General features: G+C 44.9%; 56 protein-coding genes (1 of these 56 running past the window's edge). 7 read left to right on the top strand and 49 right to left on the bottom strand.

What is annotated here, in order from left to right:
• From smc to DEAC_RS16185, 14 genes are all read right to left on the bottom strand, one after another.
• Nucleotides 1–1,084 carry the 5' portion of a chromosome segregation protein SMC gene (gene smc / locus DEAC_RS16245; RefSeq protein ID WP_047811128.1) on the bottom strand. Its footprint begins 2,495 nt before the window's first position, so 1,084 of the gene's 3,579 nt are visible here — the first part of the coding sequence; its start codon is at nucleotides 1,082–1,084; its stop codon lies off the left edge, out of view.
• Nucleotides 1,074–1,862 carry a ribonuclease III gene (rnc, locus tag DEAC_RS16240; RefSeq protein WP_047811127.1) on the bottom strand — a complete coding sequence of 263 codons (789 nt, stop codon included), beginning with the start codon at nucleotides 1,860–1,862 and terminating at the stop codon, nucleotides 1,074–1,076. The genes smc and rnc overlap by 11 nt, the downstream gene beginning before the upstream one ends.
• Before the next feature lie 22 nt (nucleotides 1,863–1,884).
• The gene (fabF, locus tag DEAC_RS16235; RefSeq protein ID WP_083996230.1) at nucleotides 1,885–3,126 is read right to left on the bottom strand and encodes a beta-ketoacyl-ACP synthase II; all 1,242 of its coding nucleotides are present in this window, start codon (nucleotides 3,124–3,126) and stop codon (nucleotides 1,885–1,887) included.
• Nucleotides 3,127–3,138: 12 nt separating this feature from the next.
• Nucleotides 3,139–4,083 (bottom strand): NAD(P)H-dependent flavin oxidoreductase, encoded by a 945-nt coding sequence (locus DEAC_RS16230; RefSeq protein WP_047811126.1) that lies wholly within the window; start codon nucleotides 4,081–4,083, stop codon nucleotides 3,139–3,141.
• A 148-nt stretch (nucleotides 4,084–4,231) separates the two neighbouring features.
• On the bottom strand, nucleotides 4,232–4,459 hold the full coding sequence (acpP, locus tag DEAC_RS16225; protein ID WP_014828523.1) for an acyl carrier protein: 228 nt from the start codon (nucleotides 4,457–4,459) through the stop codon (nucleotides 4,232–4,234).
• Between the two features lie 40 nt (nucleotides 4,460–4,499).
• Nucleotides 4,500–5,243 (bottom strand): 3-oxoacyl-[acyl-carrier-protein] reductase, encoded by a 744-nt coding sequence (gene fabG / locus DEAC_RS16220; protein WP_047811125.1) that lies wholly within the window; start codon nucleotides 5,241–5,243, stop codon nucleotides 4,500–4,502.
• A gap of 1 nt (nucleotide 5,244) precedes the next feature.
• Nucleotides 5,245–6,180: an ACP S-malonyltransferase gene (fabD, locus tag DEAC_RS16215; RefSeq protein WP_047811124.1), complete on the bottom strand. Its 936-nt coding sequence runs from the start codon at nucleotides 6,178–6,180 to the stop codon at nucleotides 5,245–5,247.
• Nucleotides 6,181–6,182: 2 nt separating this feature from the next.
• Complete coding sequence (gene fabK / locus DEAC_RS16210) at nucleotides 6,183–7,139, bottom strand: enoyl-[acyl-carrier-protein] reductase FabK (protein ID WP_047811123.1); 957 nt, start codon at nucleotides 7,137–7,139, stop codon at nucleotides 6,183–6,185.
• The gene (locus DEAC_RS16205; protein ID WP_047811122.1) at nucleotides 7,132–8,136 is read right to left on the bottom strand and encodes a beta-ketoacyl-ACP synthase III; all 1,005 of its coding nucleotides are present in this window, start codon (nucleotides 8,134–8,136) and stop codon (nucleotides 7,132–7,134) included. The genes fabK and DEAC_RS16205 overlap by 8 nt, the downstream gene beginning before the upstream one ends.
• A 35-nt stretch (nucleotides 8,137–8,171) precedes the next feature.
• Entirely contained in the window at nucleotides 8,172–9,155 is a 984-nt protein-coding gene (gene plsX / locus DEAC_RS16200) for a phosphate acyltransferase PlsX (RefSeq protein WP_047811121.1), read from the bottom strand.
• Nucleotides 9,156–9,740: a transcription factor FapR gene (gene fapR, locus DEAC_RS16195; protein WP_047811120.1), complete on the bottom strand. Its 585-nt coding sequence runs from the start codon at nucleotides 9,738–9,740 to the stop codon at nucleotides 9,156–9,158. It lies immediately after the preceding gene.
• Nucleotides 9,741–9,938: 198 nt separating this feature from the next.
• Nucleotides 9,939–10,118 (bottom strand): 50S ribosomal protein L32, encoded by a 180-nt coding sequence (gene rpmF, locus DEAC_RS22870; RefSeq protein ID WP_014828530.1) that lies wholly within the window; start codon nucleotides 10,116–10,118, stop codon nucleotides 9,939–9,941.
• Between the two features lie 32 nt (nucleotides 10,119–10,150).
• Entirely contained in the window at nucleotides 10,151–10,660 is a 510-nt protein-coding gene (locus DEAC_RS16190; protein WP_047811119.1) for a YceD family protein, read from the bottom strand.
• Between the two features lie 73 nt (nucleotides 10,661–10,733).
• Nucleotides 10,734–11,930, bottom strand: coding sequence for an acetate/propionate family kinase (locus DEAC_RS16185; RefSeq protein ID WP_047811235.1), 1,197 nt, complete (start codon nucleotides 11,928–11,930; stop codon nucleotides 10,734–10,736).
• 326 nt (nucleotides 11,931–12,256) lie between these two features.
• Between DEAC_RS16185 and ylbJ the strand changes: the two genes are divergently transcribed.
• Nucleotides 12,257–13,408, top strand: a complete 1,152-nt coding sequence (gene ylbJ, locus DEAC_RS16180) for a sporulation integral membrane protein YlbJ (RefSeq protein ID WP_047811234.1) — start codon at nucleotides 12,257–12,259, stop codon at nucleotides 13,406–13,408.
• A gap of 75 nt (nucleotides 13,409–13,483) precedes the next feature.
• Here the strand turns inward: ylbJ and DEAC_RS16175 are convergent, their stop codons facing one another.
• On the bottom strand, nucleotides 13,484–13,984 hold the full coding sequence (locus DEAC_RS16175) for an ATPase (protein ID WP_172408252.1): 501 nt from the start codon (nucleotides 13,982–13,984) through the stop codon (nucleotides 13,484–13,486).
• A gap of 17 nt (nucleotides 13,985–14,001) precedes the next feature.
• Complete coding sequence (gene rsmD, locus DEAC_RS16170; protein ID WP_047811117.1) at nucleotides 14,002–14,559, bottom strand: 16S rRNA (guanine(966)-N(2))-methyltransferase RsmD; 558 nt, start codon at nucleotides 14,557–14,559, stop codon at nucleotides 14,002–14,004.
• A gap of 321 nt (nucleotides 14,560–14,880) precedes the next feature.
• On the opposite strand from rsmD, the gene gpr reads away from it, so the two are divergent.
• Nucleotides 14,881–15,867: a GPR endopeptidase gene (gene gpr, locus DEAC_RS16165; RefSeq protein WP_047811116.1), complete on the top strand. Its 987-nt coding sequence runs from the start codon at nucleotides 14,881–14,883 to the stop codon at nucleotides 15,865–15,867.
• Nucleotides 15,868–16,077: 210 nt separating this feature from the next.
• Here gpr and DEAC_RS16160 read toward each other — a convergent pair whose 3' ends face one another.
• From DEAC_RS16160 to DEAC_RS16135, 6 genes are all read right to left on the bottom strand, one after another.
• Entirely contained in the window at nucleotides 16,078–16,203 is a 126-nt protein-coding gene (locus DEAC_RS16160) for a small, acid-soluble spore protein, alpha/beta type (RefSeq protein ID WP_140417726.1), read from the bottom strand.
• A 185-nt stretch (nucleotides 16,204–16,388) separates the two neighbouring features.
• The gene (recG, locus tag DEAC_RS16155) at nucleotides 16,389–18,848 is read right to left on the bottom strand and encodes an ATP-dependent DNA helicase RecG (protein WP_047811115.1); all 2,460 of its coding nucleotides are present in this window, start codon (nucleotides 18,846–18,848) and stop codon (nucleotides 16,389–16,391) included.
• Nucleotides 18,845–19,708, bottom strand: coding sequence for an L-serine ammonia-lyase, iron-sulfur-dependent, subunit alpha (sdaAA, locus tag DEAC_RS16150; protein WP_047811114.1), 864 nt, complete (start codon nucleotides 19,706–19,708; stop codon nucleotides 18,845–18,847). Before sdaAA ends, recG begins: the two co-directional genes overlap by 4 nt.
• Nucleotides 19,709–19,720: 12 nt before the next feature.
• A complete protein-coding gene (sdaAB, locus tag DEAC_RS16145) occupies nucleotides 19,721–20,389 on the bottom strand; it encodes an L-serine ammonia-lyase, iron-sulfur-dependent subunit beta (protein ID WP_047811113.1) in 669 nt (222 codons plus the stop codon).
• Between the two features lie 104 nt (nucleotides 20,390–20,493).
• Entirely contained in the window at nucleotides 20,494–22,128 is a 1,635-nt protein-coding gene (locus tag DEAC_RS16140) for a DAK2 domain-containing protein (RefSeq protein WP_047811232.1), read from the bottom strand.
• Nucleotides 22,129–22,207: 79 nt separating this feature from the next.
• Complete coding sequence (locus DEAC_RS16135; RefSeq protein ID WP_047811112.1) at nucleotides 22,208–22,564, bottom strand: Asp23/Gls24 family envelope stress response protein; 357 nt, start codon at nucleotides 22,562–22,564, stop codon at nucleotides 22,208–22,210.
• Between the two features lie 227 nt (nucleotides 22,565–22,791).
• On the opposite strand from DEAC_RS16135, the gene rpmB reads away from it, so the two are divergent.
• Nucleotides 22,792–22,983 carry a 50S ribosomal protein L28 gene (gene rpmB, locus DEAC_RS16130; protein WP_047811111.1) on the top strand — a complete coding sequence of 64 codons (192 nt, stop codon included), beginning with the start codon at nucleotides 22,792–22,794 and terminating at the stop codon, nucleotides 22,981–22,983.
• Between the two features lie 290 nt (nucleotides 22,984–23,273).
• Here rpmB and hslO read toward each other — a convergent pair whose 3' ends face one another.
• The 16 genes from hslO to priA all read right to left on the bottom strand — a co-directional run bounded on the left by hslO (nucleotide 23,274) and on the right by priA (nucleotide 40,557).
• Entirely contained in the window at nucleotides 23,274–24,167 is an 894-nt protein-coding gene (gene hslO / locus DEAC_RS16125; RefSeq protein ID WP_047811110.1) for an Hsp33 family molecular chaperone HslO, read from the bottom strand.
• Between the two features lie 438 nt (nucleotides 24,168–24,605).
• A complete protein-coding gene (locus DEAC_RS16120) occupies nucleotides 24,606–25,253 on the bottom strand; it encodes a thiamine diphosphokinase (RefSeq protein ID WP_047811109.1) in 648 nt (215 codons plus the stop codon).
• A 1-nt stretch (nucleotide 25,254) separates the two neighbouring features.
• Nucleotides 25,255–25,923 (bottom strand): ribulose-phosphate 3-epimerase, encoded by a 669-nt coding sequence (gene rpe / locus DEAC_RS16115; RefSeq protein ID WP_047811108.1) that lies wholly within the window; start codon nucleotides 25,921–25,923, stop codon nucleotides 25,255–25,257.
• A gap of 1 nt (nucleotide 25,924) precedes the next feature.
• Entirely contained in the window at nucleotides 25,925–26,818 is an 894-nt protein-coding gene (gene rsgA / locus DEAC_RS16110; RefSeq protein ID WP_047811107.1) for a ribosome small subunit-dependent GTPase A, read from the bottom strand.
• Between the two features lie 37 nt (nucleotides 26,819–26,855).
• The gene (gene pknB, locus DEAC_RS16105) at nucleotides 26,856–28,649 is read right to left on the bottom strand and encodes a Stk1 family PASTA domain-containing Ser/Thr kinase (protein WP_047811106.1); all 1,794 of its coding nucleotides are present in this window, start codon (nucleotides 28,647–28,649) and stop codon (nucleotides 26,856–26,858) included.
• 9 nt (nucleotides 28,650–28,658) lie between these two features.
• The gene (locus tag DEAC_RS16100; protein ID WP_047811105.1) at nucleotides 28,659–30,062 is read right to left on the bottom strand and encodes a peptidoglycan D,D-transpeptidase FtsI family protein; all 1,404 of its coding nucleotides are present in this window, start codon (nucleotides 30,060–30,062) and stop codon (nucleotides 28,659–28,661) included.
• Nucleotides 30,062–31,345, bottom strand: coding sequence for an FtsW/RodA/SpoVE family cell cycle protein (locus DEAC_RS16095; RefSeq protein ID WP_047811104.1), 1,284 nt, complete (start codon nucleotides 31,343–31,345; stop codon nucleotides 30,062–30,064). Before DEAC_RS16095 ends, DEAC_RS16100 begins: the two co-directional genes overlap by 1 nt.
• A 4-nt stretch (nucleotides 31,346–31,349) precedes the next feature.
• The gene (locus DEAC_RS16090; RefSeq protein ID WP_047811103.1) at nucleotides 31,350–32,069 is read right to left on the bottom strand and encodes a Stp1/IreP family PP2C-type Ser/Thr phosphatase; all 720 of its coding nucleotides are present in this window, start codon (nucleotides 32,067–32,069) and stop codon (nucleotides 31,350–31,352) included.
• Nucleotides 32,050–32,499 carry an FHA domain-containing protein gene (locus DEAC_RS16085; RefSeq protein WP_047811102.1) on the bottom strand — a complete coding sequence of 150 codons (450 nt, stop codon included), beginning with the start codon at nucleotides 32,497–32,499 and terminating at the stop codon, nucleotides 32,050–32,052. The genes DEAC_RS16090 and DEAC_RS16085 overlap by 20 nt, the downstream gene beginning before the upstream one ends.
• 49 nt (nucleotides 32,500–32,548) lie before the next feature.
• The gene (locus tag DEAC_RS16080) at nucleotides 32,549–33,349 is read right to left on the bottom strand and encodes an FhaA domain-containing protein (protein WP_047811101.1); all 801 of its coding nucleotides are present in this window, start codon (nucleotides 33,347–33,349) and stop codon (nucleotides 32,549–32,551) included.
• Complete coding sequence (rlmN, locus tag DEAC_RS16075) at nucleotides 33,327–34,418, bottom strand: dual-specificity RNA methyltransferase RlmN (RefSeq protein WP_047811100.1); 1,092 nt, start codon at nucleotides 34,416–34,418, stop codon at nucleotides 33,327–33,329. Before rlmN ends, DEAC_RS16080 begins: the two co-directional genes overlap by 23 nt.
• Before the next feature lie 50 nt (nucleotides 34,419–34,468).
• Nucleotides 34,469–35,824 carry a 16S rRNA (cytosine(967)-C(5))-methyltransferase RsmB gene (gene rsmB, locus DEAC_RS16070; RefSeq protein WP_047811099.1) on the bottom strand — a complete coding sequence of 452 codons (1,356 nt, stop codon included), beginning with the start codon at nucleotides 35,822–35,824 and terminating at the stop codon, nucleotides 34,469–34,471.
• On the bottom strand, nucleotides 35,817–36,503 hold the full coding sequence (locus DEAC_RS16065) for a zinc metallopeptidase (RefSeq protein WP_047811098.1): 687 nt from the start codon (nucleotides 36,501–36,503) through the stop codon (nucleotides 35,817–35,819). The genes rsmB and DEAC_RS16065 overlap by 8 nt, the downstream gene beginning before the upstream one ends.
• 142 nt (nucleotides 36,504–36,645) lie before the next feature.
• Nucleotides 36,646–37,605: a methionyl-tRNA formyltransferase gene (fmt, locus tag DEAC_RS16060; RefSeq protein ID WP_047811097.1), complete on the bottom strand. Its 960-nt coding sequence runs from the start codon at nucleotides 37,603–37,605 to the stop codon at nucleotides 36,646–36,648.
• Between the two features lie 170 nt (nucleotides 37,606–37,775).
• Entirely contained in the window at nucleotides 37,776–38,228 is a 453-nt protein-coding gene (gene def, locus DEAC_RS16055) for a peptide deformylase (RefSeq protein WP_047811096.1), read from the bottom strand.
• Between the two features lie 73 nt (nucleotides 38,229–38,301).
• Nucleotides 38,302–40,557, bottom strand: a complete 2,256-nt coding sequence (gene priA, locus DEAC_RS16050; protein ID WP_047811095.1) for a replication restart helicase PriA — start codon at nucleotides 40,555–40,557, stop codon at nucleotides 38,302–38,304.
• A 429-nt stretch (nucleotides 40,558–40,986) separates the two neighbouring features.
• Between priA and DEAC_RS16045 the strand changes: the two genes are divergently transcribed.
• From DEAC_RS16045 to DEAC_RS16035, 3 genes are all read left to right on the top strand, one after another.
• Nucleotides 40,987–42,213 carry a solute carrier family 23 protein gene (locus DEAC_RS16045; protein WP_047811094.1) on the top strand — a complete coding sequence of 409 codons (1,227 nt, stop codon included), beginning with the start codon at nucleotides 40,987–40,989 and terminating at the stop codon, nucleotides 42,211–42,213.
• A gap of 161 nt (nucleotides 42,214–42,374) precedes the next feature.
• Nucleotides 42,375–42,923 carry an NADH peroxidase gene (locus DEAC_RS16040; RefSeq protein ID WP_047811093.1) on the top strand — a complete coding sequence of 183 codons (549 nt, stop codon included), beginning with the start codon at nucleotides 42,375–42,377 and terminating at the stop codon, nucleotides 42,921–42,923.
• A 48-nt stretch (nucleotides 42,924–42,971) separates the two neighbouring features.
• The gene (locus DEAC_RS16035; RefSeq protein ID WP_047811092.1) at nucleotides 42,972–43,295 is read left to right on the top strand and encodes a DUF1540 domain-containing protein; all 324 of its coding nucleotides are present in this window, start codon (nucleotides 42,972–42,974) and stop codon (nucleotides 43,293–43,295) included.
• 346 nt (nucleotides 43,296–43,641) lie between these two features.
• On the opposite strand, the gene DEAC_RS16030 is transcribed toward DEAC_RS16035, so the two are convergent.
• From DEAC_RS16030 to DEAC_RS15985, 10 genes are all read right to left on the bottom strand, one after another.
• Entirely contained in the window at nucleotides 43,642–44,043 is a 402-nt protein-coding gene (locus tag DEAC_RS16030; RefSeq protein ID WP_047811091.1) for an ACT domain-containing protein, read from the bottom strand.
• 12 nt (nucleotides 44,044–44,055) lie between these two features.
• Entirely contained in the window at nucleotides 44,056–45,303 is a 1,248-nt protein-coding gene (locus DEAC_RS16025) for a phenylacetate--CoA ligase family protein (RefSeq protein WP_047811231.1), read from the bottom strand.
• A 238-nt stretch (nucleotides 45,304–45,541) separates the two neighbouring features.
• Complete coding sequence (metK, locus tag DEAC_RS16020; protein ID WP_047811090.1) at nucleotides 45,542–46,732, bottom strand: methionine adenosyltransferase; 1,191 nt, start codon at nucleotides 46,730–46,732, stop codon at nucleotides 45,542–45,544.
• A gap of 7 nt (nucleotides 46,733–46,739) precedes the next feature.
• Complete coding sequence (gene coaBC, locus DEAC_RS16015; protein WP_047811089.1) at nucleotides 46,740–47,948, bottom strand: bifunctional phosphopantothenoylcysteine decarboxylase/phosphopantothenate--cysteine ligase CoaBC; 1,209 nt, start codon at nucleotides 47,946–47,948, stop codon at nucleotides 46,740–46,742.
• Nucleotides 47,942–48,154 carry a DNA-directed RNA polymerase subunit omega gene (gene rpoZ / locus DEAC_RS16010; protein WP_047811088.1) on the bottom strand — a complete coding sequence of 71 codons (213 nt, stop codon included), beginning with the start codon at nucleotides 48,152–48,154 and terminating at the stop codon, nucleotides 47,942–47,944. Before rpoZ ends, coaBC begins: the two co-directional genes overlap by 7 nt.
• A complete protein-coding gene (gmk, locus tag DEAC_RS16005) occupies nucleotides 48,154–48,759 on the bottom strand; it encodes a guanylate kinase (protein WP_047811087.1) in 606 nt (201 codons plus the stop codon). The genes rpoZ and gmk overlap by 1 nt, the downstream gene beginning before the upstream one ends.
• Nucleotides 48,760–48,768: 9 nt before the next feature.
• On the bottom strand, nucleotides 48,769–49,044 hold the full coding sequence (remA, locus tag DEAC_RS16000; protein ID WP_014828567.1) for an extracellular matrix/biofilm regulator RemA: 276 nt from the start codon (nucleotides 49,042–49,044) through the stop codon (nucleotides 48,769–48,771).
• 13 nt (nucleotides 49,045–49,057) lie between these two features.
• Nucleotides 49,058–49,936: a YicC/YloC family endoribonuclease gene (locus tag DEAC_RS15995; RefSeq protein WP_047811086.1), complete on the bottom strand. Its 879-nt coding sequence runs from the start codon at nucleotides 49,934–49,936 to the stop codon at nucleotides 49,058–49,060.
• A gap of 163 nt (nucleotides 49,937–50,099) precedes the next feature.
• Nucleotides 50,100–50,942, bottom strand: coding sequence for a diaminopimelate epimerase (dapF, locus tag DEAC_RS15990; protein WP_047811085.1), 843 nt, complete (start codon nucleotides 50,940–50,942; stop codon nucleotides 50,100–50,102).
• A 282-nt stretch (nucleotides 50,943–51,224) separates the two neighbouring features.
• On the bottom strand, nucleotides 51,225–53,960 hold the full coding sequence (locus DEAC_RS15985; RefSeq protein WP_047811084.1) for a calcium-transporting P-type ATPase, PMR1-type: 2,736 nt from the start codon (nucleotides 53,958–53,960) through the stop codon (nucleotides 51,225–51,227).
• A gap of 210 nt (nucleotides 53,961–54,170) precedes the next feature.
• Here DEAC_RS15985 and DEAC_RS15980 point away from each other — a divergent pair, with 210 nt between their 5' ends.
• Nucleotides 54,171–56,018 (top strand): Rqc2 family fibronectin-binding protein, encoded by a 1,848-nt coding sequence (locus tag DEAC_RS15980; protein WP_047811083.1) that lies wholly within the window; start codon nucleotides 54,171–54,173, stop codon nucleotides 56,016–56,018.
• Between the two features lie 155 nt (nucleotides 56,019–56,173).
• On the opposite strand, the gene DEAC_RS15975 is transcribed toward DEAC_RS15980, so the two are convergent.
• Nucleotides 56,174–57,625, bottom strand: a complete 1,452-nt coding sequence (locus tag DEAC_RS15975) for an IS1182 family transposase (RefSeq protein ID WP_047811082.1) — start codon at nucleotides 57,623–57,625, stop codon at nucleotides 56,174–56,176.
• Between the last annotated feature and the right edge of the window lie 46 nt (nucleotides 57,626–57,671).

The following is a 57,671-nucleotide window of genomic DNA, read 5'->3' as shown; positions in this document are numbered from 1 at the left end:
CCTCTACCGTTAAGCTTAGAACTGCTTGTTTTGCCGTCAAGGTTTGCTGACGCTGTTCTAATTGCCGAAGTTTATCTTCACCCTCGTTCATCTCCTGGGCTAAACGTTCAATTTGTTCCTTAAAATTATTTGCTCGTTCCAAACGTAAACTCTGCTCATGTTTTACAGAATTATAGGCCTGTTCAGCCTGGAAAGCCTCTGCTTGTTTGGCCTGAATTTCTTCATCCATCGTTTTGAGCTTAATTTTTTGCTGCAGATCTTGGCTTTCTATTTGACTTAAAAGAGTCTGAGCTTCTATTAAGCCGTGTTTCATTGTTTCAGAATCCTGCGTTGCTGCCGCCAACTTCTGTTTGACATCGGCAACATCTAAAACGACAGCTTGAATTTCCAGGGATTTTTGTTCAGCCATAAGGGCAAGGCTTTCTTCGGCCACTTGGGCTTGGGCAGCCAGAGGAGTCAATTGTCCCTCAATCTCTTGGATTATATCCTCAAGACGTTGGAGATTAGTGGTTGTAGCATCAAGGCGTTTTAAAGCTTCGCGCTTCCGATAACGGTATTTTGTAATCCCAGCCGTTTCTTCAATCAATGATCGACGTTCTTCCGACTTAAGATTTAAAATTTCCTCAACCCGCCCCTGCCCAATGATCGAAAATCCTTCCTTACCAGCCCCGGTATCCATAAATAACTCTTGAATATCCTTCAGGCGGCATGACGCTTTGTTAATCAAATATTGTCCTTCGCCATCGCGATAAACTCGACGGGTTACGGTAACTTCGCGAAAGTCCAAAGGAAACATTCCTGTTTCATTATCAAAAATCAGAGAAACTTCGGCCATACCTACAGGTTTGCGCTTAGTGCTTCCGGCAAAAATTACGTCTTCCATTTTGGAGCCTCTCAGACTCTTGGCACTCTGCTCCCCCAAAACCCAACGCACGGCATCCGCAACATTACTTTTACCGCTTCCATTGGGCCCTACGATAACACTAAGACCATGACCAAGCTCTAATTTAACGCGATCAGCAAACGATTTAAATCCTTGAATATGAATTTCCTTCAAGAATACGGGGAAATTCTCAGGACTCATCGCTTTCTTTCCCCCAGTTCTCTAAGACCTGCTGGGCAGCGTGCTGTTCTGCTTCCTTCTTTGTCCGGCCGATTCCTTTACCCATCAGCTTTCCTCGCAGAAAAACCCCGGCTGTAAAGGATTTATTATGATCAGGACCTTCTTCAATCAAAATTTGATAACTCACTTCAATTTCTTGGTGCTGGGCCTTTTCTTGCAGCATTGTTTTATAGTCACCATAATTTCCTTGAGCAACGTCGTCAATGGCGGGTTTAAGCATTTCTAAAATAACTCGCCTTGACTCTTGAAAACCATATTGCAAATATATCGCGCCGATAACAGCCTCCCAGGCATCAGCTAAAATTGAAGGCCTTTCTCGCCCGCCTGAGACTTGTTCTCCTTTGCCAAGTAAGAGTTCCTGCCCCAAACTAATCTCATGGGCCTTACGGGCTAAAGTTGTTTCATTGACAACAGCAGCCCTCATTTTAGTGAGTTCTCCTTCCGGACGGTCAGGATAATTAAGATACAGATACTCAGCAACGACAAAATCCAAAATTGCATCTCCTAAAAACTCCAGGCGCTGGTTATTTTCTCTGCCCGACTGGGGATTTTCAAAGACATAGGAAGGATGAGTCAAAGCAGTAATAAAGAGTCGATTGGGAGGAGCATCCAATCCCAATCGCTTTGCCAAATTAAGTCCCAGGTCTTTTTTGCTGGAGATAAATCCATAACGTTTCCGTCCCGATTTCCCATCTGACTTTGCAGAGACAGGCATCGAGCTGTGGTTCCTTTGTCCCATTTCTCAAGATCTCCTTACCCTGTTATTCGGAAAATTTCTTCAAGATAATGGTGGCATTATGTCCCCCAAACCCTAAAGAATTGGACATTGATACCTTCACCTCCTGATAGCGTGCTTGATTAGGAACATAATCCAAATCACATTCCGGGTCTGGCTCGCCATAATTCGCCGTAGGCGGAATTACACCGCGCTCAATAGCTAAAGTACAAATAATCGCTTCGATAGCTCCGGCGGCTCCCATTAAATGTCCTGTCATGGACTTCGTCGAACTAATTGCTAATTTTGAAGCAGCATCTCCAAAGACCGTTTTGATTGCCGCCGTTTCAGTTGAATCATTGGGCCCCGTTCCGGTTCCATGAGCGTTAATATAATCTACCTCGTTAACGTTCAGGCCTGCATCATCGATCGCCATTTGCATTGCCCGAGCCGCGCCGGCACCGCCGGGAACGGGTGTTGTAATATGATAGGCATCAGAAGTGCTGCCATAACCAGCAAGTTCAGCATAAATCCGGGCGCCGCGAGCCTTGGCATGCTCTAAGGATTCTAAAACCAAAACCCCTGCTCCCTCACCCATGACAAAACCGCTGCGCCGCTGATCAAAAGGACGACAGGCCTGCTCAGGGTTTTCCTTTTCTGTTGACATGGCTTTCATGGAACAAAATCCGGCATAGGCCAGAGCCGTTAAGGGAGCTTCTGTCCCTCCACATAAGATAACATCGGCATCTCCGCGCTGAATTAAGCGCAGGGCCTCTCCCACCGCATTTGTTGATGAAGCACAAGCCGTCACAATCGTCATGCTGGAACCTTTTAAGCCAAATTCAATCGACAAATGCCCGGCGGCCATATTGCCAATCAACATGGGAACAAAAAAAGGACTAATTCGGTTGCTGCCCCGGTTCATCAACACCTCTTTCTGTTCTTCAAAGGTAATGACTCCGCCGATCCCGCATCCCATCACGGCACCAGCCCGTTCTTTATTAACGTTCTCAAAATCAAGACCGGAATCTTGTACAGCAAGTTTGGCAGCCGCAATAGCAAATTGGGCAAAGCGGTCCATATGACGGCTTTCTTTCTTATCGATCCACTCTGTGGGTTCAAAATTTTTAACTTCTCCCGCAACCTTCGTTGATAAGTTCGACGTATCAAAACGAGTTAATAACCCGATTCCTGACTTGCCTCCAATCAAGTTATTCCAAAATTCCTCAAGTTGATTGCCAACGGGAGAGATGACACCCATCCCTGTGATTACCGCACGATGTTTCAAATCTCTTCCTCCTTAAGCCTTTTCTATTCCTTCTTTTATATCCTCAAAAATTTCATGAACCGATTTGACCTCATTGATTTTATGAACCTTGGCACCGGAAAAAATCAAGCCGTCATGAACATCGCCCTCTTGAGCCCTGATCAGGCGGTGCATGATACAAAAGTTACCCTCGCAATGTTTAAGACACATGGCGCATCCCTTAGACTTGACATTGTCATGAGCCTCCAGGGCCTTTGTAAAAGGATTTCTTATTCCCCTTCCCGGCAAACCCACTGGACTATGAATAATAACAATGTCCTCTTCCTTGGCCTTAATCATTTCGTTTTTCCATTCTTCAGCAGCGCTGCTCTCTTCACTGACTGCGAAACGGGTTCCCATCTGCACGCCATCTGCGCCGGATTTCAGCATTTCTGCCACGCCTTGGCCGTCAGTAACTCCACCGGCACCTATTACCGGGATATTTACCGCCGCAATTACTTCCGGCAGGATGTCATGGATGGAACGATCTGTACCGAGATGACCGCCCGCTTCTGTCCCTTCCACGATAACGGCGGCGGCGCCCAGCTTTTCGGATAACTTAGCAAGTTTAGCAGTTGAAACAATCGGTACTACGGGGATACCCTTTTCCTTCCCCCAGGAAAACATATCTCTTGAGAATCCTGCTCCAGAGACCAGAAGGTCTATTTTTTCTTCAAAAGCAGCGTGCACCAACTGGGCAAATTCTCGAACCGCAAACATAATATTAACTCCAATAATCCCCTTTGTTCGCCGACGAGCTTCACGAATTTCTGCAATCAATTCTTCCACAGACAAGCCACTGCCCGCAATCAGGCCAATTCCGCCTTCTTCAGCCACTGCGGCTGCCAGGGGAGCCATGGATATTCGAACAGCCATTCCTCCCTGGATGATGGGAATTTTGGCTACCAAATCTGCAATATGAAGTTCGGGTATTTTCACTAATGTTTCCTCCCGTCAGAGTTATACCCCATACTTAATAATTATTATAAAACCTAATTTATTTAAATTTTCTCAGAAGTATTGATACTTCAGAAAAAAACAAACTCTTTAACAGAAAGCCCCGCAACTGTGTACGGGACTTTTGTGATTATTTGTTTTCCTTGATGTAATTGACTGCATCCCCGACTGTCCGGATTTTTTCAGCTTCTTCATCCGGAATATCCATATCGAAGGCCTCTTCCAGAGCCATAATCAATTCAACGATATCCAAAGAATCTGCATTCAGCTCTTCAAAGGAGGTCTCCTGGGTAACCGTTGCTTCGTCGACCCCAAGCTGCTCGACGACGATGGCTTTAACTTGTTCGAAAACTCCCATGGTGTTTCTTCACCTCCTCTCGCTGACAAACATCACTCATTTACATTTCCATACCACCGTCAACACATAAGACTTGACCTGTTATGTAAGCCGATTCCGGTGATGCTAAGAATCGGACAACTTTGGCAACTTCTTCCGGCTTACCTATACGGCCTAAAGGAATGGTTTGCAGAATCTCATTTTGCACCCCTTCGGGTAATGTTTCCGTCATATCCGTACAAATATACCCCGGCGCAACTACATTGACTCGTATTCCCCGAGAAGCAAACTCTTTAGCCGTGGCCTTAGACAAGCCGATAATTCCGGCCTTTGCAGCCGCATAATTAGCCTGACCGGCATTACCGGATAAACCGACTACTGAAGAAATATTCACAATGACTCCCGACCGTTGTTTGAGCATTCCTTTGCTGACAGCCTTCGTACATAAAAAAACTCCTTTGAGATTCGTTGCCAAGACCGCATCCCAATCCGCTTCTTTCATACGCAGCATTAAACCATCCCGGGTAATCCCTGCATTATTGACAAGAATGTCAATTTTCCCAAAATGCTCGAGAGCCATTTGAACTAAGTGATCCACGTCAGCAGCTTGGCTGACGTCTGCCTGAACAGCTATGCTTTCTCCTCCTGCCTGGCGGATTAAGGAAACGGTCTCCTCCGCTTTATCAGAACGGCCCGCATAATTGACAACAACCTTGACGCCCGCAGCAGCCAATTCAAGGGCGATAGCACGTCCAATTCCCCGACCGCCTCCAGTAACGATAGCTACGCTTTCATTCAGCACCATTTTAACGACTCTCCTTCAAATATGCAAGTGACTTTTCTAAGCTCTCCTTATCCTCAACGCGGAGAAGGTTAACCCCCGGGGCAATTTTCTTGATCAGCCCGGTTAAAACCTTGCCGGGTCCACACTCAATAAATGTATCAACACCTGAATCAACAAGATAGCGCACAGACTGTTCCCACCTCACAGGTCCGCTGACCTGGTCAACCAAGGATTGCACAGTACGCTCTGCAGAAGCGACCTCTCCGGCATCAATATTAGCAACAATCGGACAGCTTGGAGTGGCCCAATGAACCTGTTCTAAAACTGAAAGAAGTTCTTCTCCTGCCTTCCTCATTAACCTCGAGTGAAAGGGTCCGCTCACGGCAAGAGGTACAGCTCTTTTTGCTCCCAGTTCCTTGGCAATCTCCATGGCCCGGGTCACCGCCGGCAGCTCTCCGGAAATCACCACTTGCCCAGGACAATTGAAATTCGCCGGAGCAACAACACCCAGCTCCGCTCCTCGTTGACAAGCTTCTTCTACTTTTTCTGCCGTTAACCCCAAAATAGCTGCCATTCCGCCTCCTGCTGGAACTGCCTTTTGCATCAGTTCTCCCCGCCGTCTCACAACGTTTAGGGCCTCCGCCAAAGTTAAACTGCCTGCGGCGACATGAGCTGAATATTCACCCAGGCTATGCCCTGCCACATAATCAGGCTTAATACCAGCCTCTTGAAGCTGAAGCCAAGCAGCAATACTCACAAGAAGAATTGCCGGCTGAGTGTTTGCCGTTTGCTGAAGCTCTTCTTCAGGGCCCTTTTCCAAAAGTTCTAAGAAAGATGTTCCCAGGACCTCCCGGGCTGTCTCATAAGCCCCTTTCCCGCTTGCTGTTTGCAACAATTCCTTTCCCATGCCAACATATTGAGAGCCCTGGCCCGGGAAGACAACCGCTAGTTTATTCAACCTCAGTCTCCCTTCTTTCCAAGCAAAGTCGTTAGACGTGAATATTCTTTTTCGGCTGATTGCATGATATCCTGAACAATCATGGCAGCGGGTTCAATTTGCTTTACCGCTCCGGCAATCTGCCCAGCCATGATTGAACCGTTCTCAACGTCTCCTTCAACCATTGCCAGGCGGAGTTTTCCCTGACCAAGCTTTTCGAGCTCAGCCCCTGCCATGCCTTCTTTCTCATACTGTTCAAATTCTCGTGTAAACCGATTATCTAAGCAGCGAACCGGGTGTCCGGTTGACCTCCCGGTAACAACTGTCGAACGATCCTTAGCTTTTATAATTTTTTCTTTAACAAGAGGAGAGATCGTACACTCTTGAGCACACATAAAGCGAGTCCCCATTTGTACCCCTTCTGCGCCGAGAGCCATGGCCGCGACGAGTCCCCGGCCGTCTAAAATCCCGCCTGCCGCTATGACTGGTATATCTACCGCATCCACAATTTGCGGAATCAAAGGAAAGGTTCCAATTTCTCCAATATGTCCACCGGACTCCATACCTTCGGCAATAAGTGCGTCAACTCCGACCTTTTCCAAGCGTTTGGCTAAGGCTACCGAAGCAACGACTGGGATCACCTTCGTGCCAACTTCTTTGAGTTCAGGAACATATTTTCCAGGATTACCTGCTCCGGTCGTGATGACGGGAACACGCTCTTCGAGAATCACCTGCATGACTTCATCTACAAACGGTGACATTAGCATGACATTAACACCAAAAGGTTTTGTCGTAATTCTCTTGACTTTGCCGATCTCCACGCGCAGCCAATCCGCCGGTGCCTGACCCGAGCCAATGATCCCAAGGCCGCCTGCTTCCGAAACTGCTGCCGCTAACTCCCCCGTTGCAACCCAAGCCATTCCCCCTTGAAAAATAGGGTATTCTATGCCTATTAGCTCACAGATTCTTGTTTTAATCATGCTTTTTTCCCACTTTCATCCATTTCAGGACACAGGCCCCCCAAGTCAATCCAGCTCCAAACCCAACCATGACAATCACATCCCCTTCATGGAGACGACCCGCTTTTACCGCTTCATCAAGGGCCACGGGAATGGAAGCCGCCGACATATTACCATACTTGTCCAGATTAACAACCACTTTTTCCGGTGAAATACCCAAACGTTTGACAGATGCATCGACAATTCGAATATTTGCTTGATGGGGCACAAGCAAATCCACATCTTCTTTGGCTAAACCTGCCTTTTCTAGAACACTTACTGAAACATCACCCATGATCCGCACGGCAAATTTATAAACTTCCTTGCCCTCCATCTGAATCGTGTGTAAATTTTTCTCAACGGTTTCCTTACTAGCCGGATGCATTGACCCGCCGGCAGTCTGGGCTAACAGCTTACCTCCTGAACCATCTGATCCCAATTCAAAACTCAGAAAGCCATAGCCTTCCTCCACAGGCTGTAATACGGCTGCTCCTGCACCGTCACCAAAAAGAACGCAGGTGCTGCGATCGGTCCAATTCAGGATTTTACTTAATGTTTCCCCGCCAATGACAAGAACGGTTTTATACATACCAGCGGCAATGAATTGACTGGCCGTCGTTACTCCGTAAATAAAGCCTGTACATCCTGCCTGCACATCAAAAGCCGCGGCATTTTTAGCACCTAAGCGATCAGCGACTAGACATGAAGTTGAAGGAAAAGCATAGTCTCCCGTAACGGTTGCCACAATCACAAGGTCAACCTCTTCCGGGCTTATCTTGGCATCTTCTAACGCTTTTAACCCTGCTTGATAGCATAACTCTGACACCGGCGTATCTTTAGCCGCAATATGCCTTTCACGAATCCCCGTTCGTGTGATGATCCATTCATCATTTGTCTCTACAAGTTTCTCCATATCAGCATTCGTTAAAACCTTTTCCGGAACAAAGGACCCTGTCCCGACAATTCCAACACTTTTCATAGCCGCAGTCCTCTCTATTAATTATTTGAAACACGTTACTTTGGCAAATTACTTTTTATTTGTTCCAGGAGCTGTATCTGCACACATTCCCGAGCAACGCGGACTGCATTGAATATCGCCTTGCTTTTCGAGCTTCCATGACAGATAATGCTGATTCCATTGACCCCTAACAGAGGAGCACCACCATATTCAGCATAATCCATCATTTGGGCGATCTCCTTTAAGCCCGGTTTAACCGCTAAAGCTCCTAACTTGCGCAGCGCAGTAGAGGTAATCTTTTCCTTAATCTGCTCAAATAAGGCCCCTGCCAGACCTTCTGCCGTTTTCAACAACACATTGCCTACAAAACCTTCACAAACAACCACATCGGCCCGGCCGAAAGGCACATCCCGACCTTCAATATTACCCAAGAAATTTAGGGGAGCATTTTTCAGGAGTCCATAAGCTTTTTGGGTTAAATCATTTCCCTTGCCTTCCTCACTGCCGATATTTAACAGCGCGACCCGCGGCTTAGGAATTCCTAAGATTTTTTCAGCATAGACACTCCCCATAAGCCCATACTGGCAAAGTTGTTCCGGGGAAGCGTCCAAGTTAGCTCCCACATCGAGAACTAATTTTCCCCCTTGTGCTGTTGGCAGCACTGTCGCAATTGCAGGACGTTCAATACCCTTGATGCGCCCTAAGCCCAGCAAAGATGCTGCCATTTGTGCACCTGTGCTGCCGGCACTGATCAGCGCGTCAGCATCACCTTGCTTTACTAAGCGGGTAGCCACCACAATCGACGAATCTTTCTTCTTGCGCACAGCGTTTGCCGGATGTTCACCCATTTCCACCACTTCTGAAGCCTCAACCAAGGAAAGGTTATCCGGACATGAACCAGACAAGAAGGGTTGGATCCGTTCTTTTTGCCCAACCAGCAGCAGATGTAATTCAGAGTTTGCTTCTGCTGCCCTCAAGGCTCCTTTCACAATCTCTTCGGGAGCATAGTCTCCTCCCATAGCATCTACGGCAATTTTCATCTACTCCATCTCCGTTTCACGTACTTCCCCTCGCTCCTTGGCAAATAGAACCCAATGTCCGCGAAGTACAGCCTCTGTATTAGCTTGCAAAAGGACATCTACCCAATATTTGTCCCCTTTTCGTTTTGTAACCTTGCCTTCTGCTACAACAACTTCCCCTAACTGGACCGGACGAATGAACTTAAGTTCTACACTGCCGGTTAAAGCCATTGGAGCATCCACTAAAGCAATCGCTAAAGAATTAGCCTGAGCAAAGAGATAATGTCCCCGTGCAACTCTTGCTTTCGCCAAAACCATGGTTTCCTCGATTATCATAGTGGAACGGGCCCTTTCCCCGATAATTAATTCCTGAAGCTCTCCTATGACTTCTTGATCATCTAAAGATTTTAACGTTGAATATGCTTCCTGGGCGACTGCCCTGGTCCGTTCTCTCAGTTCAGGAATTCCCAGGACTCCGCGATCTAAACGAATCGTTGAAACACTCACTCTAAAGCGAAGAGCAAGTTCTTCATCCGTAAAAAAAGGATGTTTGCTTAACTCTGCTTCAAGAATTTTGCGACGTTCATCCTTACCATATCGAACCACTGCTATCACCAAATCTTACTTTATATTCTCGATCATCTTAACCAGTGAACGCGTTCAGCTAAAATCTCATTTCGCAATTGTGACCTGGTCACAATTATAAACCATATCTATCTTCATTACAAGAAATTACCCTGTCGAAAAATATGCAGAAAAAAACAAAGAACTCTAATCATAGAATTCTTTGTTTGCTGCTAAACCTTAAGCTTCCTTTGAAATTACAACCTTGGAATTATAATACCCACAGTTTGGGCAAATATAATGCGGCAATTTCGGTTTATGGCATTGGGGGCATTCAATGTGGTTTGGTGCAGTGATTTTCCACATAGCCCGGCGTTTACGTACTCTTGATTTTGATTGGCGATGTTGCGGAACACCCATGATTACACCCCCTTTAGGTACTCGTAAATTGATTAGTCATTAGCTTGCCATTTGGCCAATGCTGCAAGTCGAGGATCAACGACGTCCTCTTTACACGAACACGTGGTTTGGTTGAGATTTACACCACAGGTTAAACACAAGCCTCGACAATCCTCTGAACAGATAAACTTCATAGGCAAAGCTAACACAATTTGTTCAGAAATGCGTTGCGTAATATCAACGTCATCCTTTTCTAAAAGAAGTGCTGATTCCAGCAATTCTTCCGTAGCTTGCGCAGGGAAAACCCATTCATCCTGGTAAGGCAAATTAAGAGGATAATTAAAAGGTTCTAAACATCTTCCACACACCACTTTAAGTTCCGTCTCAATTGTCCCCTTAACCAGCACTGCTTTATTTGTGTTGATTACCTGAAGTTTTACGTGTACAGGCGCTGAAAACGAGAATGTTTCTGTTCCTAATTCAAACGGGGAAAAATCTTCCGTTAAATCAAAATAGATACTTTCTCCAGATCTGTGACGAACCTGGGCAACATTCACTTTCACTTTAATTCACCCCAATACACATACTACATTATAGTTGGCACATTTTTCTTTGTCAAGGAAAACTCTTTACATCCTATTTTGCTGTCAATTCCTGAGCCTCGAGAGCAATCATCAGTTCTTCATTGGTTGGAATCACCAGAACTCGGCACCTGGCATTCGGTTTAGAAACGTCGACTTCTTCACCCCGAACTTTATTTTTCTCTAAATCAAGTTCGATTCCAAAGAACTCCATGTTAGCGCAGATAGACGCACGAGTGCTCGCCGAATTTTCTCCAACTCCTGCCGTAAAGATAATGGCATCAAGACCGCCTAATTCAGCGGCATAGGCTCCAATATACTCCCGAACATCATGAGCAAAAATATCCAAGGCCAGCTGAGCACGGAAATTGCCTTGTGCTGCTGCAACTTCAATATCTCTAAAGTCACTGCTTATTCCTGAAACTCCTAAGGCACCACATTTGGTATTCAAGAATTCATTCATTTGGTCAACATTAAAGTTTTCTTTGTTCATAATATAGGTTACAATCGCCGGATCCAGAGCCCCGGAACGGGTTCCCATGAGCAGGCCGTCTAAAGGAGTAAAGCCCATAGACGTTTCGATAGACTTTCCGCCCTTGATGGCGGAAATAGAAGCACCATTCCCTAAGTGACAACTAATTAATTTTAAGTCCTTAAGGGGTTTTTGGAGCAGAACGGCAGCCCGTTGACTGACATATTTATGGGAAGTTCCATGAAAACCGTATTTGCGGATGCCATATTTCTGATAAAACTCATAAGGCAATCCATAAATATAACTATCCGGATTCATGGATTGATGGAAAGCGGTATCAAAAACTGCAACTTGAGGTACGCCTGGCATGATAGACTGACAAGCTTTAATTCCAGCAATATTGGGTGGATTGTGTAAAGGAGCAAGTTCTATACATTCATCTAGTGCTTTCATTACTGCATCATCAATAACTACAGACTTCGAGAATTTTTCTCCACCATGAACAACCCGATGGCCTACTGCCGTAATTTCACTTAAATCTTTGAGGGCGCCGTATTCTGGAGATACCAATTCTTTAAGCACAAGTTCTATGGCCACGGAATGATTCGGTATGCTCGTTTTCTTAACTTCTTTTTTACCCGAAGCAGTAGTATGTGTGAGAACTGACCCTTGAAGGCCAATACGCTCCACTAAACCCTTAGCAACCGGGTTATTAGTATTCATATCAATAGCCTGATACTTCAATGAAGAACTTCCACAGTTTATTACGAGAATTTTCATTTCTAATCCCCTTCGTTTTTTTCCGGTCTCACTTCGATTTCTGTTTTTAGATAACCTTAGTCTTTCCGAAAAGTTTTTTATTTTTTCTAATTCCAGCGCTCCATATTTTTCCATCAATAATTTGTTTTTTACTAAGTGAGTGTAGCACAATTTTTTAGGTTATTTCAAGCCCTATCTCCATTTTTCTTCCAATTTCAGAAGATTTCGCTAACGTTTTCCCACATCGTCAAAAGGAATTTTCACCTTCCTCCTCGTCACAACTTCTAGAGCCTGGCATTCTTCCATATAAATTATCAGAGAAGGGGAAGGAAGGTGTGATTTTTAGTATGTCTGTCGTGATTCGTGTATTAAGTTTAAGTTTCCTTGCCTTCGGCATGTTTATTTATCCTCAAGAAGTTCTGAATTCTGCCGCTGCAAGCTTAACCTTATGGTGGCGTTTTGTTCTCCCGGCCTTGCTTCCATTTTTTATTCTCTCAGAACTTCTCATGTCTTCAGGTTTTGTTCATTTTCTCGGTGTCTTTCTTGAATCATTTATGCGTCCTATTTTTCGCCTGCCGGGCCAAGCGGCCTTTGTGGTGGCAATGGGATATACCTCAGGATTTCCAATGGGAGCAGTTCTGACTGCCCGTCTCCGTAAATCCGGGGAAATATCCCGCATTGAAGGAGAACGACTTTTAGCATTTACCAACAACCCCAGTCCGGGGTTCATGTTTGGCGCAGTCGCCTCAGGAATGTTAGGCCAACCGGCGCTCGGGATCGTCCTAGCCGCTTCAGTGTATCTTGCCAATCTGTTGGTAGGATTTCTCTTTCGCTTTTACCGTAAAACTGCCTCCCCCGCTCAGCCGCTCAAATTCCCTTCCTTCAGACGTGCCTGGCAGGAACTAAAAACAGCTCAGCTTCAAGATAAACGAACCATCGGACAGATTCTCAGTGATTCCATTAAGCAAAGTTTTACTACAGTTCTTATGGTCGCTGGATTTATGGCCTTTTTTTCCGTAATTCTCCGTCTTCTGAATATTTGGCATATTACATTATTCTTAGCATCTTTGAGTCATTATTTTTTAAGGATAATCCCCATATCAATACACCAAGCCTTTTACAACGGCCTTCTCGAAATGACCATTGGCTGTCAGCAAAGCATCCAAACAGTTCCGATTCTCAAACAGCAAATAGCCCTGCTAACCTTCCTCATGGGGTGGAGCGGTTTATCCGTCTTCGCTCAAGTGATCGGTTTCATCAGCGGTACAGACTTACGGATCACACCTTTTATTGCAGCCAGAATACTTCATGGCATTTTCGCTTTAGGATTGAGTCAGCTCTTCTTAAACTACACTAAAATACCAGTCCTTGCTCTGTCCCCACAAACATTAAGTCCTATGTCTCAGGCCTGGAATACATGGCATCTAAGTTTACTCATGTTTTTAGGAGCATCGGGTATTCTCTTTTCTCTTGCTGCAAGCCAGCGGCTGCGTCGTTAACTCTTACTAGTGAACTCGCTCAGCTAAAGTTGAACATCGGAGTTAAGAAAAAAGAGAAGAAGGAGCTTATTTCCTTTACTCCTCCTTCTCACTTTCAATGGTTGTCTTTTGTTCTTTGTCTTCCTTGGCAAGACTCTTTAATTCTTCATGATTCCTTCTTAACGATTGAAGGGTATCATACAAACTTTGCTCCACATGTTGAAGCATCTCATCAGCATATTGAACCGAACCTGCCTTAACATTATGAGCAAAGGTCTGAGCTTGTCTGACAATATCCTCTCCATAAGCCTGAGCTTGCTTCACAACCTCATGGTCAACAGCCATCTTATCAACGTAAGCTTTTCCCCGTTCCATAACTTTTTGAGCTTCAGCTTGCGCTTCATCGAGTATCCGTTGCCGCTCTTTCAGCACCCATTTAGCATTTTCCAACTCTTCCGGCAAAGCGGCACGCACACGATCAAGGAGTTCAAAAATCACGGCATCATCCACAAGTACTTTTCCTGTCATAGGAATCTTAGGCCCATGATCAATAATCTCTTCCACTTCATTAAGCAAACTCAAAACATCGTCTTCCACGTAAATCCTCCCCCTCGTTAGACATCCTTTCTCTGGATGTACCATACTTTTGTATCGCCATATAAACCGGTTTTTCGAATTTCCAAAGGAAAGAAAGCATCATCCACATCTAATGGTTCATCTTTTGCTGTTTCCGCAATGATAACACCGTTAGGTGCTAAGTAAATACTGGAACTTAGAGTTTTTAACGACTGAAGGACTAATTCTTTATGGTAAGGGGGATCTAAAAAAATCAAGTCATAGACTTCAGCTGAACAGTTTTCTAAGTACTTAAAAGCATCCATATGCAAGACTTTCGTCCTCGGTCCTAAGCCGAGACAGCCGATATTCTCCTGAATAACTTTAAGTGCATTATGGCTTTTTTCTACTAATACTGCCTCGCGGGCTCCTCGAGAAAGAGCTTCCAAGGCTAGGTTTCCCGTACCCGAAAACAGGTCTAAAACGCGGGCATCAATTACGCGTTCTCCTAAAACATTAAATATAGCGCCTTTAACTTTATCTGAGGTAGGACGCGTCAGCATTCCTTCGACAGCTTTCAGAATTCGTCCCCGCATCTCACCTGCTATGATTCTCATATACCCTCCAAACTCCATTATAGCAGAGCTTATTAAGCTTTTCAGCCAATAATTTGGTCAGTTAGACATTTTACGTTAAGTATAACACAAATACTCTGAACTCTTTCTCAATTTCTTTGAATATCATTTTTGTTTTTGCCCATACTATCTTTGGTATTCAATGATTTTGAAATGGGCATTGAATACTCTTCCCCCATCCAGCTCTTCCTTTCGTTTTTCCTCTCTGTTCACTGGGAGCTTAACAAAGCCCCAGTGACTTTTTTAAGCGGATATAACTAATCTTTATTCACTCTCATAAAGCAAGAAAAGGAGCCAAGAACTATGAATAAATCTCAGCTTTATCGCCAACTTAATGTCCAGGTTGACCTAGCAGTCGAAGCGCATCAGCTCCTTCGAGGGGAGAGCGGAGAAGAAATTCCGGGAGTCATTATGGATGAACAAACATTGGATCATGCCAAAGTAACTATTATTACGGTTGAAACCGACGAAGGAGTCGACGCCATCGGTAAACCAAAAGGACAATATATTACTATTGATGCTCCGGAAATAAGAACTAACGATTATTCTATCCATGATTCTATTACCCAAATACTAGCAGACCAATTAACTGAATTAATGGGCCTTAGAGAAGATGCCAGTGTCTTGATCATTGGCTTGGGAAACTGGAATGCCACACCGGATGCCCTGGGTCCTCAAGTAATCAGTAAGACTATGGTGACACGTCACCTCTATCAACTTTCTCCCGACGATTTAAAAGGTAAACTGCGCAAGGTTAGTGCTATCTCCCCAGGTGTCCTTGGTACCACGGGAATTGAGACCGCCGAAATTATTCGAGGTATCGTTGACCACGTCAAACCCGATTTGGTGATTGCCATTGATGCCTTAGCGGCAGGTTCTCTGGAACGCATCGGCACCAGTATCCAGTTGGCCGATACAGGAATTCACCCTGGTTCCGGCGTTGGAAATCCTCGAGCTGGAATTAACGAAGAAACCGTCGGTTGTAAAGTAATTGCTATTGGCCTTCCGACTGTACTTAACGCTGCTATTATTGCCCACGACGCAGTTGAAGGTATTTTTAAAGAATTTGTAACTACTCCTTCTTTATATAAACTTTATAAAGGGATTAAACCTGAAGTCCTAAGCAAAATTATTGACGATGTTCTATCACCTTTTCAAGGAAACCTCATGGTCACTCCCAAGGAAATTGATTCCCTGATTCAAACGACTGCCAAAATTATTGCCGGAGCACTAGCCATTAGTATCCATCCAGGAATCGATCGGGAGGATTATGAAAGGTATTTGCAGTGAACTCGCTCAGCTAAAGCTGAACATCGAGGCATCGAGGCTTCGGCGGGGAAGTCTACCCCCACCGAAGCCAGGTATGGGAAGCAGATTTAGATCAATTTACCTATGCGGGGCTTAAGGCAGCAAACGTGTAAAATCAGTGCCTTTGGGCTCTATTTGTTTATATAAGAAAAAGGCCAGGTTAAATTTAACCGACCTTTTTTCAGGGAAACGTTATTGCGGTGTATTGGGAAAGCGTTTGTGTTTGCGATTGGCAATCCCAATCTCTTGAGCGACTTCATACTTGAATTTCTCTAATTCCGGTGTGAGTTGGACCATCGGTTTCGTTGACTTAGCCAAAGCTTACACCTCCATAGATTTTTTCAGTAAGGCAGCAGACCTACATCGCTGCTGCTTCGCTTTCAAACCCTTGCGCTTTGTTCTGATTCTAGTATTCTCATTCAGGCAAAATCAATACTCGGCAATTCTTACCAAGATTAAGTTTGGCCTTTTGCTTAATTGTTCCTAAAGACAACGACATGTCCTTAATGAACTCCAATCTTCTCAGGCGGAAACATTCTCTGAACTTCGTGAAAAAGCAACGTGAAATTTTCAGGATGACGCAGAGCCTTTTGGACCATCTGATAGGCCTTTTCCACAAGTTGTCCGTCACGTGAAAAGTCCGCAAGATGTAATTGACCGAGTCCATGCTGACGAGTCCCCAAAAGTTCCCCCGTCCCGCGCAGACGCATGTCCTCTTCGGCAATTTTAAAACCATCTTCAGTCTGACAAAGAATATCCAAGCGGCGGCTTTGAGATTGTTCAGACAATAGAAAGCAATAGGATTGTTCACTTCCTCGGCCAACCCGTCCTCTAAGCTGATGTAACTGGGCCAAGCCAAATCTTTCCGCCGATTCGATGACCATAACTGAGGCGTTAGGAACATTAACCCCAACCTCAACCACAGTCGTTGCAACGAGGATATCAATGTTTCCCCTTTGAAACTCGGTCATAATTTCATCTTTTTCCGAACCCTTCATCTTACCATGCAATAATGCCACCCGACATTTGGAAAAGCGATTTTGAAGTTCAGAAGCCCTTTTGGTTGCTGAAATAAGGTCAAGAGTTTCCGATTCTTCAACTAACGGACACACGACATAAACTTGTCGGCCTATAGTTACCTGCTCTTCAAGAAATTTTTCTAATTTAGCACGACTGCGTTCCGTCAATTTCCTTGTAATGATTGGTTTTCTGCCTACAGGCATTTCATCAAGAACGGAAAGCTGTAAATCTCCATAGAGAGTTAAGGCCAACGTTCTCGGAATCGGTGTAGCTGTAAGGACTAAGACATGAGGGTTATCACCTTTATTTTGAAGCATCGATCTTTGGCGTACGCCAAAACGGTGTTGTTCATCTGTAATCGCCAACCCAAGAGCTTTAAAAACCACCGTATCTTGAATTAAGGCATGAGTTCCGACAACGATCTCTGAGCTGCCATCGGCGATTCCAGCCAGAATGCCCTCTCTTTCACTTTTGCTTTGACTGCCCAGCAAGCAAACAACAGTGATTCCCAAAGGAGCGAACATCTTTTCCAGGGCTTGGTAATGCTGCAGGGCTAAGATTTCCGTCGGTGCCATCATGGCTCCCTGATATCCGGAGCCCACCGCTCGCAGCAAGGCCGCCATAGCTACTGCTGTTTTCCCCGAACCAACGTCCCCCTGAACTAATCGAGCCATTCCTTGAGGCTTGGCCATATCTTGAAATATTTCTTGAATCACACGCTGCTGAGCTCCGGTTAATTGAAACGGCAAATGTTTGAAAAAGCTCTGGATCAACGTTTCCCCTCCGGTAAGCGGCGGACTTCCAAGTCTGACTAACCCCTGGCGCAGATTGGCGAAGGCTAATTGTAAAAGCAGAACTTCCTCCCAAACCAAACGATCTCTTGCCTTTGATAAGCTTTCATAGTCTGTCGGAAAATGGATTTCGCGATGAGCTTTTGCTCGTTCCATCCAACCCTTGACCTCTTCCTCCGGAATTATCTCCGGAAAGATGTTGTCTGCCTCTTTCAGCACATATTGGATAATTCGGCGAATCGCCTTTGAAGACAAGCGGGCCGTCTCAGAATATACCGGTAAGATCGCAGGTGAATCAGGGGGCGCTGATGAACGGGAAGACTCCTCAGTTTTATCCATTTCGATATCAGTTGCCAATATTTCCGGAATTTGTTGCTGCCAGCGCACTTTTCCCGTAACAACTACCCTAGTCCCTACCGGATATTGTTTAAGAATAAATGGCTGATTAAACCAAGTTGCCTGAACTAAACGCCCTTGTTGCTCAATGCTCAGCTTAACCACCTTTAGCTTGCCTCTGATAACTTGTCCCGCTGCAACGTTCCCCGAAACAGTGGCAACTTCTCCGTCTTTTAATTCAGAGATCATTCGTCTTCGACGATCTTCATATCTGCGGGGATAGTAGAGCAGTAAATCAAGGATAGTATCAATTCCCAATTTTTCAAGTTGTTTCGCTCTTTCCGGTCCAACTCCTTTGACAAATTGCAAGGATTTGCCGCTGTCAGCCTTTTTTGAGAGCTTAGGCTTTTTTTCAAGACATTCTTGCTTATGTAATTGCATGTCTTCTTCCTGCCTTGTGGGAGTCTCTTGGATCGCCGGGGGTGTTAAACGTTCTGCTAACCCTCTTTTAGCAGGAGAACCCTGATCCTGGTGAGAGCGATTTTCAGCTTCCAGCATCATTTCCTGCCGAAAGCGCCGCAATTCAGAGAAAGCCTCTCGTCGGCGCAATGGACTCCAAGCGCCATAACTTTGGGCTAATTTTCTAAGTAATGCCATATCATACCCTGGAAATAATTGTTCGAGCCTAGGAAGTATTCCTCCCAGAAAGGAACTAAATCCTCCAAGGACCCCTGTATTCAAGAAACCTTGCTTTTCTTCAGCCATCAGCGCTTTTTGCAGATTGTTAAGAACAATCTCCACTTGATTTAATTTCATAGAAAATCAGCTCGAATTTTTCGGCCTGTTGGTGTTGCAGCAAGGCCGCCTTGAGCAGTTTCCTTTAAAGAACAGGACATTTGGTGACCTATTTCCGCCATCGTATCAATAACCTCATCGATAGGAATGGCACTTTTTACCCCTGCAAGGGCCATCTCGGCAGCAGTAAGTGCAATCATTGCCCCTGTAGCGTTACGTTTCACACAAGGCACCTCAACAAGGCCGGCGACCGGGTCACATACTAGACCAAGCATTGACTTTAAAGCAATAGCAGCGCCATGAGCTGTTTGTCTTGGTGATCCTCCCGCCAGTTCCACAGCCGCTGCTGCAGACATGGCCGCTGCAGATCCGATTTCCGCCTGACATCCGCCTTCAGCGCCTGATACATTGGCTCTCTCGGTAATAATGATTCCTAATCCAGCTGCGGTAAACAGAGCGGAGAGCAATTCCTTTTCATCCGAATGAAAAATCTCTTCAAGAGTAAACAGAACTGCCGGCAAAACACCGCAAGAACCGGCAGTAGGCGCAGCGACAATTCTGCCCATAGAAGCATTGACTTCAGCCACAGCCAAGGCTTTAGCTATAACCCCGCTCATTACTTCTCCGATTAATGTACTTCCGCTTTTTCTATGTTCTTCAACTTTTGCCGCATCTCCTCCGACTAAACCCGAAGCCGAACGTCGTTTACCGCTCAGACCAATCTTAACAGACTCTCGCATGACCTTAAGATTATTTCCCATACGATCAAAGAGAGCCTCCCCGGACAATTCCAGCTCTTCAATTTGGTTCTGAAGAACAACGCTGCTAATTTTCAAACCCTTCGACTCAGCCTCAACAACCCAATCTTCATACGCGCGCATCCGTGCTACCTCCTATTCCAGTGGTTCAATGGCTAAGGCCTGCTTAATACTCGGAAGTCTCCGAGTTAATTCCAGTACAGCTTCCTCTATTTTTTGATCCGTCTCCAATACCATTAAAGCCTGGGCACCCTTCTTCTCACGGGAAACCCGCATCGTGGCAATATTAATCTGAGCCGTTGCTAAAAGTAGTGTCACTTGAGCCACTACCCCAGGCAAATCCTGATGTAAAATGACAAGAGTCGGGTAATCTCCATTAATACCCACCATAAAATTATTGATCTGCCGAATTAGAATAGCACCTCCTCCTATGGAGGAACCAATAACTATAACCCTTTCCTTTGAACCCGTTAAATCAAATTTTACAGTATTAGGATGAACATCGCCAAGGTCGGCCTTTTCAAAGCGAACCTTAAAGCCTCGTTCCTTGGCGAGTTCAGGTGCATCGGGAATTCTTTCATCATCCGGCGCCATTCCTATAAGGCCTGCGATTAAGGCCACATCTGTCCCATGACCCTTTCCCGTTTCGGCAAAAGAGCCATGAAGCGTGATAATTCCTTCAAGAGGTTCTTCTCCGAGAATTTTCCTAGCCATAGTACCTAAACGAACGGCACCGGCAGTATGTGAACTTGAAGGGCCAACCATAATCGGTCCAAGAAGATCAAAGACATTACTTTTACTCACTGTTCCATCTCCCACGATAAATCTCAGACATATCCTTTAAAAGCTTATACAGACAAAATTTTCTTTATTTATAAAGAAAACCTCCGGAAATTCCGGAGGTTAACCTATTCCACACCAAAGATATAATAGTAGAGTGGTTGTTTACCGGGGTGAGCCTCAACTTCCACATTTGAGTTTTCTTCCTGGAGCCAGGTTTTTAATTGTTCGACCTCTTGCAATTCCGTATCTTCTCCATAGAATATGGTAACCAAATCATGCTCTTTCCAGTCCATTTTTGCCAAAGTTGCTTTCGCAACTTCAAGAAGGCTTTGTCCTGTCTCAACAATGGTGCCCTCGACCAATCCCAGAATGTCTCCCGCAGAAATGTCAAGCTCTCCAAACTGTGAATCTCTGACTGCATAAGTCACTTCCCCGGAACGAACGTTCTTCAAGGCACGCTCCATATTTTGAAGGTTATCATTTCTTTCACCTTCTGGGTTCAAATTCAAAAGCGCTGAAATTCCTTGAGGTACCGACTTGCTGGAAATTACATGAACTTCTCGATCCGAAATGACATCTTTTACTTGACGTGCTGCCAAAATAATATTTCCATTGTTCGGCAGGATAAAAACATTGTGTGCCTTCACTTTGCGAACGGCTGCTGCAAGATCCTCTGTACTGGGATTCATGGTTTGGCCTCCTAAGACCACTTCATCAACACCCAAACTTAAAAAAACATCCGCAATTCCTTGTCCCATGGCAACGGCAACGACACCATATTCTTTCATGGAAGTTAGTTCGTCAACCTCCGCCGATCCTGAAGATTTTGATTTCATGGCATGAGCCATAGCTTCATTTTGTTCTAACATATTGTGAATTTGAACTTGATGCAGGGAACCCCATTGAATAGCATAATCTAAAATCTTGCCTGGATTTTTTACATGGACATGGATCTTTACTACTTCAGGTGTCCCAACCACAAGCAAACAATCACCGCGGTTTAATAGATCCTGACGAATTCGCTCAACCTGCAAGTCCGTTCCCTTAACCAGAAATTCAGTGCAGTAAGGATATTCTAAATTCTCCAGCTGAATAAAGTCCTGATTTCCTTGATTCGGCTCCTTGGTTTGAGAAGTTTCGGAATTGATCTTTTGCTCCTGCAGGATTCTGGCTTTTACGGTTTCACCGGTCAAAGCTCCAATCCATCCTCCCAAAATAATCAGGAAACCCTGGCCGCCTGCGTCTACAACACCGGCCTGTTTTAAAGCGGGCAACATCTCAGGAGTTCTGGCAAGAGATTCCAGGCCCTTTTTATGAGCCTCTTGCAGCATATCTAAAAGCGATCCCCCTGCTTTAGCTTTACTAAGTGCAGCTTTGGCCGTTTCTCGAGCAACAGTAAGAATTGTTCCTTCGACCGGCCTCATCACAGCCTTATAAGCCGTATCTACTCCGGATTGCAAAGCCTGTGCCAATTGAAGAGGATTGGCCGTAACCATCCCGTCCAAACCTTTGGCGATCCCTCGCAAAAGCTGCGAAAGAATTACCCCCGAATTCCCCCTCGCACCCATTAGGGAACCCATTGAAGCAGCACTGGCAACTTCACTAATTGAAATTCCTGCAGCCTTCTCAGCATCCCTAGCGGCCGATTGAATCGTTAAGAACATATTGGTTCCCGTATCTCCGTCAGGCACAGGAAAAACATTCAGGGCATCCACATCCTGTTTTTTCAGCTCTAAGGCCTGAGCACCGGCGACCATCATTTGTTTCCACTCTTGGGCATTAAGAACGCTCTTTGTATTTGAAACTGGTCTCAAAACAGTATCCCCCTACTCTTTTGCGCTACTCTAAAACGCGAACTCCTTGTACGTTCACATTCACTTGGGATACGTCTAATCCCGTAAGTTTCTCTGTAGTATAACGAACGCGTTCCATAACATTAGCAGCAACTTCAGAAATTCGAACACCATACCCCACCACAATATGGAGGTCAATGATAACTTCATTTTCATTCAGGGTTACAACAACCCCTCTGGCCAAGTTTTCACGGCCAAGTAAATCAACAAAACCATCGGTAATTTTGCGCGATGCCATACCAACTAAACCGTAACATTCAACGGCTGTAGCACCGGCAATAGTGGCGATCACTTCTTCCGAAATATCGATTTTCCCTAAGCCATTCATTATTTCCTTACCCATCAAGGACCCTCCCCTTCCAGCTTAGTCCACATGATTTCCATTTTACCAAGTAAATGAAAAATGTTCAAAGAAAACTTTAGATATTTTTGCTAAATTCACGAAAAATAAGCTTGCAAATAGTTTAAGATACAAGTATTCAGGAAATACAGGGGGAAAACCTTGCCAATCTCTTCGACATTTGATAAAATATATAAGTGTCATTTCGGCTGCAAAGGAGGATTTAGAGCATGGCCAATGTTTGTGCAGTATGCGGCAAAGGGGTTGTCACCGGATTTCAAGTCAGCCACTCTCATATAAGAACAAAACGTACTTGGAAACCTAACCTGCAGAGCGTTCATGCTATTGTGAACGGTACTCCTGCCCGGATCAAAGTTTGCACCAGATGCTTACGTTCCGGCAAAGTCCAACGCGTTAGCTAATGAATTAAAAGCCCGACATTGGTCGGGCTTTTTTCATACTATTAGGCCCTCACGCCACGAAATTTAACCACCGACTTCACCTGCGCTAAAACTCGGCTAAGCCGGGTTTTTTTATCCAGTTTTTTAGACCTCCACTTCTATAAGTGGAGGTGGGTCCTTCGTTAACTTCAGGCAAGGTAGAGTCCTCCTACGCCGCTAAGTATTCCTATTTGGTAAGGCGTCTCGGCAATAATGTCCACTGGACATTATTGTATCTGAAGTCCCGATGTTCAGCTTTAGCGTAAGCGAGTTCACTTCCCCGCACTACTTACCACTCTGTCTTTAAGAGCCTCTAAATCTACTTTAGAAAATAAATAATGTTCATTACAAAAATGACAAATTACTTCCGCCTTACCCTCAGAGATTAAACCTTCCAGTTCCTCTGCACCTAGGGAAACCAAAGAATCCCCTAAACGTGACTTCGAACAGGTGCAAGAAAACCTGACAGACCGACGTTCCAACACCTGATACGAAAGACTTCCCAGCAAACTGCCAAGGAGATCATCCATACTGTGACTCTCAGCCACTAATTCACTAATTCCAACCTTTATCTGCCCAAGTATATCTTCAAGGGCTTGAATATCCTCTTCCTGAGCTCCGGGTAAAGGCTGCATCAAAAAACCGCCGGCTCCGGCCACATGATAATCTTTTTCAACAAGCACACCAAGCAGCATAGCCGAAGGAATCTGTTCCGAGGTCAACAAATAATGAACCAGATCTTCCGCAACTTCTCCGCTCACCAGAGGAACCGTCCCCGTATAAACCTCACCATTTTGCAGACTCCGGCTCACAGCCAGTTCCCCGGCTCCCACCGCCGCCGCCACATCAAGCTTGCCATTAGGCTTCAAAGGCAAATCTACCCACGGTTCCCGCACATATCCCCGAACCTCTCCAAGAGCATTCCCCACGCTCACAACGCCTTGCAGAGGACCATCCCCCAATAAGCGCAGCGTAACACTCTCGTCCCCTTTCAGCGAACTCGCTAAAATAAGAGTCCCCGTCATCAACCGCCCCAAAGCCGCAGCAGCAACAGGAGACAGCTCATGACGTCTCCGAGCCTCTTCCACCGTATCCGTCGTCCTGACCGCGACCCAGCGAGCCCGGCCCTCAAGCATCGTACCAATCCAAAGTTCATCTTGCTGCATTAATTCCTCGTCCTTTATACCATAAAATTTATTATATACCTATAATATCCCAAAGAGCTTTATATTTTCAAAGCTCGACATTCAATTTGCTTACTACAATCAAAATGATTTTAGCAAATTTGCAAACCAAGACTATAACATTATAACCAAATTAACCACACAAAAATTCTTCACCAATACTTACATACTACTTTTGCACACCCACGGCGCCCTCAGCGCCACGTTGACAGCGCAGCGCCTCAACGCCGTCCCCCCCGTCCCCCTTGCTTCAAAGCCTCACTCTCACCACCCCCGTCGACCCTTGACCAGGAGGGTGTGATTTTGCAGAGCGAACCATTCAGCAGAGGCGCGTCCAGCGCGCTTAGATTTCGAGGGGGACAGCGGGGCAATGGTTCACATCAAGCGTGCTAGCGACGGCGCTGTGGTGAGCGGCGCAAATCACACCCTCCCCGCTAAAGCGACCACCAAAACCCATCCCTCATGAACCTCAATCCCCACGCTCTCTCCAAGGCAAACATTGCTCACTCCCCGCGGAACATCCTGCCGCAAAACACCCCGCTCCAGCGGATAATACAATCCCCGCGTACTCACAACAGCCCTCTCAGACAGAGCCAGCAAAGAAAGCTCCTGCCCTTTGAACGTCGAAAATTCCTCCTGCCCTTGGAGAACCCACATCTCATGTTCAGGATCAACCAAACGAATGCGGATCCCTTGCCGGGCATAACCCAACATCAGGGCCAAATTGCCCATAAAATGATCAATACGTTTCCCCGCAGCACCATAGAGCCAAATATCCCGTTCACCCTCCGCTAAGGCTTTTTCCTTTGCCCGCAGAAGAGCCAATTCCAAATCCGTTTCATCTTTTTCACGGGGAAATTGTTCAATAAAGCAACCGGCTTTCCGGCACAGGGCTAAAGTTTCACTGGAAACCGAATCCAAATCCCCGATTAGCTGCTGCGGCGTATACCCTGAGTTCAGAGCATGATTGGCACCTCCGTCAGCGCAGATCAAATAATCAGCCGTTTCCAGGACTTTCTTCCCCCATTCCGGGTCCCAACTGCCATTGGCCAGTACCACTATGTTCATCTTATTCACTCTGAACCGTACTAACTGCCCGCCGAAGTTTTTCTACGGCAAGCTTCGGATCGGCTTGACCAAATACCGCCGAACCTGCTACCAAAATATCAGCCCCCGCCCGAGCAGCTAAAGGTGCCGTTTCCAAATTGATTCCGCCATCCACCTCGACCACGCAGGAAGATTGCTTTTGTTCAATGTGATGATGAAGTACCTGAATTTTAGGAATCACGCTATTGATAAATTTTTGGCCTCCGAAGCCCGGATTCACCGTCATTAACAATACCATATCTAAATCTTCAAGAATATATTTAAGTCCGTCTAATTGAGTTGCCGGATTAAGGGCAATTCCTGCAGTTAGTCCCAGTTCCTTAATTTGTTGGACTACACGGTGGACATGGCGTGACGCCTCTAGGTGAAAGGTAATGTGATCCGCTCCTGCAGCGGCAAAATCTGCAATAAAACGTTCCGGCTCCTCAATCATCAAATGAACATCAAAACGCATTTTGCTATGAGGCCTCAGTGCTTTGACCATCGCAGGCCCAAAGGTGAGATTCGGGACAAAATGCCCATCCATAACATCAATATGTAAAACCTCAGCACCGGCTTCCTCAACCAAACGAACGTGTTCACCTAAACGCGCAAAATCAGCAGACAAAATAGACGGGGCAAGTTGAACCATTTTAATATCTCCTTTCGGCAGCAATCACTTCTTGCAAGAAATCCCGATAATGTTCATAGCGAGTTCTGGAAATCTCTCCATTTTCTTGAGCTGCTTTAATTGAACAATCGGGTTCTTTATCATGCAAACAACTGCTAAAACGGCATTTATGCCGATATTCTTCAAATTCCGGAAAATAGCCTGCCAAATCCTCACGTTTCATTTTAGGCAGGAAAAGAGAGGAAAAACCCGGTGTATCAGCCACTAATCCCCCGGCGCATACCATCAGCTCAACATGACGGGTCGTATGACGGCCACGTTGGGACTTCTGACTGATTTCACCGGTTTTTAATTGTTTTCCCTCAGATAAAGCGTTAAACAGGCTTGATTTACCTACGCCTGAAGGACCGGCCAGGACACTAATCTTCTCCTCTAAACGGTTTCTTAATTCCGCTATACCTGTGCCTGTCTTATTGGACACCTCAAAAACCGTATACCCTATTCGACGGTAGATATCCGAAACAAAGGGCTGAGGCTTAGAATCGGGGGATAATGTTTCAGCATTGTAGTTGTCCAATTTGGTAAAAACGATAATTGGTTCTATTCCCGAATAGGTCACCTGAATTAATAAGCGGTCTAAAAGGTTCAGATCAGGTTTTGGCGAAGTCATGGCAAAGACAAGAAGCGCCTGATCGACATTGGCAATGGATGGACGGCTAAGAAAGTTAAGCCGAGGTTCTGCCCCTTCAATTCTCGCCTTAGTATTACTTTCAGGTAATATTCTCACTCGGTCACCTGGCAGAAAGTCTTGATCTTTAATGCGAAAACGACCGCGCAGAGAACATTCCCATACCCGGTCTTCCGCATAAACATAATAAAAGCCACCGTAACCTTTTAGTAAAACTCCTTCGATCATACAATTTCCTCACTGTTACATTTCAGGGCTGATCCAGCTAGGGATTCGCCCTGATTCGGATGGTTTCTTTAGGAATAACACTGAAAATCTGAGCCATAAACATTGAGGCGTCTTTATCAATATTAAACGCAAGAGGCCCTGGGCCACGCGATACGACGATGGTAACCTGACTCCCCTGCTGAACCGTTTCTCCCGGGTTAGGCGAGGTACTGATGACGACATCCGCAGGAATTGTGGTAGAATCTTGAGTTTCTACCAAGGGAACTAAACTATTCTGCTGAAGAATCGTTTTAGCATCTTCGGACGATTTATTAATTACATTGGGCATGTTAATGCTTACATAAGGAGAACCGTTGCTAATGGTCAATTTAACAGGTCCGCTCTTCGGCCAAGTCGCCGAAGGGAGAGGGTCCTGCTGGATAACATAATCTTTAGGAACGCTTGAACTTGGCTGGGTTTGAAAGGTAATCTTCCCCGTAAATCCATCGTTTTGAATCATATTAACGGCATCCGCTTTCGACATTGGCGAACTGGTTACATCCGGAAATGTGCCGGTGTTGGGACCTTTACTTATAACAACTTGAACTTCCCGGCCAACTTTTACCATTGTATTCGCTTGCGGATTCTGTTCAATGATCAGGTCTTTTGCAAACTTATCACTGAACTCTTTCTTGACCTCGGAGTTGAGTTTCAATCCTGCAGAGTTTAGATAATCTGTGGCAACCGGTACAGTCTTACCTGTCACATCAGGAACTTTCGTCGTACCGACGAGAAGGTAATTTCTCAACATTATCCCGCCCACCAAAAGAAGCAATACGACAGCAATTCCCAAGATCCACTGCCAACGTTTTTTCTTGACCTTAGTTAAAAAACTATTGATATGCTTTTCTGGTTCTTGTTCCTGTTCCGGTTCTATCTCACGTACACTAACCGGTGCTAAAACCCTGCTCATGCCTTGATGAGTCCGAGTTGCTTCCAGATCGTCAACGGGAAATACTTCAGGCCGATTTATCGGGCGGCCGGCAAGAAAATGGTTCAAATCCTCCAAAAGCTCTTTAGCAGAAGTATACCGTTGTTCAGGAGACTTAGCAATTGCCCTCATAATTACGCCCTCGAATTCTTTCTCGACCCGAGGATTGAGCTTACTCGGCAGCGTTGGCTGTTCCTGAAGATGCTTAAGAGCGATAGCGATGGGAGTTTCACCATCATAGGGTACCTGGCCCGTAACCAATTCATACAGAATAATGCCCAGCGAATAAATATCCGATTGCTCATTACTCTGCAGGCCTTTAGCCTGTTCCGGCGATAAATAGTGGACTGAACCGATAATGTCTCCTGTATGCGTTACCGTTGCCGATGATACTGCTCGGGCGATACCGAAATCCGTAACTTTAGCGCGTCCATCCTCAGTTACTAAAATATTATGGGGTTTTATATCTCTGTGAATAATATGGTGTTCGTGGGCATTTTGAACGGCACTGGTAATTTGACGGGCAAGATTGATCGCCTGATCTGTGGTCAAGGGAGCATAATCTCGAATAATTTCTTTGAGATTCCGCCCTTCTACATATTCCATAACGATATATTCAGTATCCCCTTCTTTGCCCACATCATAAACAGAAACAATATTGGGATGTGACAAACTGGCAACAGCCTGGGCTTCCCTTCGAAAACGGCGAATAAAGTCTTCATCAGTGGCAAATTGTTCACGAAGAACTTTGATCGTTACGACACGATTAAGCAGCTGATCTTTAGCTTTATAAACAATCGCCATCCCACCGGCACCAATACGCTCTAAAACTTCATAACGTCCTCCGAAGATTTTACTCACTATGTTCACCTACTTTCTGGCTAATGCTTCTTCAATAATTTGACGCGCAATGGGAGCAGCTGCCGCTCCTCCAGTTCCGCCATGTTCTACAAAAACAGCCACCGCAATGCGTGGAGCCTCCGCAGGTGCAAAAGCGATATACCAAGCATGGGTAGGTTGATTGCCTCCCGGCTCCGCTGAACCGGTCTTTGCCGCTACCTGAACGTCCGGCAAAGCTCCGGGAGAAGCAGTTCCATCGGTAACAGCAGTCACCATGGCACTAGTAATTTTATCCGCTTCATCTTTTGAAAGTGCAGTTAGCCAAGGCTGAGGCTCTTGTTCATATTGTACGGTTTGCGAAGGATCAAGAACTCGTTCCACAATGTGGGGAGTCATTATCACCCCATGATTAGCAATACCGGCGGTAATCAGAGCCATTTGAAATGGAGAAACCAGAACCTCACCCTGTCCAAAGCAGCTTGCAGCAAGAAGATTCGTTGACAGAGTTTCAGGAACCTTAGGAGAATTAGTGATCTGACTCACAGGAACATTTAGTTCAAAAGGAATCTTTTGTCCAAAGCCAAATCCTTTAACCGCGGACAGAAAACTTTTATCCCCTGCCTGGACTCCAAAGGTTGCAAAATACGTATTGCAAGAATCGGCTAAGGCCTTGTTATAGTTAACCCAGCCATGAACCTCTAGGTTCTGTTCAGGGATAACTTGTCCGTTGATAATCGTCGAGCCTTTACAATCATAAAGATTCGTAGTGTTTATGCCGCTTCGAAATAAGCTGGCAGAAGTCACTACCTTCATCGTTGACCCCGGAGGATAGAGGGAAAGGGCACGATTGTCTAAAGGTTTTTCCTGGGTTTGCTTAATAATGTCTTTCCAGTGATCATCCAAATTTGTCGGGTTGTATCCCGGCTGACTCACTAAGGCAAGTACTTCTCCCGTTTTAGGGTCAATAGCGACAGCTGCGCCCTTTTTCCCTTTGAGGGCATTATAAGCCACACTTTGCAGATGGGAATCTAACGTCAGCACCACATCATCCCCTTGACGCGGCAAAGAAAAGAGTTGCTGAATCGACTGAGTGGCTGTGGCGTCTTTAACACCCATGAGCCAATTCGCTAAACTTCCTTCAAGCCCTGCTGCGCCAAGCCGAACAGTAGAGTAACCGAGAGTAGGCTCATACATTTCTCCATTGGGATAGACACGGACCTTCTTTCCCTTGATTGTTTGAGTTTGTGCTATTATTTCGCCGTTACGATCAAAAATTCCTCCACGGGTCACTCGGCTTTCCAGGAGAATTAAGCGTCGATTCGCGGGATTATCCAGTAACGTATTGGATTGAACCACTTGCCAATAAACAAGCCCCAGACTTAAAACAAAGAAGCTAAAGGCCATTCCTAATGCTACACGACGTACCCCTCGCATTATGTTGCATACTCCCTTCCTCTTGTCTTATTACGCTTAACTCCCACCGCAGTAGCATTGGAAATATTCAACAATACACCTAGAAGAATAAAATGCACAAGTATAGAACTTCCGCCATAGCTGACCCAAGGCAGCGGAATACCTGTTAAAGGAAGTAATTTTGTCACCCCGGCAAGAATAATTAACGTCTCTGTTCCCAGAAGAATTCCAATTCCGGCAGCCAGAATCTGGCCAAAGCGGTCTTTGGCTCTTACGCTAATTGAAAACGCCCTCATAACTACGATCAGAAAAAGAGCCAGAACAGCCATCGCCCCCGCAAATCCCAGTTCCTCAGCTATGACAGAAAAAATAAAGTCAGTACTTGAGGCAGGCACCATAGAAGCCCCTATTCCATTGCCTAGTCCAGTTCCCAGGACCTTCCCTCCACTAATGGCAAACAATGATTGAGCAATCTGATATCCCATACCCGTAGGATCTTGCCAAGGATTTAACCAAACCAATACCCGAACGCGAACGTGCCGAAAAAGCAAATACCCTGCACTTCCTACCAATAGAAAAATCGGCAGTGAAATTCCCAAATACAGCGCACGTTCCGTTACAACGTAAATCATAAGAACAAATAAAGCGTAAAATACCAGCGCCGTTCCGAGACTTTTTTGGGCCCCTAAGAGGCCAAGCGAAAAACCAGCCATAATTAAAAAGGGTCCTAGAGTTCGCCAATCCGGTAAGGAAAACTTTCCTACTTGGACAGTTCCAACCCGCAGCAACTCTTCATTTTCTTCCAGATACGTTGCCATAAACAAGAGTAAAGCAAGTTTTACGAATTCCTCAGGTTCGACACCGATTCCTCCGATTCTTAGCCAACTCGTTGCGCCACCGGAGGCAAAACCAAAAACCAGGGTTATAAACAACAAACTGACAGCAAGCAATCCCCATAGATAGCGAAACTTGCCTAACTGTCGGTAATCCCTAACAGCAAATAAAATAGCGTAGAAAATCAGCTGTCCAATATTGGCCCACCAAAACTGGTGCAAAGCTTCCTTAGGACTAATACGCACTAAAAATACCAGACCTAAGGACAGAATTGCTTGAACAACCGGAAGGACATAAGGATCACCTTGGTAATGAAGAATCTCTTCCGCAAAACTCCCCATGAGCATAAGGGCAGTAAATATTATAGCCTGCCAGAGAAGTTGATCCTTATTGCCTCCCCATTTGAGCAGAACCAGCCCTAACCACATCATTCCTGTAATTATAAGGCGAGAAACAAAACGATAAAGCATCTTCCTACTCCATAATACAGCACAAAGCTGTGAAATTATCTGGTGCGCCGCGTTCTAAAATAAGCTGCCGCAGCCTCTCCAAGCGTTCTTCCCAAGAACCTGATTCAGAAAATTCATCTGCTAATTCCTCATCACTGATCATATTGGAAAAACCATCTGTACACAACAGAAACACGTCCTTGGACCGCAGAGATATAGCTTGACAATCCACTTCAATTTCCTGATCCGCACCGACCGCCCGCATTAAAACGTGACGTTGGGGATGTTTCTCTGCTTCTTCCAAAGAGATTTGACCTAAACGTACAAGCTCACCCACTAAGGAATGATCTTTCGTTAAAGGTGTCAACTCTTCTTGACGCCACAAATATGCCCGGCTGTCTCCCGCATGAGCAATCAAGGCCCTTGTGTCGCGAATGAGCAGCGCCGTAAGAGTCGTACCCATTCCGGCATTTTGGGGTTCCGTTGTCGACGATTTGTAAACAACCCGATTAGCCTGAGTAAAGGATTCTACAAGCCATCCTTCTAAATCTTGATCACTCAACCCTTTTAGCTGAGGGGCTAGTTTTTCTAATTCCCGTAAGGCTGTTGATGAAGCAACTTCTCCAGCCCGGTGTCCTCCCATTCCGTCGGCCACGGCAAAGATTCCGTGATCTGGTAATACTAAAAAGGAATCCTCATTATTTTTTCGGATACACCCTTTTTCACTAAAGCTTAGCACTCTCATTTTGCCACCTCGAGTATTGGAATGTGATACTTCCAATTTTCACATAATCTCCAGCAACTAATTGGACTGGAGAATGAATTTGTTCTCCATTAACCCAAGTACCATTCGTACTTCCCAGGTCTTCGACAAAAGTTTTTCCTTTTTGGCAGCGAAAAACGGCATGATCGACAGAAGCAAAATGATCCGGTAATACGATATCATTATGTTTTCCGCGTCCCAGACGCAAGCCCTTACCATCAACTTTAAAAATCTGGCCTCTGGGAAGAGTGTCCGTACCTGTCAAAACTTCTAATCGTCCATAGTCCTGATTCGAACGCTGAAACATCCCTTTCAGCTGAAGGTCAGCTAATAACGCTGTAAAAATCCTAAAGATAAAAAGATAAATCAAGGCGACAAAAACCAGTCGTCCAATCACTGTAACAACTTCCATACAACCCTCCAAATACAATATCGGAGAGCACTGTGACAACTCTCCAAAATTACGGCAAGGGTACTTTTTGAATCACGAGAACACTCAGGCCAATTTGGATTCGATCACCTGGAGCCGCCGTCTGATGCGTGATCCTTTGACTATTGACAAAGGAACCATTGGTGCTGCCCAAATCATCAAGCCGCCAGCCGTTTTCCCCTGGAGTAATTTTTAAATGTCGTCTTGAAACCTCGGGATCATGGAGCACAAGATCACACTGCCCGTGTCGACCAATATAGATATCATGTTCCGGCAATTTAAAGGATTGCCCCTTATCCGGCCCTTCTATAATTTCGAGAAAGTAATTCGAAATCCTTCCCGCACTGTCCTCAGCTCTTAAGTTTGTCATGACACTTTCCCGGAAGATCGTTGTGTTTTCACGCCAATTCGATTCTTTGGGAAAGTCATTTTCATTTTCCTCTTCATCTCCCCATTCAACGTCAATAGAATCGTCAAAATCGATCTCAATGATCATTTCCCTAGGATTGACAGTGTCATCAGAATGCAGTTCAATGGCTGGTTTCGATAAAAACGTATATCCCTCACGCTCAGCCTCGGTGTATAAATACTTGGACAACTCGATCAGAAAAACCTCTCCAAAACTAGCTAGAGGACCCCAATCACTGGAATGAAGGTATACCCGGTAAATATTCGGAACGTATACTTGAGAAATACTAATCTGTTTATTTCTAAACATCGCTTTCACCAGTTCCTTAGCCAATTCAACCGGTTGGAGCCGAGCCCCTCCTTTCTTAAAAGCACCGGTAAAAAGATACTCAGCCATTCCTTCAAATCGAGTCAATAGGCTCATGGTTACCCTCCCTCCACTGTCGTCGAAGCTGACCACAGGCTGCGTTAATGTCCGCCCCCCGTTCTTCACGCAGGGAGACGGAAATTCCGCCAACTTCTAAATGATGAGCAAATTTCTTCAATTTTTCAAGGTTAGGACGTTTTAAGTCTGTTCCTGCCACCGGATTAACCGGAATCAGATTTACATGCCCTAAGTGGTCTTTTAATAAACGAGCTAATGCTTCTGCCTCACCAAGATTGGCATTATCATCTGTCAAGGCCACCTCAAAAGTAATTCTTCTGCGCGTAATTTTTGCATATTCCTGGCATGCTTCCATAAGCTGAGCTAAAGGATAGCGGCGATTCATCGGAACTAAGCGGCTTCTTGCCAGATCATTGGACGCATGAAGGGAAATGGCCAAACCCACCTGAGGATTATCCTTCGCCAATTGAATAATTCGCGGCACTACTCCACTTGTTGAGATTGTCATACGCCGCATGCCAATATTTAGTCCCCGTTCCTGATTCATAAGCATGATTGCCGAAAGCACTTGCTCATAATTTAACAGAGGTTCCCCCATTCCCATAAAAACAACATTCGTAACCTGAAAATCCTGGTCTTCCTGACGAATAAAATGTGTCACATCCAAAACCTGACCCACTATCTCTCCGATGGTAAGGTCTCTGCGGAAACCCTCCATGCCCGTTGCGCAAAAAGCGCAGCCAACTGCGCAGCCAACCTGTGTGGAAACACAGACGGTATGGCGATCTCTTGTCAGCTCACGAGCATAATCCATTAAAACGCATTCGATCATTTCTCCGTCTTGCAGACGGAATAGATATTTTCGGGTACCATCAATGGACCTGCGCTCTGTCACGAGTTCCGGCGGATAAAAATTCAAACGTGATGATAGTAACGTAAGATCTTTCGTACTAATATTTTTAATTTCGTCCCAAGAGCGCACCGCTTTTTGTTGTACCCATTGAAATAACTGCGCTGCCCGAAAACGCTTCAAACCAAGCTCTCCGCAAACTGTCTGCAGCGTTTCTTCGGTACAGCTTCGCAGATCGTACATTTCCATAGTTATTATTATTCACCCAATTCGTTCCAGTTAAACTTCTCTTCAAAGAAAACTTAGCTCTAGCTCCTGCGATGAAATTTCGCCAAAAAAAATCCATCGGTGCCATGACGTTGTGGCAAGAGCTGGAGCATCCCCTTGGCAGCCTGCTGGATATCTCTGGTATCTTTAAGTTCAAAGGGTAAGGCGTCCGCTAAGTTCACTGCCTCAAACTCAGGATGGGCTGAGCGAAATTTCTTGACCAATTCAAAGTTCTCTTCCGGTTCAATCGTACAGGTCGAATAGATTAAGTCTCCGCCAACTTCGACACAAGAAGCAGCACGCTCTAAGATAGCAAACTGTAGTATTGGCAGATCCCAAAGGTCTTGTTCCGCTTTCCTCCAGCGAAGATCTGCTCTCCGCCTAAGAACACCCAAACCGGAACAAGGCGCATCGACTAAAACCCTTTGTTGGGAATCGAGTCTTATTCCCGGCAGATCGCGTGCATCACCTAACTGAGTTTCTATGCAGGTTATGCCTAACCTTTGGGCCAATTGGTCAATGAGCTCTAACTTATGAGCATGGACATCAAACGCCAGGATAACTCCCTCATTATTCATCATTTGGGCCAGATGCGTTGTTTTGCCGCCGGGAGCACTGCAGGCATCCAGAACGTGTTGACCTGCTTCAGGTGCCACGACATGAGCAATTATTTGCGAGCTTTCATCTTGTACTGTGAATAAACCAGCTTTAAACGCTTCCAGCTTTTCAAGGGAACCAAAGTTTTGAATCCGTATACTTTCAGGCACTCGTTCACCCAATTCGACAGTGATACCGTCGCGAATCAACAGATCTGCTAAATCCTGACGTGAAATTTTGAGAGTATTCGTTCTGATCCAGGTAGGAGCAGGTTCATTATTTGTTTGGCATAAAGCCTCCGTCTCATCCTTTCCCCAGCGTTTTAACCAGCGCTGAATCATCCATTCGGGATGAGAATAACGCACAGAAAGATAACGAACCGTATCCCTCTTCAAATCGGGCCAGGGGATATCCCAGCCTTTTGTCAGCACCTTGCGCAGGACAACGTTCACTAATCCCGTAAACTTGGGAAAGGATTTAGCTAACTCGACACTTTCATTGACTGCCACAGCCGGCGGAACCTTATCAACGAAGAGAACCTGAAATGCTCCGATTCTCAAGATGGCCCGAACTTCATGGGGAAGGGCTGACATTGGCTTACTCAAATGAAGACGCAGTGCATAATCCAGCGTTAACCTGTGTTTCAAAACACCATTAACCAATAACGTCACAAATTGACGTTCTCGAGCATCGGACAATCTGGCAATTGTTTTTTGCATTAAGAGATTGGCATAAGCCCCTTCTACCTCAACACGGGTCAGTATCTGGACCGCCATCCCTCGTGACGTTTCTTTAATCATCCCGTCTGCCCTGGGCAATAATTATAAACCTCGCCAACTGGAGCACAGCTGCTAAAGCCGCAGCAACATAGGTCAAGGCTGCCGCATTTAAAACCTTGCGGGCGCCGCGGACTTCCTCACTCCCCAGCAATCTTCCTTCCTGCAAGAGAACTAAAGCTCTGTGACTGGCATTAAATTCTACAGGCAAAGTAATCAGTTGAAAGAGAACGGCCAGAGAAAAAAACAAGATTCCTAACTGCAGCAACCAGCCAAAACTTGGCAGGAACAATCCAATTAAAATTAATATTGGTCCTGCCCCGCTGCCAAAATTAGCTGCCGGCACAAAGGATGATCTGAGCTGCAAAGGCGCATACCCGGAAGAATGTTGCAGGGCATGACCCGTTTCATGAGCTGCAACCGCTACTGATGCCAGGGAATTTCCATAATATACATCCTCACTCAAACTGATAACCTGTGAGCGAGGATCATAATGATCCGAAAGATGTCCGCGAATAGCCACCACACCTACATCATAAAGTCCCTTACTGTTTAAGAGTGCTTTCGCCGCCTGTGCTCCGGTCAGCCCCGACTGAGCGTGTACTCTAGAGTAATAATTGTAAGCAGAAGATATTTTATATTGAGCATAAAGGGATAGCAGGATTGCCGGAATTAAAAGAACCATCGTAGGGTCCCAGAACATTGCTTAACCTCCTTTTTGAAATCCCATGTTAAAATTCCAAAGGAATAGACTAACAGCACATTAGTTCACTTAAGATGAGAAAATTATAAAACCGAAGGTTATGCTATCACTTTCAATCAGTAAACGATTAAATCAAGTTCTTTTAAATAAATTTTTCTCCAACTTGACCATGCCGCCCGTTCAAAAAATCACGCGCCGACATGGAGCGCTTACCAGCCGGCTGAACCTCGAATATCCTCAGGATCCCCTCTCCCGTTTGGACGAGCAGACCATCTTCCAGCACTTCAATTATTTGACCTGGATCAGGGTTCAGATCCTCAAATGAATTTCCCTTCTGTTCAGCCATTTGTGAAGAAAATACAGAACTGCGCCAAACCTTAAAGTTCTCCTCTCGGAATACTCCAAAGGCCCCCGGCCAGGGATTTAAGCCCCGGATTTTATTATGCAATTCAATGGCCGGCCGTGTCCAGTCAAGACGTTCATGTTCACGGTTTAAAAGAGGAGCATAATTGGAGTTTCCTGATTGAGGAATAGGAATTAGGGATTCTTGTTCCAGCTCACGCAACGTTTCAACCAATAAATCCCCACCCAGATCTGCTAATTGATTATGAATTTCTCCCATAGTTGCATCTTGGGAAATCACGATTTCACGTTTTAATAAGGTGCCCCCGGTATCCAGTCCTTCATCCATAAGCATCGTCGTCACACCGGTACGCTTTTCACCATTGATAATCGCCCAATGAATCGGTGCCGCTCCTCGATATGAGGGGAGCAAAGAAGCGTGTACATTTATGCATCCCTTCAAAGGTAAGTTCAAAATTTCCTTAGAGAGCAGCTGCCCATATGCCACAACAATAATACATTCCGGAGCTAACTCGCGCAAACGCTGGACACCTTCAGGCGTTTTTATTTTGGCAGGCTGAAAAATCGGCAAGTTTAATTCTTCGGCAGCAGCTTTTACCGGGCTGGGTTTTAACTTTTTCCCTCGGCCTGCCGGCCGATCAGGTTGTGTAAAGACGCCCGCAATCTCATATCCATGGCTGGCCAAGGCTCGCAGAGAAGGTACCGCAAAATCCGGCGTTCCCATGAAAACAATACGCATAACTATTCTCCTTTAATGCGAGGTTCGAGGTTCGAAGTTAGAAGTTCGAGGCTCGTACCCATAAATTTCATCAATCTAGTTTTGCAGCCGTTATGTTATGAATCCAACAGCCATTTATCCAGTTTTTCTATCACTTTTATAAGTGTGGGGGGGAGTTCACTACGCATCATTTACTTCCGATAGGTCTTTTTAGCCAGATCGACAAACAAAATTCCCTCGAGGTGATCAATTTCGTGTTGGAGTGCTCGTGCCATCAAACGATCGGCATGAATATCAACCATTTTCCCCTCACGATTTAACCCTTGAACATGAACTTTCGCCGCTCGCACCACGTCCCCTGTCATATTAGGAACGCTGAGACATCCTTCCTCGGCAACGGACTCTCCCTCTTTCTCTAAGATCACCGGATTTACGAGTTCAAGCAGAACATCTCCTACCTTAACAACTACTACTCTCTTGGAGACGCCGATCTGAGGCGCCGCTAAACCTACCCCATCTGCGGCTATCATGGTATCCACCATATTATCCAAGAGTTTGGTGATCGAGGCATTAATCTCTTTAACCTCTTTTGCTTTCTCCCGTAATATATCTGCGCCTATTTCCACAATTTGATAAACTGCCATAACCAGTACCCCTTTCTCTTAAACAATTTATTGTTCTGTCTTTATTTTACCACTATCAAACTAAACCCTAGGCCTAATTTGTCAGTGGGTCTACTTCAATATTTAATATAATACCATTACTCGCCGAAGTCTTGAAAAAATCTCGTATCCCCTGGTGTAAAAATTCTCTCAGTTCCTCAAGATATATCCCGCGCACCGAAATTTGCCAGCGCCATTGGTTTTTCAGCCTCGCTAAAACGGCTTGTGCCGGGCCAAGGATATCTAAATCAGTATTTCCAAATTTAGGATCACGCATTCTTTCGTTCAAGCAAGTCCCTAAACTATTTGCTCCCAGAATAACGCGTTCCTCCTTGTCATGAAGCAGCAAGACGCGAATGATATGGGTAAAAGGAGGATATTTTCGGCCCTTGCGATAGCGAATCTCTTCCCAAAAAAATCCCTCATAATCGTGATGGGAAGCCTTCTCAATGGCACTGTCTCCCGGCGTATACGTTTGAATAATTACTTCACCCGCTTTTTCGCTTCGCCCGGCTCTGCCGGCAACTTGAGTCAATAACTGAAAAGTCCGCTCCTTAGCTCTGAAATCCGGCATATTAAGCGTTTGGTCGGCAGCGATAACTCCTACCAAGGTCACATTCGGGAAATCCAGCCCCTTCGCCATCATTTGGGTCCCAACAAGGATCGAGGCCTTCTGCCGGCGAAAACTTTCCAAGATCATCGTATGGGCTTCACGATTGCGAGTTGTATCAAAATCCAACCGTAGAATTGATGTTTCGGGCAATAGCACTTGCAGTTCCTCTTCAACTCTCTGAGTTCCTTGCCCAAAAAAACGAATATACCTGCTCCCGCATTTTGGGCACGTCAACGGCGGCTGCTCTTGATGATCACAATAATGACAACGCATAGACTGACCTTGGCTATGATACGTTAAAGTCACATCACAGTTTGGGCAGCTTACCACATAGCCGCATTCACGACATACCACAAAGGTGGAATATCCTCTTCGGTTGAGGAAGAGCATCGCTTGCTCTCCAAGTTCTAATCGTTCCCGAAGTTTTTGCTGTAAGACTTTTGAGAAGATACTTCGATTTCCCTGCATTAATTCTTTGCGCATGTCCACAATTTCAACGGGGGGCAATTGACTATGGCCAATACGCCGAGACATGGTTAACAAACGGATTTTACCTGCTTTCGCCGCGGCGTAAGCCTCTAAAGAGGGTGTTGCACTTCCGAGCAGAACCACCCCGCCGACCTGCTCCATTCTTTTTCGAGCCACATCACGAGCGTGGTATTTAGGATTCTCGTCTTGTTTATAAGCGCCGTCATGCTCCTCATCTAAAATAATAAGCTGCAAATTGGCCAAGGGAGCAAATACTGCTGAACGCGCGCCAATCACAATTCTCTTCGTTCCTTTCAGGATTTCTTCCCAAGCTTGTATTTTTTCTTTAGCACGCAAACCCGAATGTAAAATGATCACATTTTCACCGAATTGTGCTTGAAAATAACGAGCCACCTGAGCAGTTAAGGAAATCTCCGGAACTAAGAGAATCGCATCACCGCCCCGAGAAAGTACTTGAGCAATTAGTTCCCGATAAACTTCAGTTTTTCCGCTTCCCGTCACTCCGTGCAATAAAATAGTCTCACATAAGCCCACTCTTAATGAAGTCATAACGGCGGACACAGCCGCTTCCTGTTCAGCGGATAACGCGAAAGTTCTTTCGCTATACTCTTGCGGCCTATGCACCTTCGTCTCTCGTCTCTGCCCAACTCCCACGGAAATAAACCGGTACCCTTCCCTAATCATACCTTGCTGGATTAGCATTTCAACAGTCTCTTCAGAAATATGGGCTCGTTTGATAAAGAGATTCCGGGAAATCTCGTTATTGCGGGTCCGAGCAAGCACTTCGATTCCTCGAAAGGCTTCTTCATTGAGCCACCGAAGAGTCTGAACATCTGAATCTTTCGGTGAGGCGAGGAGGAATAATCGCTTCTCCATCTTGCCTTTAAGAAGTGGCCAAACTGTATGTAAGCTTTGGGCCATGGAACAAAGTGTGGTTTTAGCCAGCCAATGCGCTAATTCAATAAGATCTGGCGGCACAAGGCTGTGTTCGTCTATGATTTCCAAAACCGGCTTGAGGGGGGTCCTCTCCAATTCTTCCGGCAAGTCTGATGTAAGACCAACAACAAGCCCTTGGACCTTACGATTTTGAAGATTTACGAGCACTCTCATCCCGATCTTTAAGCTTAAATGCTCTGGAATAAGATAGTGATAGCTTTGATCTAAGCGTCGGTTAGCTACATCAAGCAGGACCTCAGCATAACGTAACATGACGACGCCTCCTTATCTGCAAAAAACTTCAATTCCAATTCTTATCAAGACACCTCCCTTATTTTATCATATTACTTGCTTCTAATATAATTAAAAGATTTTTCTATACTCATCGGGATGAGAACTGAATAAAACTCTTGTCAAACTGATGTTACTTATGATATGCTCTTTACAGCAAAAAAATCTTTAAACCTTTAAATTAGTCCCGTGAGGCTAAGAAGGAAATGGCGGACCATGAATGTATATGGACACCTCTTTCTTGCTTGCGGGCAGGAAAGAGGTTTTTTAGTGCTAAAGAGGAGGTATAACGATATCAACCTAAGCCCAAATTAAATAGGGAAACATCGACTGCAAGGAAGATTCCTTCAGAGTAAACCTGAGAGTTTACATGCCTGCAAGGCATTAAGTTGAATTAGGAGGATAACAGTTATGAAAGAAGTTCAAATTAACGAAAGATTACCACTAACACGAGCAATACCTTTAGGGGTTCAACATTTGTTCGCTATGACGGGTTCTACGATCCTTGTCCCTTTCCTTGTTGGCTTGAGTCCTGCAACGGCCCTATTTTGTTCCGGTATTGGTACTATTGTATTCTTACTTCTAACACGCAGCAAAGTTCCAGCCTATCTCGGTTCGTCTTTCGCCTTTATTGCAAGTTTAACCGCATTTATTAAAGATCAACATGATCTTGGCTCGGCGATGGCCGGAGTTATGTCGGTTGGTATCGCATACCTTCTCATTTTCTGCATACTTCGCCTCTTTGGTACCAAATGGATCAATAAACTCATTCCTCCTGTTGTCGCAGGAAGTGTCGTAGCAATTATCGGATTAAGTTTAACCCCAACAGCTGTACAAATGGCAAGTTCAAATTGGATTATCGCGGTATTTACTTTAGCAGTGGCAACTTTAGTTAGTGTATATGGTAAAGGGTTTTCAAAAGTCATACCAATTCTTATTGCGATTGTCGCAGGATACATCCTTGCTGGATTTATGGGATTAGTCGATTCAGCTAAGATTATGGCATCATTTAAAACCCCATTTGTTTTGCCTTTCCAAGGCTTCGGCGCAATCCACCTAAATGTGACCGCTATTATTACGTTCGCTCCATTAGCACTTATAACATTGATCGAAGATTTAGGACACATGATGATTCTTAGCAACATCACACATACTGATATCATTGAAGACCCTGGTTTTGATAAAGTTGTCTTAGGAAACGGTCTAGCAACAGGTATTGCCAGTTTATTCGGTGGTGTTCCGCTTACGACCTACGCAGAAAATATCGGAGTCTTAGCAATAACGAAGGTATACAGTTCCTTGAACCTCTGGATAGCAGCGATTGCCGCGATCATCCTGAGTACCTTCAATCCCTTGCAAGCCTTAATTATGTCTATCCCATCCCCTGTTATGGGTGGTGTAGTAATCCTACTGTTCGGAATGATCGGTGCAGCCGGACTAAGAACTTTAATCGAGGCCAAAGTGGATTTCTCCAAAAACAAGAACCTTATTATTGCTGCGGTAATCTTCGCTCTAGGAATCGGGTTAACCAATCACGGGATTATGTTTGCTACTCTAGCAGGAATCTTCTTGAATCTTGTCCTAAAGGATGAAAAAGAAGAAAATTCCTTGAGTTCTACTAAAGAGGCCGCAAAATAATAGAGTTAATGTTGCTATTCTAACATAAAAACAGAGCCTAGCAGGGGGAGTTGCCCCTCGCTAGGCTCTGTTTTTTTACTGGATAACAAATAGTTTTGAGGAAATAATAACACCTGAGGTTTTGGATACTCATACAAACCACTTTCTTGGAGGAATTTTGCATGAAAAAATTTATTTGTACAGTTTGTGGCTATGTTCATGAAGGTAATAATCCACCGGAAGTTTGTCCTATTTGTAAGGCAAGTAAAGACAAATTTAAAGAAATGACCACTGAACTTAACTTCGCTGATGAACATAGGATTGGGGTGGCAGCATCAGGATGTGACGATGAATTATTGGAAGGATTAAGAGCTAATTTTATGGGCGAATGCACTGAAGTTGGCATGTATCTTGCGATGTCTCGCCAAGCTGATCGTGAAGGTTATCCTGAGGTTGCTGAAGCTTATAAGAGAATTGCCTGGGAAGAAGCAGAGCATGCTTCAAAATTTGCCGAACTCCTGGGTGAAGTCGTGGTTGCCGATACTAAAGCAAATTTAGCCGCTAGAGTTGAAGCTGAATATGGTGCTTGTGAAGGCAAAAAGAAGCTTGCCACAATAGCTAAGCAAAATAATTTGGATGCTATTCACGACACAGTCCATGAAATGTGTAAAGATGAAGCAAGACATGGCAGAGCTTTTAAAGGCTTACTTGATCGATATTTTAGCAAATGAGACGTCGGGGGCTTAAAAACTGGATAAATCGTAAAGGAGTGTGTATTAGTGCAAAGAATTAATTGCAGTGCAACAAATTGCTCACATAATAAAAGCGGTATTTGCTATTCAAATAGGGTTGATATCGGAGGTGTTACTGCCTCTACTGAGAGCGGAACGGTATGTGGTTCATTCTTAAATAACTATGAGTACAGCAGTTTAACAAATAATACGAATTCTTCAGGTCCATGTGATGCCCTTACCTGTAACGTGGTGAGCTGCAAACATAATGATAACAAGCTTTGTAATTTAGATTCTATACAAGTGTCTGGTAATGAAGCTCACATATATACTGAAACAGAATGTTCCAGCTTTAACGCTAAAGATAAGTGAACTCGCTTACGCTAAAGCTGAACATCGGGGCTTGAGAAACAATAATGTCCAGTGGAACATTATTGCCGGGCCGCCTTTCCCAATAGGAATACTTAGCGGCGAAGGGGGACTCTACTCCACCTGAAGTTAACGAAGAACCCCCCACTTATAGAAGTGGGGGGGCTTAAAACCCGGATAAATAATCACTCCTTCTCAGGACAATGACATTAGATCATTTAATTATAACAAAGGCCGTGGGAAAACCAGTTTTCAGCACGACCTTTGTTATATTATTGGAAAGTATAAACTTCAGTTAATTAATTCTTCCAGCTTACTCTGCAGCCCACGACTTTGCTTTAGCTCGTTACTACACCAAAGGCAGATTAAGTTCCCGCATAGCCTTCTCCATAACTGCCTGATCCTGAGCTCTGATAACAACGCGAGCTTGTTCGTTTTCCTTTTCTACAAACGCATACATGTACTCAATTACAACATCGTGTTTAACCAATTGATTAAGCACTTCGGCAAGTCCTCCGGTCCGATCCGGAACCTTGAGTACCCATACATGGGTTAGTGAGACAACAACCTTTCGTTCGCGCAATTTTTCCGTAGTAAGTTCCGGATCATCGACGATAATACGCAGAACTCCGAAATCCTTTGTATCTGCTAGAGACAGGGCTCGCAAATTTACCTTAAGTTCTGCAAGAAGGCTGACGACCTCAGCTAAACGTCCTTTAGCATTCTCCAGAAAAATAGATAATTGTAACATAGATTTACCTCCTTATCGACGTTTATCAATAACACGAACCGCTTTTCCTTCACTCCGCGGGATACTTTTAGGTTCTACTAAACGAAGGCGAATGGAAATGCCTAAGATCTCTTCAATTTTACGCTGTAAACGTTCCTGGCGGCCCTCTAACTCGCGGACTTCATCGAAGAAGCTGGTGTCATTGATTTCAACCTGTACTTCCAATTGATCCAAATTTCCCGTACGTTCTACAATAAGTAAATAATGGGGCTCAAAGCCACCGATTGACAGAATGGCTTCTTCAACCTGACTTGGGAAAACATTAACGCCTCGAATGATCAGCATATCATCCACCCGTGCTGAAACACGTTCCATTTTCCAGCCCGTATGTCCGCAGGAACAAGCCCCATAATGCAGTGTCGTCAGATCCTTGGTTCGATAACGTAAAACCGGAAAGCCCTCTTTATCTAAACTTGTTATAACCAATTCACCCTGGATGCCTTCCGCAACTGGATTCCCGTCAGGGCCCAACACTTCGGGATAAAAATGTTCATCGATATGCAAGCCATCATGAGCGGGACATTCCATGGCTACTCCCGGGCCCATAGTTTCACTTAAGCCATAGATGTCATAAGCCTTAATCCCCAGTCGAGCTTCGATCTGTTCCCTCATACCCTCTGTCCAAGGCTCAGCTCCAAAAACTCCAATCCTTAACTTTAACTCTTCACGTGAAATCCCCGATTCCTCAAGGCTTTCTGCCAGATAAAGAGCATATGAAGGAGTACAAGCCAACACTGTCGTTCCAAAGTCTCGCATTAACATAAGTTGACGAGCCGTATTCCCGCCTGAAATAGGAACAACCACTGCACCTAATTCTTCACAGCCATAGTGCAGACCCATTCCTCCCGTAAACAATCCATATCCATAGGCAATCTGAACAACATCCTTGGGAGTTACACCCGCTCTCCGCAGTTCGTCGGCGACAATTTTGGACCAAAGTTTAATATCGCGTTTAGTATATCCCACTACGGTCGGTTTTCCTGTCGTCCCGGAAGAAGCATGAAGCCGAACAATATTTTCCATAGGTTCTGCGAATAGGCCGAAGGGATAATTTTGACGCAAGTCTTCCTTTGTTGTCAGCGGGAGTTTTTGAAAGTCCCTAAGAGTGTGAATATCCTCAGCCTGATGAATCCCTAGTTTTCGAAACCTCTCTTGATAATAAGGAATCGGCAATACACGATCTACCGTCCTGCGCAGGCCTTCCAACCACTGTTTTTCCATTTCTACCATCCCTCTTTACCCCTTATTTTTGAGTCCTTGTCATTATGCTATTGAGTATTACAACAGCTTCTCTTTTATAACTGCTATAATACAGTTTGCCTTATAATACCTAATTCTCTAACATTCTGTCAAGGAAACTTTGGGATTATAGAAGTTGGGGTCTTAAAAACTAGATAAATGATAAAGAAGGAGTCCCATTCATAGTATGATTGGAACTCCTCTAGAAGGACTCGATCAATTATAGGCCGGCAAGTTTTTTCAAAACGTCAGCTTTATCAGTTCTTTCCCAAGGGAGATCAAGGTCGATTCTTCCGAAATGCCCATAAGCCGCCGTCTGACGATAAATCGGGCGTCGAAGGTTCAGGCTCTTGATAATTCCCGCAGGACGGAGATCAAAGGTTTGCATTACCAATTCAACAATTTTCTCATCCGGTATCTTTCCGGTGCCGAAGGTTTCAATAGAGACTGAAACAGGACGTGCAACACCAATGGCGTAGGCAATCTGAATCTCACAACGGTCCGCAAATCCCGCTGCAACAACGTTTTTCGCCACATATCGCGCGGCATAGGCAGCAGAACGGTCAACCTTTGTGGGGTCCTTCCCGGAAAAAGCGCCGCCGCCATGGCGGGCCATTCCTCCATAGGTATCAACAATAATTTTTCGCCCCGTTAAACCGCAATCCCCTTGCGGACCTCCGATAACAAAACGCCCTGTAGGATTGATAAAGTATTTCGTATCTTCATTGAGCAATTCCTTGGGGACCGTCGGATAAACAACGTATTGAAGTAAATCCCGACGGATCTGTTCTTGGGTAACATCCGGATGGTGTTGGGTGGAGATAACAATAGTGTCAACACGTACAGGCTTATTTCCTTCATATTCTACAGTGACTTGGGTTTTACCGTCCGGCCGTAAATAGCCTAAAAGTTCGGTTTTCCGAACTTCCGTTAAACGGCGGGCTAAGCGATGGGCCAAGTCAACAGGGACCGGCATATAACTTTCAGTTTCGTTCGTTGCGTAGCCAAACATCATGCCTTGGTCGCCGGCACCGATTGCTTCTATATCAAGATCTGACATTTCCCCTGTTTTGGACTCCAAGGCCTGATTGACACCTAAGGCTATATCAGCGGATTGTTCTCCAATAGAGGTTAAAACGGCGCAGGTATCGGCATCGAAGCCATATTTGGCGCGAGTATAGCCCACTTCCCGAATGGTTTCACGAACAACATGCGGAATATCAACATAACAAGATGTTGTAATCTCACCGCTGACAAGAACTAAGCCAGTCGTCACCATGGTTTCGCAGGCAACACGTGCATTAGGATCTTGAGCAAAAATCGCATCCAAAATGGCGTCCGATATTTGGTCGCAAATTTTATCGGGATGCCCTTCGGTTACGGACTCTGAAGTAAACAACTTTTTTGTCATCAAAATATCACTCCTTTACGTTCATTCCAAGGAGGTTAACAATCTCCTTAACGAGATGTCGAGCAACCTCAAGCTTGCTCATCTGAGGAAAATCTATTTTTCTTCCATCAGGAAAGAGAAAACTAACAATATTTGTAGGACTCCCAAACCCTGCCCCTTCTTTTGTAACATCATTAGCCACGAGAAGGTCAACATTCTTACGCTGCATTTTTCCCTGGGCGTTAGCTAAGAGATTTTCAGTTTCAGCAGCAAAACCGATTAAAACCTGAGCAGTCTTCTTTTGTCCAAGTTCAGCAAGAATATCTGGATTAGGAACTAACTCAAGAGTTCGTCCTGAGCCATCCTTTTTTATTTTTTGCTCCGCTTGTACTGCAGGTCGATAATCAGCAACTGCAGCGGCTTTAACAATAATGTCAACATCTGTAAAACGTGCCAAGACTTCGTCACGCATTTGCAGTGCTGTTTGCACAGACACACGGGTAACTCCCTGAGGAACTGGCAAATCTGTTGGCGCGCTTACAAGTATTGTCTCTGCGCCAGCTTCCTGCAAAGCTTGGGCAACAGCATAACCCATCCGCCCGGAACTTCGATTGCCCAGATAACGGACAGGATCTATCGGTTCTTGAGTTCCGCCTGCGGTCACAAGGGCTTTCTTTCCTTTTAAGCAAGTACTTAGATCAAAAAACCGCAGGAGCGTCTCCACAATCTCTTCCGGCTGACTCATGCGGCCGTCTCCCTCAGAACCACAAGCCTGAAAACCCGAATCAGGTCCGACGAAATGTATCCCCCGATCCTGAAGGATTGCTAAATTCTTTTGGGTTGCAGGATGATGATACATGGCATGATTCATAGCCGGGGCCGCAAAGATCGGTGCTCTTGTCGCCAGCACAACGGTTGAAAGAAAATCATCAGCTAAACCCATGGCCATTTTAGCTAAAATATTCGCCGTTGCCGGCGCAACAACTACAGCATCTGCCAACTCCGCTAAAGCTATATGTTCAACATTCCATACTTTTGGTTCTTCAAACAAGTCAATATAGACAGGATTTGCAGACAAGCTTCTTAAGGTTAGCGGGGTTATAAATTCCGTCGCCGATGGTGTCATCACGACATGAACATCAGCATGCAGCTTTCGCAGACGACTTACTATCTCAGCCGTTTTATAAGCCGCAATGCCGCCGGAAACTCCAACCAGAATCTTTCTGCCTGTTAACATAGTGTATGCTCGTCAGGAATACATTCGTAAGCGCTCGTTGATTTAGAAATCTCTTCAAGAGATATACTTACGGATTTGACTCCCTTCGCCAAATCTTCATGCTTCCCTTCTTCCATAATTGCCCGTGCCCGCTTAGCGACCACAATAACCAGTGTATATTTGCTGTCAACCTTTTCCATCAGTCTATCTAGTGACGGTTGTTTCATCAGGATTCCCCCTTAAAGACGAACGGTTTTCGTTTAACCCGGCATTTTTCGGCGATAATGATACTCTTTAATTTATCAACAGCCACAGGAACTTCGTCATTAACTACAACATAATCATATTCACTGACATATTCTAATTCCTGTATGGCAGTAGCTAAGCGCTTTTGAATAACTTCCTCGGTCTCAGTACCTCGTTTATGTATACGCTCTGAGAGTACATCGAGGGAAGGCGGAACAATAAAGGTAAATACTCCCTGAGGAAAGCGCTTTTTAATCTGCAAAGCGCCTTGGATTTCGATCTCCAGAATAACATCCTGGCCGTCCAATATTGCCTGCTCTACAGCAAACCTGGGCGTACCATAGTAGTTTTCACAAAACTGAGCCCATTCCAGCAATTCATCTCTGGCAATCATAGCTTCCACGTCTTCCCGGGAGCGAAAAAAATAGTGAACCCCGTCCACTTCACCAGGACGCGGCGAGCGTGTCGTCAAGGAAACGGAATAGCTTAAATTTGGCATCTGCCGAAGTAATTCTTTACATAAAGTTCCTTTCCCTGCTCCTGAAGGACCCGAAAGGACGATTAATAACCCATGACTTTTTTCCACACTGCACCCCTAATCCGCCGGATCTTCTACATGATTGCTGGACTCTTTGGTGGAAAGGCGGTGAGCCACGGTCTCAGGCTGGACCGCAGAAAGAATAACATGATGACTGTCACAAATAATGACCGCACGTGTACGCCGACCATAAGTTGCATCAATCAGCATGCCCGCATCACGCGCCTCTTGGATAATCCGCTTGATTGGGGCAGATTCCGGACTCACAATCGAGATAATTCGGTTGGCAGATACGATATTACCAAAACCAATATTAATAAGCTTAATGTCCAAAATGAATCCTCCATTACTCCAAATTTTGAATCTGCTCACGTACTTTTTCGAGCTCGCTTTTAACGATAACAACCTGTTTTCCAATAATTAAATCATTGGCTTTAGACCCAATGGTATTGATTTCCCGGTTCATCTCTTGTACCAAAAAATCCAGTTTACGCCCCACTGAATCATGGCTGTTCAACGCCTCACGGCTTTGAGCCAAATGGCTGTCAAAACGAACCAATTCCTCAGTAATTGATACGCGATCTGCAAAATAAGCCACTTCATTCGCCAAGCGAACCGGATCTAATTCTACCCCGCCTAATAACGTTTGAATCCGTTCCTGAAGACGTTCTTGATAGTCGGTCACAACATAAGGCGCTCGTTCAGAAATAAGGCGCAAATGCTCTGCCAGTTGATCCAATCTTCGCAGAAGATCGAAGGTTAACTTTTCGCCTTCAACCCGGCGCATTTGTCCAAAACCCTCGGTTGATTTCATTAGAGCCTCTGCACAAACATCCCATAGAGTATCCACTTCGATTTCCGGTTCCTGAACTGAAAGTACTTCGGGCAAAGCCACTAAACGATAAATATCCGTATCATAGGCCGTATGCAGAGCTGAGGCGAGATCCTTCAATGCCTTATCATACGACAGTGCCAATTCTTTGTCAACCTTCGCTAATCTCATCTTTTCTTCAGTTTCCACGATATTAATATGTACTTCAATCCGTCCGCGCTTGAATTTTTCTTGTAATGTTTTACGGACACGTTCTTCAAATTCCACAAAATTCCGCGGCAGACGAACAACGATTTCTAAAAAGCGATGGTTGACTGCTTTCAGCTCCACAGAAAACTGATAACCACAGCCACTCGCTTCTCCTCGTCCAAATCCTGTCATGCTATATGCCATACTTAACCCGGCGAATCAAAACAGCCAGGCTTTTCACCCCTTTATAGTTGATAGCCTTACTATATTATAACAGATCAACGAATAACTTTCCTAGTGAACTCCTTTAGCTAGAGCTAAGCAAAATCGCATCTCCTGGCGAAGATGCGATTAAATGTTTTATGTCTCAGCTTTCTAACCATTCTCCTTTAAACACATAAGCCGCAGGGCCAGTCATATAAACATGATTGTCAGGCCCCCATTCGATCAATAAATCCCCGCCTGGCAAATGAACAGTTGCAGTACGTTCAGTCTTCTGATTAAGTACTGCAGCAACCAAGGAAGCGCAAGCACCTGTTCCACAGGCAAGGGTTGGCCCAGCTCCCCGCTCCCATACTTTCATCGTCATTTCCGCTGGGGAGTCAATCCGAATAAACTCCACATTCGTTTTACGGGGAAATAAAGGATGACTCTCGATCGCCGGGCCAAGCCGCTCAAAGTCCAGAGATGAATAGTCATCGACAAAAATGACACAATGAGGATTTCCCATTGAAACGGCAGTATAGGAAAATGTCTTCCCCAATGCTTCGAGGGACTGGCCGACCACAGGTTCTCCAACACCAAGAACTGGAATAAGATCCGCTTTTAAAATAGGCTCACCCATGTCAACCCTTACTCCACGTACCTGACCTTCTTCGATATCAAGTCCCAAGGTCAAAACCCCGGCAAGAGTCTCCACCCGCATGGGGTTTCGGGAGACAATTCCTCGATCATAGACGTACCGTGCAAAACAACGGATACCGTTGCCGCACATTTCCGGTTCTGATCCATCTGAATTAATAATGCGCATCCGAGCGTCAGCAACTTGGGAAGGAAGAATGACAATTAACCCATCTCCCCCGATTCCAAATTGACGGTGACAGAGTTTCTGAGCTAACTTCGGATAATCCGCCTCTTCCTGCGGTGTAAGAGAAAAATGATCCAGGAAAACAAAATCATTCCCCAGACCATGCATTTTTACAAAGTTCATTATGCTTGCTCCCCTCGAAGAATTTAGTGCCTATTATAATTTTAAAAAATTCGCAGTGAACTCTTTCAGTTTAAGCTGAATATCGGTGCTTCGGCGAAAGCGCCTAGCCCATAACAACTGCTATCGCGTATACCTAAAACGTTTAGATGGAGTAACCTCCATCTAAATTAAAACCATTACTTTAGTTTACGTTATATCTTATTAAAGGATACTACGCAAGATAAAGGGGGTCAACCAGCTGAGACAAGTATACACGGTTTAACGGTTTAACGGTTTAACGTTTTATCCTTTGGCTATTGACGGTTTGCCCTGCCAGCTGTTCTTGAGAAGGCGGGCCAGACCAATTAGAATTGAGGGTCCTCCGGCTACGCAAAGGATTAAAATCCATTGCCAGCTGTGCAGAGCTGTCGTCTTAAAGATGGCTTGTAAAGACGGCAGATAAATGACACTCAGCTGCATCATGCTTGAAACCAACACCGCTCCAACTAAGTAAGGGTTTGAAAAAAGTCCTACTTCAAAGATACCTCGTTCTTCAGAGCGACAATCAAAAACATGAAATAATTGGGAAAACACCAGAGTACTAAAGGCCATAGTTCGAGCCCCTAACATATTGGCTCCCATAAAGAGGCCGGCAACAAAAACGAAAAGTGTACCCAAACCTATCAAAGTTCCCCTGATGCCTATTTTACGAGCCAGTCCGCGGGCAAAAATGCTTTCTCCCGGGATTCTCGGAGGACGATTCATAATTTCCGGCTCCGCTCCGTCAACTCCCAGAGCCATGGCCGGCAAGCCATCGGTTACAAGATTTACCCATAAAATTTGAATTGGCAGGAGAGGAAGGGGCAGCCCGACAAGCGTTGCTAAAAACATAGTTAAAACCTCTCCCAGATTACAGGAAAGCAAGTAGCGGATAAACTTACGGATATTATCATAAATTCCCCGTCCTTCTTCCACCGCGGCAACAATGGTCGCAAAGTTATCATCGCCTAAAACCATAGAAGACGCTTCTTTGGTAACATCTGTTCCGGTTACACCCATAGACACTCCAATATCCGCTTCCTTGACCGCAGGTGCATCATTAACACCATCGCCGGTCATGGCAACAACTTGGCCCTCGTTTTTCAAGGCTCGCACAATTCTTAGTTTGTCTTTGGGAGTTACCCGGGCATAAACGGAAATATCCATAACCCTTTGGCTGAGATCCTGATCGGACATTCGCTCCAGTTCTTCCCCTGAGATTACTCCATCTCTCCCTTTGAGAATCCCTAATTCATGTCCTACAGCTTCAGCCGTTAGACGATGATCTCCCGTAATCATAACAGGCTTAACTCCTGCCTGCCGACACAATTTAATGGCCCGAACTGCACTGGGACGCGGCGGATCAATCATACCCAATAAACCGACGAAAGTTAACCCCTGTTCAATCCCCTCATCATGCATCTCATTTTCCGTTAATGATTTTTCTGCGACTGCCAGAACGCGCAGAGCATGCCTGGCCATTTCATCATTGGCACGCATAATACTTTGCCTGCGTGCGGAAGATAACTCCACAACACCTTCCGAGGTTAATTCCTGCTTACAAAGCTGGACAATTTTGTCCGGAGCCCCTTTAACATAAGCTCTTGGCCCATGCTTTGTCTTATATACCACGCTCATTCGTTTGCGGTCTGAATCGAAGGGCAATTCTCCAATCCGCTCTTCTTTTCGTTCCAATACCTCACGCCAAATTCCAGCCTTAGCCGCTGCAACTAAAATTGCGCCTTCAGTAGGGTCACCTTCAATTCCCCAGGGAGCCTCATTAGCTTTAGAGCGAAAGAGGCCTGCAACTTTAGCTCCCTTTTTCGTTAAAATGGCATTATTACATAAAGCAGCAATTTTTAAGCCTTCATGAAGAGGATCTTTTTCTTTCTCTGGATCGGCACCATAAAAATCCCCCTTGGGATCATAGCCTTGACCGGAAACGGTAATTTTTCTGCCATCCGAATAAATTTGACGCACGGTCATTTCATTTTGGGTTAAGGTCCCTGTCTTATCGGAACAAATCACTGTCGCACAGCCCAAGGTTTCCACTGCCGGAAGTTTGCGAATAATTGCCTGCCGCTTGACCATTCGTTGAACCCCGACAGCTAAGGCCACCGTGACGATAGCCGGCAACCCCTCAGGAATGGCCGCAACGGCCAGAGATACGCCAGTAAAAAACATCTTATAAAAATCTTCGCCCCGCAAAATTCCCGTTGCTACTACAACTAGACAAACAAGAAGACTAAGTAAGACTAACCATTTTCCCAATTCTGCCAAACGTTTTTGTAATGGGGTTTCTTCCTCTTCCACACTTTGAATCATCCCTGCGATAACACCCATTTCTGTATCCATACCTGTCGCCACGACGACACCGGCCCCTCGGCCGTTGACGACAGAAGTCCCCATATAGCCCATGTTTCGTCGATCAGCCATGGGGGTCAATTCATCGCTGAGAGGGGCAATACTCTTACTCACAGGGTGAGATTCTCCCGTTAAGGCTGATTCTTCCACTTGAATGTTGACGGCCTGAATCCAGCGCACGTCGGCCGGAATGCGATCACCCGCTTCTAACAGCACAATGTCCCCAGGGACAAGCTCGGCTGCCGGAATTCGCTGTTCGAGGCCTTCCCTCAGGACCCGGGCTTCTGGAGCCGTAAGGGAACGTAAGGACTCCATAGAACGCTCAGCACGAAATTCCTGAATAAAGCCTAAAATTGCATTGACTATCAGAATTGTTAAAATCGTAACAGCATCGGCTATTTCTCCTAAAAGTCCTGATACCACTGTTGCGGCCAATAAGACTAAAACCATAAAATCCTTAAATTGACCCAAGAACAGAAAAACAGGGTGAACTCCCTTTTTTGCCGCCAGGACATTTTTTCCAACCTCTTGCAAGCGTTTCTGAACTTCTTTAACATTTAACCCTTTGCCTGGATGCACATTCAATACCTTGGCTACATCAACCCAAGGCAGTACATGCCATGATTGTTGACGCATGTCTTAATCTCCTCCTCTTACCCAAAGAACTTAACTCCTTCCTCTTTGTCCATTTCGTAGTACATGCTTATTCCGAAGACCGCTGAAAAATGCCTCCGTTATCCAAGTGTGTTATACTAAAAACGATTCGACCCCCACCGAAGCAAGGTACGGGAACCACTCCCACTTGTAGAAGCGGGAGTCTTACGATTGGATGAAAGGAGACCCCTCATGGCCTTAGACGGTGTGACCCTCGCCTATTTAGTAAAGGAACTTGCTCCCCAGCTCAAAGGAGCACGTATAGATAAAATCTTTCAACCTGAAAAAGAAGAAATCCATCTTCAATTGAGACTGGGCCAAGGCAATAGGAAACTCTTGCTTAACGCTGGCGCTGCCTCCCCACGCTTTCACTTGACTGCTGAAAGCAAAAAAAACCCCTCTTCGCCGCCCATGTTCTGCATGATCCTGCGCAAACACCTCGAAGGAGGAAAAATAATCAATATCTATCAACAAGAACTGGAGCGAGTCATCACCTTTGAAATTCAAAACTACAACGACCGCGGTGATCTCGTTACACTCCATCTCTATTTAGAAATCATGGGCAAGCACAGTAATTTAATTCTAGTAGATCAAAGTACCGGAACAATCCTCGACGGACTTAAACGATATTCCCATGCCCTTAGCCGCTACCGTGAAGTACTTCCCGGGCGTACCTATCTTGCACCTCCCTCTCAAGGAAAGAAACCTCCTCTTAAGGATGAAGAACTCTGGCGGCAGACTTTCTCTATCGACGATTTCGATCGAAAAATCACAAAACTGCTCCTTACCCATTTCGCAGGAGTCAGTCCGGAATTGGCCCTGGAAATTGTCATTCAAGCCGGCTTATCCGCTGACACTTACCTCCATCAGTGTGGGGACATCGATTTTTCAAGACTTTTCCAAGCCTATCAAAGGTTATGTAACCCCGAAGATAAGACAGAAATCCAGCCCTGTCTCTACTATCCACCTCAGCCCAAATCACCTCCTATCGCCTTTACCTTTATTCCTTTTCAGCAATACCAAGACTTAAGAAAAGTAAGCCTCGATTCTTTAAACGAGACTGTGCAGTCTTTTTACAGCGCCAAATCCGTAACGAATAATCTTGAAGCTAAACGAGGCTCACTTCGAAAAATCGTCCAAGAACAGCAAACTCATCTTTACAAGAAATTGAAAGTCTATGAGCAAGCCATATCCGAAGCAAATTCCAATCTTGCCTATCAACGCTGGGGGGAACTCCTCACCGCCAACCTGCATCGAATTACCTCCAGATTGAAGGAAGTTACCGTTGAAGATTATTATGACCCCGCTCTTTCCTCAGTTCTAATACCCCTTGATCCCCATCTTAGTGCCATCGACAATGCTCAGCGTTACTACAAGCTGTATAACAAAGCAAAGGCCACCTTACTAAAAACCCGGCAGTTTCAAGAAGCTGCCCTTGATGAAGTCAATTATTTGAATTCCTTGCAAGTCAGTCTGGACCAGGCTCCCACCCTTTCTGAACTTGAGGAAATTTATGTCGAACTTATGGAGCAAGGCTATGTGGCAGGTAAACATCTGCTCAAAACCGCCCTCAAAGCAAATAAAAACAGTTCAAAATCGAAGATGAGGCAGAATTCCAAGGTTAAAACCTCCAAGGAAATGCCTCATCCCCGCGTCTATCGCTCAAGCCAAGGCAAAATCATCTATGTTGGAAAAAACAATGCTCAAAACGATTGGCTTTCGTTGCGCAAAGGGAAACCTAACGATCTATGGCTGCATGTCAAACAGATCCCCGGTTCTCATGTCCTGGTTCCCCTCGAAGAGGGAGAAGAGTTTCCTGACGATGCTACGTTGGAAGAAGCAGCTGCTTTAGCCATTTATTACAGCCAGTCAAGAGGTTCTTCCCAGGTTCCCGTGGATTATACCCATGTAAAACAACTTAAAAAGCCCAACTCTGCCAAGCCTGGTATGGTCGTCTACGAACAGAATTGGACCTTATACCTTACCCCTAAGCCAGAAATCCTTGAACGATTGCTGGCAACAGAAGAGGGGATAGAGTGAGTGAATAAAATAACAGCGCAGTAATTTCGAGGCCACTGAAAGACCTACGTTTTTCTTCTTGGTAGTTAAGTAATCAAATAAAAGAGACGGTCCTCATTCTTTATTCGAATGAAGATCGTCTTTTTATAACCTTTGTATGCGGGTATGTGTTTTTTTTATTCCATTAGTTTTAATATCCTTTTCAAATTTACGCTGAATATGGCCATCGCCCCTTGTAATTCCATGCCAATAAGACCCGAGGATGATGCAACATCATACCCGTGCCTGTGCTTTAGTTCACTATTTTTAGCTTCAATTTTATATCGTTCTTTAGATTTTCCTTTAAAATAATCGCTTTCTTGAAAATTTGCCTGTTCCGTATGTTCATTTGATTTAATAGATACAGAATAAGTTTTATTTTTAGCCCCTTCCTTATAGCAACCATCTTTAAATGAACATCTCTTGCACTTTTCGATGTCAAAGTAATATGTATCCGTTTGATTTCTGCTTTGACCTTTTTTACCTTGTCGGGCCTTCCGGATTGCCATATGACCTGCTTTACACACATACATTCCGGCATCTTTATTAAAATTAAATTCATCTTCCTTTTTCCGATTTCCTTGAGTAATCGAAGGATTTAATTTAGCAACTAATTTGATGTTGTTGGTCTTACTATATTTAATATTTTCCTTTTCTGAATAGGCTGCATCTCCAATGACTGTCTCAATTTCCATGCCAGCAGCCACACTTTTTTCAATCAGTGTAACTAATTCTTTCCCGTTACTTTTTTCGCCTGTTGTGACCGTCGCTGCAGTGATGATTCGTTCTTCACTCATTGCGAGATGGGTTTTATACCCAAAAAATGAGGAGTCCGCAGTTTTGTGTCCAACTCTCGCATCTTGATCGCCCGAGATCCAGAGGTGTTCGATATCTTCAGCGATGATTTCGTTTAATAGGTTTAGCTGTTCTTTTACTATTGGATACCGGGAAATACTTTCTTCTTTTTCGATCACTTCAATAAGCTTTTGGCAGTAGGATAGTTCATCTTCCAATACATCAGTTGTGTTTTTGGCGGGGAACTTGTCCTTCATTGATTCATCTATTTTGTAAACGGCTTTTCTTAGCTTTTTGGACCGATCCATCAAGATTTCCTTGGGGGTCTTCTGATTATAGCGAGATTTCGTATGAGTGGCATCAACGATAATAGCTTTGCTTTTGATGATTTCCTTTTCGATCGCAATTTTTACGGTTTTATTGATCAACATATCCAAAAGGTTGAGATCTTTCAAACGCAGTTTGCGAAATTTGGTCAATGAACTCGGCTCAATAACTGCCTCTTCTGGTGCCATATGAAGAAAATACTTAAAAGACATGTCATATTTTGAACGCTCAACTACATCAACATCCGACAAGTCATAGATAGTCTTCAACAATAAATATTTGAACATCCGAATAGGGTCGATGGCATTTCGACCGTTATCAAGACAATATTTATCTTTAAGTTCGTCATACAAAAAAGAGAAGTCAACCAGTTCGTTCATTTTTCTCAATAGATTATCCTTTGGTACGACTATATTATATATATCCATAAATGGACTGAGGATCATTGATTGTTGTTTTTGAATCATAGAACTCACCTACATGAAATTGATACTATAATTATAAAACAAAAAA

The organism is Desulfosporosinus acididurans (assembly GCF_001029285.1).
In the GTDB taxonomy this organism is placed as follows: domain Bacteria; phylum Bacillota; class Desulfitobacteriia; order Desulfitobacteriales; family Desulfitobacteriaceae; genus Desulfosporosinus; species Desulfosporosinus acididurans.
The sequence above is the reverse complement of the archived record's forward strand: the minus strand, read 5'-3'. Positions and strand labels throughout refer to the sequence as shown.

Coding starts and splice junctions, on each gene's coding strand:
- rnc (WP_047811127.1), bottom strand. CDS start 1,862: ATGGGACAAAGGAACCACAGCTCGATGCCTGTCTCTGCAAAGTCAGAT.
- acpP (WP_014828523.1), bottom strand. CDS start 4,459: ATGGGAGTTTTCGAACAAGTTAAAGCCATCGTCGTCGAGCAGCTTGGG.
- fabG (WP_047811125.1), bottom strand. CDS start 5,243: ATGGTGCTGAATGAAAGCGTAGCTATCGTTACTGGAGGCGGTCGGGGA.
- fabK (WP_047811123.1), bottom strand. CDS start 7,139: ATGATTAAAACAAGAATCTGTGAGCTAATAGGCATAGAATACCCTATT.
- DEAC_RS16205 (WP_047811122.1), bottom strand. CDS start 8,136: ATGAAAAGTGTTGGAATTGTCGGGACAGGGTCCTTTGTTCCGGAAAAG.
- plsX (WP_047811121.1), bottom strand. CDS start 9,155: ATGAAAATTGCCGTAGATGCTATGGGAGGAGACTATGCTCCCGAAGAG.
- rpmF (WP_014828530.1), bottom strand. CDS start 10,118: ATGGGTGTTCCGCAACATCGCCAATCAAAATCAAGAGTACGTAAACGC.
- DEAC_RS16185 (WP_047811235.1), bottom strand. CDS start 11,930: ATGAAAATTCTCGTAATAAACTGTGGAAGTTCTTCATTGAAGTATCAG.
- ylbJ (WP_047811234.1), top strand. CDS start 12,257: ATGTCTGTCGTGATTCGTGTATTAAGTTTAAGTTTCCTTGCCTTCGGC.
- rsmD (WP_047811117.1), bottom strand. CDS start 14,559: ATGAGAATCATAGCAGGTGAGATGCGGGGACGAATTCTGAAAGCTGTC.
- gpr (WP_047811116.1), top strand. CDS start 14,881: ATGAATAAATCTCAGCTTTATCGCCAACTTAATGTCCAGGTTGACCTA.
- recG (WP_047811115.1), bottom strand. CDS start 18,848: ATGAAATTAAATCAAGTGGAGATTGTTCTTAACAATCTGCAAAAAGCG.
- sdaAA (WP_047811114.1), bottom strand. CDS start 19,708: ATGCGCGCGTATGAAGATTGGGTTGTTGAGGCTGAGTCGAAGGGTTTG.
- DEAC_RS16140 (WP_047811232.1), bottom strand. CDS start 22,128: ATGATGGTCGCCGGTGCTCAGGCCTTAGAGCTGAAAAAACAGGATGTG.
- DEAC_RS16135 (WP_047811112.1), bottom strand. CDS start 22,564: ATGGGTAAGGAAATAATGAATGGCTTAGGGAAAATCGATATTTCGGAA.
- rpmB (WP_047811111.1), top strand. CDS start 22,792: ATGGCCAATGTTTGTGCAGTATGCGGCAAAGGGGTTGTCACCGGATTT.
- hslO (WP_047811110.1), bottom strand. CDS start 24,167: ATGCAGCAAGATGAACTTTGGATTGGTACGATGCTTGAGGGCCGGGCT.
- DEAC_RS16120 (WP_047811109.1), bottom strand. CDS start 25,253: ATGAACATAGTGGTACTGGCCAATGGCAGTTGGGACCCGGAATGGGGG.
- rpe (WP_047811108.1), bottom strand. CDS start 25,923: ATGGTTCAACTTGCCCCGTCTATTTTGTCTGCTGATTTTGCGCGTTTA.
- rsgA (WP_047811107.1), bottom strand. CDS start 26,818: ATGATCGAAGGAGTTTTACTAAAAGGTTACGGTGGCTTTTATTATGTT.
- DEAC_RS16100 (WP_047811105.1), bottom strand. CDS start 30,062: ATGCGAGGGGTACGTCGTGTAGCATTAGGAATGGCCTTTAGCTTCTTT.
- DEAC_RS16095 (WP_047811104.1), bottom strand. CDS start 31,345: ATGCTTTATCGTTTTGTTTCTCGCCTTATAATTACAGGAATGATGTGG.
- DEAC_RS16090 (WP_047811103.1), bottom strand. CDS start 32,069: ATGAGAGTGCTAAGCTTTAGTGAAAAAGGGTGTATCCGAAAAAATAAT.
- DEAC_RS16085 (WP_047811102.1), bottom strand. CDS start 32,499: ATGGAAGTTGTTACAGTGATTGGACGACTGGTTTTTGTCGCCTTGATT.
- DEAC_RS16080 (WP_047811101.1), bottom strand. CDS start 33,349: ATGAGCCTATTGACTCGATTTGAAGGAATGGCTGAGTATCTTTTTACC.
- rsmB (WP_047811099.1), bottom strand. CDS start 35,824: ATGATTAAAGAAACGTCACGAGGGATGGCGGTCCAGATACTGACCCGT.
- DEAC_RS16065 (WP_047811098.1), bottom strand. CDS start 36,503: ATGTTCTGGGACCCTACGATGGTTCTTTTAATTCCGGCAATCCTGCTA.
- fmt (WP_047811097.1), bottom strand. CDS start 37,605: ATGCGTATTGTTTTCATGGGAACGCCGGATTTTGCGGTACCTTCTCTG.
- def (WP_047811096.1), bottom strand. CDS start 38,228: ATGGCAGTTTATCAAATTGTGGAAATAGGCGCAGATATATTACGGGAG.
- priA (WP_047811095.1), bottom strand. CDS start 40,557: ATGTTACGTTATGCTGAGGTCCTGCTTGATGTAGCTAACCGACGCTTA.
- DEAC_RS16045 (WP_047811094.1), top strand. CDS start 40,987: ATGAAAGAAGTTCAAATTAACGAAAGATTACCACTAACACGAGCAATA.
- DEAC_RS16040 (WP_047811093.1), top strand. CDS start 42,375: ATGAAAAAATTTATTTGTACAGTTTGTGGCTATGTTCATGAAGGTAAT.
- DEAC_RS16030 (WP_047811091.1), bottom strand. CDS start 44,043: ATGTTACAATTATCTATTTTTCTGGAGAATGCTAAAGGACGTTTAGCT.
- DEAC_RS16025 (WP_047811231.1), bottom strand. CDS start 45,303: ATGGAAAAACAGTGGTTGGAAGGCCTGCGCAGGACGGTAGATCGTGTA.
- metK (WP_047811090.1), bottom strand. CDS start 46,732: ATGACAAAAAAGTTGTTTACTTCAGAGTCCGTAACCGAAGGGCATCCC.
- coaBC (WP_047811089.1), bottom strand. CDS start 47,948: ATGTTAACAGGCAGAAAGATTCTGGTTGGAGTTTCCGGCGGCATTGCG.
- rpoZ (WP_047811088.1), bottom strand. CDS start 48,154: ATGAAACAACCGTCACTAGATAGACTGATGGAAAAGGTTGACAGCAAA.
- DEAC_RS15995 (WP_047811086.1), bottom strand. CDS start 49,936: ATGGCATATAGCATGACAGGATTTGGACGAGGAGAAGCGAGTGGCTGT.
- dapF (WP_047811085.1), bottom strand. CDS start 50,942: ATGAACTTTGTAAAAATGCATGGTCTGGGGAATGATTTTGTTTTCCTG.
- DEAC_RS15985 (WP_047811084.1), bottom strand. CDS start 53,960: ATGCGTCAACAATCATGGCATGTACTGCCTTGGGTTGATGTAGCCAAG.
- DEAC_RS15980 (WP_047811083.1), top strand. CDS start 54,171: ATGGCCTTAGACGGTGTGACCCTCGCCTATTTAGTAAAGGAACTTGCT.
- DEAC_RS15975 (WP_047811082.1), bottom strand. CDS start 57,625: ATGATTCAAAAACAACAATCAATGATCCTCAGTCCATTTATGGATATA.